Below are 56665 nucleotides of genomic sequence, written 5' to 3' on the forward strand. Positions count from 1 at the left end.
ACCTCACACCCTTAGGAGGGTTCCGACCCTCTTCACCCGACGGCGAATCCCCAACCGATTTACGTCGGCTGTTGAGTCACTCATCAAAGTGAGGAGCATCAAGGGCGCGAAAGCTTGCCTTGGCCACCGGGCCAATGCAGCGCCGCGCTCAGTGGCCGCCTTATAGGCCGGCCCAATCCGGCTTGTCAACGGCCATTGTCAACAAATCGTCGCATCAGGTGCAGATTCTTCTGATGCGCAGAATTGCTCGATTTTTCGGGACTTTACGCCGTACTTGAGCCACAATCCTGCGACGTTCTGACGATTAGTTATGCAAAATGAATCGCCGGATGCCAGTGGGGGCTGCCGGTGGTTTCTCTACCAAGGGACTGACGATTTCGATGAATCCGTCGCCAGTTCCACGCGGCCGAGCAACATCGAGAGATTTACACATCGTTGGCATTCGAGATTGTGGTTGGCCATCGGCCTTCGATAATTCACGAATGTTGCTGTATGTGACGCGCCGTACTGCCGGATCGCCCCGCTAGGGCGAATGCGGGCGCAAGGGAGTGCGGAAGTCTCGTCGTATGCTGATGGAACTTGGGGGGACACGGGTTTGAGCCAACGGGCGTCACGCGGGAGCGGCTTTGGACGCGAGACCGGGATGATCGATCTCGGTCACGAGCCGCCGCTGTCGGTTGACGGCTCGGAGGCTGCGGTGATCGACCGCCGCCGTGTTTCCGTACAGTGGTTCAGCGGCACGATCCTCACGGGCCTGTGCGGCGCGGCCTTGATCGGCGGCGCCGTTTTTGCGTCCCTCGACGGCGAGATGACCTTTGCCAAGCTCCCGGAGCGGGTCGAGGGCGCGCTGCGCGGTGCCATCAGCGCCAATGACCGTGCCGCCACCCTGCACAAGAGCGACCGCCTGCCGCCGCCGTCGGAATCAAGCGCCTCGCGCAACGTGGTGCGGGTATCGACGGTGACCCGCGTCGGCAACCGCGACGTGATGCGGGTGCGGCCGTATGTTCGCATCTCCGGCAACCTGTCGATGACGACAAGCGATCTTTCGGCCAAGATCCCGCCGTTCAACGCCCAGCGCATGCTGACCGATGTCGGCACCAATCAGACCGCGGCGGCGGACGATCCGAACAACCCCGAGGCTGTGGAGCCCGACGCCGAGGTCTCATTCGTCACCAAGGATCTGGGGCAGGTGCTACCGAAGGCGAAGATCGCCGCGGGGGTGGCGCTCGACGAGATCCTGATGCGGGTGCGTGACGCGGCCAACTGGCGCGGCAATAACGGCGGCGTCCGCTATACGCTGGCCAATGCCACCGCCGATGTCGGCGGCGCGCAGCCCGACCTCAAGCTCGCCTATGCCACAGAGGGCAACGTTTCCGATCCCTATGCCGGCTTTGAAACCCGCGTGGTGCCGGAAAACGTCACGCTGCTGCCGAAGACCAAGGAGCAGGTCACCGGCGGCAACCCGACCGGGGAGCGGGTGCATATCGTCAAGAAGGGCGACACCGTCACCTCGGTGCTGCGCGACATGGGCGCGACAGCCGACGAGGCCAAGGCGATCGCGGCCATGCTCGGCGCCCGCGGCCGCGATGGCGGCCTGAAGGAAGGCCAGAAGCTGCGCATCCTGATGGCGCCGGCAAATCCGGCCCCGGGAGCGCGGCTGCAGCCCTATCGCGTGATCGTCGCCAACGACGCCCAGGTCGAAGCGGTCGCAGCACTCTCGGACATCGGCAAATATGTCGCCGTCGACGTGCAGAGCTTGAACACCGTGTCCGACACCGCCGACAACAGCGACGATGACGACGAGGATGATGGCAGCGGCGTACGGCTCTATCAGAGCATCTACGAAACCGCGCTGCGCAACAAGGTGCCGCAGAACGTCATCGAGGACATGGTCCGCATCTATTCCTATGACGTCGACTTCCAGCGCAAGGTGCAGCCCGGCGATAGCTTCGACGTCTTCTACGCCGGCGAGGACGAAGGCGTAACGAGCAGCGAAAAGACCGAGGTGCTGTACGCCGCGCTCACGGTCGGCGGCGAGACCAAGAAATACTATCGGTTCCAGACGCCGGACGATTCGGTGGTCGACTACTACGATGAGACCGGCAAGAGCGCGAAGAAGTTCCTGGTGCGCAAGCCCGTCAACAACGCGATCATGCGCTCCGGCTTCGGCGGCCGCCGCCATCCGATCCTCGGCTACGTCAAGATGCACACCGGCGTCGACTGGGCGGCCCCTTACGGCACCCCGATCTTCGCGTCGGGCAACGGCGTGGTCGAAAAGGTCGGCTGGGAGGGCGGCTACGGCAAGTATGTCCGCGTCAAGCACAACAATGGCTATGAGACCGCCTACGGCCACATGTCCGCCTTCGCCAAGGGCATGGAAGCCGGCAAGCGCGTCCGCCAGGGCCAGGTCATCGGCTTTATCGGGTCGACCGGTATGTCGACCGGCGCCCACGTCCATTACGAGATCCTGGTCAACGGCCGTTTCGTCGACCCGATGCGCGTGAAGCTGCCGCGCGGGCGCTCGCTCGAGGGCTCGATGCTGGCAGGTTTCGAGAAGGAGCGCGACCGGATCGATGCCCAGATGAGCAGCCGCGGCAGCTCCCGCATCGTCTCCGACGCCACCGGCTCGACCGGTTCGCGCCCCGTCAGCAACCGCTGATCTCCCCCGTCAAATCAAGCAAATTTGCCGCGGCGGCCGTGGAACCGGGAGGGCATCAGCTCGGTTTCAGGGATGCACGAAACCTCCAACGGAGGGTGTCATGGAGAATTGGACGAACGCGAAATTGTGCGACGTCGCAAACCTGATCCTCGGCGCGATCCTGTTGCTGTCGCCGTGGCTGTTCGGCTTCACCGCCGGAACCGTCTCCACCAACGCCTACATCACCGGCATCGTCATCGCGGTCCTTGCAATCGCGGCGCTGGCGGCGTTCGCGGTGTGGGAGGAGTGGCTGAACCTGATCGTCGGATTGTGGGCCCTGGTGTCGCCCTGGGTATTGGGCTTCCACGGCACCACCGCGATGACGGTCCATGTGGTGATCGGCGCGGCGGTGGCGATCCTGGCTGCAATCGAGCTCTGGATGATGTCGCAGCACCCGCCACGGCTGACCACGGGCCGCTGATCGAGGGCTGTCTTACTCTGGTCCCTGCCCGCCATGACGGCGGGTGGAGGCCTTGTTTCGCGTAGAGGGTACCGGACATGAGGCACATCACACGCGATGACGTCGTCAAGGCGGTCGGCCAGATCGACGATGTCACCATCGCCAAGATCATCGCGACGGGCGCCACCGTCGACGAGTTGGCGGAGGCGCAGGCTTGGCTCGCCAATGACGAGCCGCTGATGAACGCCGGCAAACCGCTTGCGACCGGCCGCGCCCGCGAGCTCGTGGACATCCTTTCCGAACTCGAGCCGAGCGACGAGGACTATGTCGGCCCGGCAGTGACGCAGGAATAGCCTCCCCCAAACTCGAAGCCCTCTCCGCCGGGCCGCGGAGAGGGCTTCGATCGTTTCATGATTTAGTTCAGCTTGCGCTTCGCTACCGGCGCGTCGAACTGAGCGACCTCTGCGGTCTGCTGCGCCTTGCCGTTGAAGGTCAGCACGTTGCCCTCGGCCGAGATCTTGACCTGGTCGCCGTCCTTGACGTCGCCAGCCAGGATCATCTCGGCCAGCGGATCCTGCAGGTTGCGCTGGATCACCCGCTTCAGCGGGCGGGCGCCGTAGGCCGGATCCCAGCCCTTGGCGGCCAGCCAGTCGCGCGCCGCCGCGTCCAGCGTTAGCGTGATCTTGCGATCCTCCAGGAGCTTCTGCAGCCGCGCGAACTGGATCTCGACGATCCGGCCCATCTCGCTCTTCTGCAGCCGATGGAACAGGATGATCTCGTCGACACGGTTGAGGAATTCGGGGCGGAAATGCGCCCGCACCGTCGCCATCACCTGCTCGCGCACCGCGCCCGTATCCTCGCCTTCCGGCTGGTTCACCAGGAACTCCGAACCGAGGTTCGAGGTCATGATGATCAGCGTGTTGCGGAAATCGACTGTGCGGCCCTGACCATCGGTCAGACGCCCGTCGTCGAGCACCTGCAGCAGCACGTTGAAGACATCAGGATGCGCTTTCTCGATTTCGTCGAACAGCACCACCTGGTAGGGCCGCCGTCGCACCGCCTCGGTCAGCGCGCCGCCCTCGTCATAGCCGACATAGCCCGGAGGCGCACCGATCAGGCGCGAGACCGAGTGCTTCTCCATGTATTCGGACATGTCGAGGCGGACCATCGCGGTCTCGTCGTTGAAGAGGTACTCAGCCAGCGCCTTGGTCAGCTCGGTCTTGCCGACGCCGGTGGGCCCTAGGAACATGAACGAGCCCATCGGCCGGTTCGGGTCCTGCAGGCCGGCGCGCGAGCGGCGGACGGCGGTCGCGACCGCACGCACCGCCTCGGCCTGGCCGACCACGCGCTTGCCGAGCGCATCCTCCATCTTCAGGAGCTTCTCTTTCTCGCCTTCCAGCATCCGGTCGACGGGAACGCCGGTCCAGCGGGAGACCACCTGCGCGATGTGGTTGGCGGTGACCGCCTCCTCCATCGTCGCGCCCTGGTTTTCGCTGGCCTCGATATCGGCGAGCTGCTTCTCCAGCGCCGGGATCTTGCCATAGGCAAGCTCGCCTGCACGCTGGAATTCACCGCGGCGCTGGGCGTTGGCCAATTCGACGCGCAGCGCGTCGAGTTCGGCCTTCAGCTTCTGGGCGTTGGAAAGCTTGTTCTTCTCCGCGCTCCAGCGCGCCGTCAGCGCTGCCGATTTCTCCTCGAGATCGACGAGTTCCTTCTCCAGCGCCTGCAGCCGGCTCTTCGAGCCCAGATCGCTTTCCTTCTTCAGCGCCTCCTGCTCGATCTTGAGGCGGATGATCTCGCGGTCCAGCGTATCAAGCTCTTCCGGCTTGGAATCGACCTGCATCTTCAGCCGCGCCGCCGCCTCGTCCATCAGGTCGATGGCCTTATCGGGCAGGAAGCGGTCGGTGATGTAGCGGTTGGACAGGGTCGCGGCCGCCACCAGCGCAGAATCGGCGATCCGCACGCCGTGGTGCTGCTCGTACTTGTCCTTCAACCCGCGCAGGATCGAGATGGTGTCCTCGACCGTCGGCTCGCTGACAAAGATCGGCTGGAAACGCCGAGCCAGCGCGGCATCCTTCTCGACATGCTTCTGGTACTCATCGAGCGTGGTCGCGCCGATGCAGTGCAGCTCGCCGCGGGCCAGCGCCGGCTTCAACAGGTTGGACGCGTCCATCGCGCCATCGGCCTTGCCGGCGCCGATCAGCGTGTGCATCTCATCGATGAAGAGGATGAAGGTTCCCTCAGCCGAGGTGACCTCCTGCAGCACGGCCTTCAGCCGCTCCTCGAACTCGCCGCGGTACTTTGCACCCGCGATCAGCGCGCCGAGGTCGAGCGACAAGAGCCGCTTGTCCTTCAGGCTCTCCGGTACGTCGCCGTTGACGATGCGCAGCGCCAGGCCCTCGACGATGGCGGTCTTGCCGACGCCGGGCTCGCCGATCAGGACGGGGTTGTTCTTGGTGCGGCGGGACAGCACCTGGATGGTGCGACGGATCTCCTCGTCCCGGCCGATCACCGGATCGAGCTTGCCGTCGCGCGCGGCCTGGGTCAGGTCGCGGGCATATTTCTTCAGCGCGTCATAGGCGTTCTCGGCGGTGGCGCTATCGGCCGTGCGGCCCTTGCGCAGCGACTCGATCGCCGCGTTCAGGTTCTGCGGGGTGACGCCGCCCTTGCTCAGGATCGAGCCGGCCTCGCTGTTCTTCTCGAGCGCAAGCCCGAGCAGCAGACGCTCGACGGTGACGAAGCTGTCGCCGGCCTTCTCCGCCGCCTTTTCGGCCGCATCGAATGCCCGCGCCAATTCGGGTGAAAGGTAGACCTGCCCCGCGCCGCTGCCCGACACTTTCGGCAGCTTGTTAAGCGCATCCTCGGTTGCCTTGAGGATGGCGCGGGAATTGCCGCCGGCGCGATCGATCAGACCGCCGGCAAGGCCTTCGCTGTCGTCCAGCAGCACTTTCAACAGATGCAGCGGCGAGAACTGCTGGTGCCCCTCGCGCACCGCAAGCGACTGCGCCGACTGGATGAAGCCGCGCGCCCGCTCGGTGTATTTTTCGATATTCATAACTTTGCTTTCCCTCGGCCTGCCTCCCCAGCCCCGCAGGCACTGTGAAGGCATCTTCATTGGGTTTCCGCCCGGCTGTGTTGACGTCGGTCAACCTGCCGGCGGTCGTCGCCCTCATTTCAGGCTTGACGCAAATGTGGGCATTTGGCTTCCGAAACGGAAGAGCTTTCCGCAATGATTTCGTAAGGTTGTATGGCCCGATCGATGAAAATCTCCTAAAAGGCCTGATGTCCTCCGCTTCATCCCCAGAGATCGCCGGCATCTACCGTTATCCCGTCAAAGGCCTGACGCCCGAGGCGCTGCCGCGGGCCGAGCTCAAGGCTGGCCAGACGCTGCTGTCCGATCGCCGCTACGCCATCGAGAACGGACCGAGCGGCTTCGATCCCGCCGAGCCCAAATGGCTGCCGAAGCCGCATTTCCTGATGCTGCAGCGGGACGATTGGCTGGTGCCGCTCCGTGCCGAATTCGACGACGGCAGCCACGTCCTGACCCTGCGCCGGAACGGCGAGATGGTGGCTCAGGGCGACCTCGAAACGGCCGCCGGGCGCGCCGCGATCGAGCAGTATTTCGCACTCCACCATGCCGGCCAGATCAAGGGACCGCCAAAGGTCCTGACCAGCCCCAGTCACAGCTTCTCCGACGTCGCCCGCAAGGTGGTCTCGATCATCAACCTCAATAGCCTGCGCGCGATCGAGGAGATGGTCGGGCAATCCGTGCATCCGCTGCGCTTCCGCGCCAACCTCTATGTCGAGGGCTGGCCGGCCTGGCACGAATTCGAGCTGCTCGACCAGACGATCGCGATCGGCAGCGCACGGGCCAAGGTGGTCAAGCGCATCACCCGCTGCGCCGCGGTCAATGTCGATCCCGACACCGGCGTGCGCGACCTCACCATCCCGCACACCCTGATGCAGCGCCTCGGCCACAACGAATGCGGCGTCTATGCCGAGGTGGTCGCGGATGGCGCGGTGGCGGTCGGGGACGCGATCGCAGCGGAGCAGCCGGAGCTGTTGTAGCAAAAGCGAACCCCCTCGCGACGGAGCAAGCCGCGCGAATGAGGGGTTTCGCTCCGCTCTACCCACCCTACGATTCCGATTCAGTTTCAAACAGCCTCTCCGCTGTCATCGTCCGGCTTGACCGGACGATCCAGTATTCCAGAGACGGCGGTGCTTGAGCCGAGAGGCCGCCGGATACTGGATGCCCGCCTTTGCGGGCATGACCGTGGAGCGTGAGGAGACGATGTGCGTTCGCGTTCTCGCGGCGCGTTGCGTCCGAGTTTTGCGTCTCGTTCCACCCTCCTCGAGATCAGAGGGCGCAGGGAAAGCCGGGTGCCGGTTGCACCCGTGGGTCCCGTGCAACAAAAAGCACGGGGGTAGGACCACAGGTTCAACCGAAGCATTCCGGCTTTCCCTGCGCGATGGTGTTACGGTTTCCTTCGCGCTCTCCCCGGTGACCGGGCTTTCTTGCCACCGTCGCCCTTAGGGATGTTTCCATCCCGCAAGGACTTAGCGCCAGCGTCGGGGCGCCAGGACCACACGACTTCGCCGTCCGCGTTACCTGCGCTCGTCAGTCGCACGCATCGCGTCCACCGCATCTCACCGCAACGTTCGTGACGATCGCGAGCCGCCCCTCATTCGGATGAGACGCGCGGAGTTAAATCACTGATTTGCCCGACGGCGGAAGCGGAATGTTTTTCGCGCGAGGGCTGGACGGCGCAAATCAGGTTGGAATTGCTCACGAATTTTCCTCCACTGTCATTCCGGGGCGCGCCTCTTGGCGCGAGCCCGGAATCCATTGCGCCACATGCGCGAGCGGACAGATGGATTCCGGGCTCGATGCTTCGCATCGCCCCGGAATGACGGATGGAGAGAGAACGAAGAACGATCAGCTTAGGTGACGCAGCGGCCGGGCTGCAGGCGCTTTGCTACTTCGGTCAGCACGCTCACCACGGGCTCGCAGGCGACCGTCATCCTGCGCTCGCCAGATTTGATCAGCGCGGGCGGCTTGGGGTGGCTGCGCGCCTCGTCCCTGACGACGGGAACGCGGATCACGACCGAGGTCTCGGCCAGGCTGTCGAGCTTCAGCGAAATGGTTTCGGTTTTGCCGGTGGCTGCCGGAACTGTCGCCCGGTCGGCCTTCGCCGTACGGTTGACGTCATGTTCCGCCTTGGTGGAGGTGATGAGGCTCTGGCCCCCGATTAGATCATGCCCGGAGGCAAATTGCACGGCGCCGAAGGTCAAAGAAACGGCGAGCGCACCTAAAATTCCCTTCAATATCTGTGACATGGCGATTCATCCCTCGCCCCATGGCGATCACGAACACAACTCGAACGAAACGCCCCCGTTCGTATGTCTGCGGATCACTTAACCGTGTTCAAAATTATTTTCGGAATCTCGGAACGTTTTTTCGCGGTCCGCGTCGTTCTGGCAGCCGGTTATTCCCCCTGCCCCATTGACCGGCGATGTAGGGCGCGACCGTGGTGATGCCGGTCGCGCTCTACTTTTTTGTCGGAGTTTTCGAGCGGTCCGACCGGCTTCCCTACCTTCGGCGGTCAGTGCCCCATGGCCCGCTCCTGGAAGCTCCGGGGCCTATTCGATTGCCAACGCGAAGTGGTGACCGTCTCACCCAAGCTGTTGCGGCCGGTGGTGATGGTGTACGTGCCATGCTTCGAAGTCGAAGTGGTCGTGGTGTATCCCAAGCTGTCCCTGCGAGTGCGGGTAACGATTTCTGTATCAGCGTGGGCGGCTCCGGCGCTAAAGACGACAAGCGCCAGCAAGACCATAATACGCATTTGATGACTCCCTAATAGAAAGCCGACCAAAGCTGCCTTTGGCCGGACCTTCCACGTGCACACCCTCTGAGAAAGAGCCGGCGACTTACTTCAGGCCGTCGTCCACCGCTACCAACTTGGTATTGAGATCGGTGCCGATGACTCGAAGGGTGCCGATGATCACGACGGCAATAAGAGCGGCAATCAGACCGTACTCGATGGCGGTCGCGCCAGACTCGTCCTTAATGAAACGGGAAACAAGGTTACGCACGGCTGGTCTCCTGGGATGGTTGTGTGGCTGAACGCATGCAACCATATGCGCGCCGGCCTAAAGGTCGGTGAATCGAAAGCCGCGAACTCTCTTAAGCAGGGTTAACCTGAAGAGATTGCATTCGAAACAAATACTCGTCACGCGCAACCGGCAAGGCGAACAGCCTCGCCCAGCACAAAGGTCACATGAAAGGCGGATGTCTCGGTGCAAAAAATCCGGCGCGCCGTGCGGCACGCCGGATCAGCCGACCTAACCAGAGTCAGTTCACGCCGAGGCGGCGCGCGGCGCACGGTTGCGCGAATTGCGCTGGAAGAACAGCGCCTGGCTCGCAACGGCCGAGACCATTGCGGGCTGGAACGGCTTTGAGATCAGGAACGCCGGCTCCGGGCGTTCGCCGGTCAGGAAGCGTTCGGGATAGGCGGTGATGAACACCACCGGCACCTCGAACACGCGCAATAGCTCATTCACCGCGTCCAGGCCCGACGAACCGTCGGCGAGCTGGATGTCGGCGAGGATCAGGCCGGGCTTCTTGTTCTTGGCGAGCGCCACCGCATCCGAATGGGTGCGGGCGACGCCGATGACATTGTGGCCGAGATTTCGCACGAGGCTTTCCAGATCCATCGCGATGAAGGTCTCGTCCTCGATGATCAGGACGTCGGTCGCGATCTCGGCGGCCATCTCACGGCCGGCGGCATCCGTGAGCTTGCGCGTCTCGCCGATATCGATGTTGAGGATGTAGGCCACCTCCTCTTCCGAGAAGCCCTCCAGCGACAGCAGGAGGAAGGCCTGCCGCGGCAGCGGCGTGATGTTGGAAAGCCGGCGCTCCGGCGGCAGCGCCAACGTCGCTACGTCGGCGTTGTCGTTGATCGAGACCGAATTCCAGATCTGGGTGAACAGCCGGAACAGGCCGGCACGCGGACCGTGCGTTTCATCTAGAAGCGCGGGGTCCTGAAGCAGGGCCTCCAGCATGGCCGCGACATAGGCGTCGCCCGACGCCTGGTTTCCGGTCAGCGCGCGGGCGTAGCGCCGCAACAATGGCAAGTGTTCGGCAACGAGCTGCGATCGGGACATTCCCACTCCATCCTTGTGTTCGAGGCAATTGCCTGAAACGCCTTATATCTCTCGGGCCGGCACATCCGGTGGGGCGACCCGCCTTCCCCTTGAGCGTTACGCCCGGACTACGCTTGAGCGCCGATAAAGTTCCACAAAAAGTTCCGGACATTCGGAACTTTCGGGCGAACTTCGAATTAGCGTACGACCGGCAGCAAACGCGGCCAAGACCGAATTTCGAGGAAACTGCTTGGAACACAGGGACTTAACCTCTCGGGGAAACGTGGATCAGATCATGAAGGAAACCAAGAAGCAGGGCGGTCTCAACGCTGAGATCCAATCGAGAATCGGCCACCAGCTTCGCGCCATGTACGATGATGTGGTGCGACAGGGCGTGCCGGACCGCTTTGCGGAGCTTATCCGCAAGCTCGATGATCCCGCGGAGGCCGCCAAGCATTTGGCAGAGACTGACGAGCAGCAAGCAGCAAAAAATGACGGGAGGGACTGATGCCTCTCACCGACCAACTTCGCGACGATATTTTGGCGTCGGTGCCAAGCCTACGCGCGTTCGCGATTTCGCTCTCCGGCAATGGTGACCGCGCCGACGATCTGGTGCAGGAGACCTTGTTGCGCGCAATCGCCAACATCGACTCGTTCCAACCCGGCTCGAACCTGCCGGCCTGGCTGTTCACCATCCTGCGCAACCTGTTCCGCTCCGACTATCGCAAGCGGCGGCGCGAGGTGGAGGACGCCGAGGGCAACTATGCCAAGACTCTGAAGACCCAGCCTGCGCAGAATGCGCATCTGGAGTTCGAGGAGTTTCGCGCCGCACTCGACAAGCTGCCGCAAGACCAGCGTGAAGCTTTGATCCTGGTCGGCGCGTCCGGCTTCTCATACGAGGACGCGGCTGCGATCTGCGGCTGCGCCGTCGGCACTATCAAGAGCCGCGTCAACCGCGCGCGATCGAAATTGAGCGCATTGCTCTATGTCGAAGGCGCGGAAGATTTCGGCCCTGATGACACCGTGCGCGCCGTGATCGGCGGCAACGGCGGCTGATGCTCGTCAACTCTTGATCGTCATGCGCGGGCTCAACCCGCGCATCCATCTCGGAAAAGAGATTTTTCTGAGGGACGATGGATTGCCGGGTCAAGCCCGGCAATGACGGCGAGAGCAATGTGTAAGGTGGGCAAAGCGAGCGTGCCCACCTTCTCTTGCACCGCCTGGGCACGCTGCGCTCCTACACGACTTACCTACGGATCTATTCCGACGGCGCGCTCCTACTTATCCCCTCACCCTGAGGAGGTCGCGTAGCGACCGTCTCGAAGGGCGAGGCCACCGGCGGGGCCTCATGGTTCGAGACGGTCGCTACGCGACCTCCTCACCATGAGGGGAAGCAGGGTCGCCACCGGCCTGCAATCAGCGCGCCGGCCTCACCGGTGCGGAAAACTTCTCCGTGCGGTCGCGCTCGTTCATGTCGATGACGGTTTCCATCGGCGCGGTGAGCTCGTAGACGTAGCTGATGTCGGTGAAGTAGCGTTTCGCCGTCCCGCCGAGCGCTTCGGGGGCGACGCGGTCGAGCAGGATCAGGCCGAAATCGGAATCGGGGCGGCGGGTGGCTTCGCTGGTGTTGAACTCCTCCCAGCGGAAATGAAAGATCGCCTCCGCATCCTTGCCGTTGACTTCCCAGTTAGCGACGATGTGCGGGTGCTTGCCGACCAGGGACAGGCCCTCGTCGGAATGCGAAGCGAGCTCGAAGAACAACAGCGACAGCGACTGCGCAGCGCGCGCGCTGACCGCGATATCGGGACCGGAGATCGCGATGCGCTCGGCATGCGGGATCGCGCGGGCCTCGAACAATCCCTTCAGCTTCACGCCCTGCCACTGGCTCTCGCTGAGCAGCGTGACCACGTTCGACATGGCGTGGATGCGGCCGATCAGGAGATCGCGCGCGGCATCGATGTCCGAGCCATGGCGCAATGTGCGCGTGACGATCGACTGGATCACGGCCAGGATGTTCTTGACCCGGTGGTTGAGCTCGTCGATCACAGCGGTCAGCCGCCGCTCGAACCCGATCCTCACCTCGATCTCGCGGCTGAGCCGAAGATTGTTGTAGGCGACATAGCCGAACAGGCCGCAGACGATGCCGGTCAGCGCGAGGCCGATCGCCGCCACGATCGCTGCGGTCTGGTTCGCCCGCGCGGCGGCGGAGGTCTTGGCGTAATAAGCGAGTGACCAATCGCGGCCGCCGAACGTCACCGTCCGGACCATCGATGGCGCCGGCCCATCCGGCCGCACCGCGCGCGAGGTGATGACGCCCTGGTCGTTGGCGACCAGCTCGTCGTTGGAATCGCGCGGGTCCTTCAGCACCACCGAGAACAGCGACATATCGTCATTCGCCAGCATCAACGGCCCGAGCTCATACGAAAATGTGACGAATCCCGCGGGCTCCGAAGCGCCCTGTTGAAACACCGGCGCGGCGAGCGCGACCCCGATCGGCCCATTCTGGCGCAACAGCGGAATCGGATCCGACGCCACCGGCTTGCCGTCCGCCATCGCCTGCGCCAGCATCGGCCCGATCACGGAATGGTGGTCAAAGCTGCGGCCCGGCAGGATGATGGTCTCCGGCGTCCGCGGCTCCAGGTCCATCATCACGTTGACGGGCTTATCGAGCGCCTTGATGTCGAGGGGCTGGTCGTCGAAGTCGCGGATGGTCGGATTGGGGAAGCCGGCCTTCTTCAGCTCCTGCTCCGCCGCCGCGAGCTCGTCGGGCCTGAGCCGCGCAATCCAGGCGGCAATCACGAAATCGGTCTTGAAGGCATAGATCGAGGAGCGCAGCGGCTGCAGCATGTCTGCCTTCACCACCGACGGCGCGCGAAACAGGCCCGAGGAGACGCGGGCGAGCAATTCGCGCTCGGTGAGCCGGTCCTGCACCAGGCTGGCGTGGACGTCGATCGCCCGCGCCAGCGCGATGCCGTCGAGCGTCAGCTCCTGCTCGTGCACGCGATAGGCCGCGAGACCGGAGAGCAGCACCCCGATCAGCGCAATGAAGGCGATAATGAAGCCCAGCCGGACCACGCTGTTACTCGGAGACTGTGGGTTGGCGGAGATGAACAGCGGACATCTGGCGTCTGCGGGGGCGACAACGATTCGATACGGGGTGAACGCCAACCGCGGCGGAATATGGAGTGGCGAGCATCGGTACGCAACGGAAGGCGGCAATTAACGTGGACGACGGCCGGCGCCGGCTCCGGCTGGCGAAAGCAGCGTCAGAGTTGGCTAATGGGAGTGGCTGGATTTTGTTCCCATTGCGGCAAGGAATATTTCGTCGCACCCGCCGTTTGCAGCTTGCGTGAAGCAGTGAGCGTAAACCGGACCGCTCGTGGACGTCGACGCAGATGTCCCGGGTTGCGCGTCGCTTCACCCGGGGCTACGAGCTCGCCGCGTTAAAATATTAACAAATCGGATATCATATTAACACACGATTCAACCCGCCTTTGCCTTGCCTTTGGCAGAGGCTTTCGGGCGCAGGCCGCCCTTGGCCTCAATGAAGGCGATGATGCGCTCAAGCCCGTCGCTCTTCTTCAGGTTGGTCATGACGAAGGGACGCTCACCGCGCATCCGCTTTGCATCGGTCTCCATCTTCTCAAGCGACGCGCCGACATAAGGAGCGAGGTCGATCTTGTTGATCACCAGCAGGTCGGAACGGGTGATGCCGGGGCCGCCCTTGGATGGGATCTTGTCGCCGGCGGCGACATCGATGACATAGATCGTGAGGTCGGCAAGCTCCGGCGAAAAGGTTGCGGCCAGGTTGTCGCCACCGGACTCGATCAGCACCAGATCGAGGCCAGGAAATTTCGCGCGCATGTCGGCGACCGCCGCCAGATTCATCGAGGCGTCCTCGCGGATCGCGGTGTGCGGACAGCCGCCGGTCTCGACACCGGCGATGCGGTCCGGCGTGAGTGAGCCCGAGCGCACCAGGAACTCGGCGTCCCATTTGGTGTAGATGTCGTTGGTGATCGCGGCGATGTCGTAACGCTCGCGCATCGATTTGCAGAGCAGGTCCATCAGCGCGGTCTTGCCGGATCCGACCGGACCACCGACGCCGACGCGAAGCGGGCCGTGAGAAGATGTCATGAGAGCCAATCCTCCTAAGCGTCGTCCCGGCGAAGGCCGGGACCCATACCGCGTGATCTCTCGATAAGGCGAGTTGACCGCCGCCCTTCACAAGAAGGAACGAGGCGCTGCCCTCTCCTCGTCATTGCGAGCGTAGCGAAGCAATCCATGCCTCAGCAAGCGGTGCGATGGATTGCTTCGCTCCGCTCGCAATGACGGCGGAACGCGGGAACGACAAATACATCATGACCGGAACAGCCTCGTATATTGCGTCTCGTGGCGCAGGCTGGCGAGATCGGCGCGGAAGGTGGCACTGCCGAGATCGTCGAGCGAAGCCCCGCCCGCACGTGTTGCGGTCGCACTGACCACCGGTTCGAGAGTGGCAAGCACGCGCTGACTGTCGGTCTGGCCGAGCGGGATCAGGCGGGCGCCGGCGGAGATCCAGTTCGAGACCACCGCATGGAAGAACGCGTGCAGCACCGGCGCAAGCGGAATGTCGTGCGCGGCGCTGACCAGGCCGACCGCGACGGGATAGACGATCGCGCCGTCGCAGGCGGCGATGAACTCGTCGAGGCCGGGCGAGGACCAGGCGGCGCGCGCCGTGTCGATGAAGGCGCGGCCCTGCGTCGTGGTCTCGAGCTGGCGCTCGCGCGAGGGCACGAAGGCGGCGGCCAGCTCGGCGATCTCGCGGAGCCTTCCAAGGTCGTGCGCCATGGTCGCCCGATGGGTCTGGGCGAGGAACACACCATCGCAGAAGCCGGAGCCGTCGCTCAGCATCGCGGCGAGCCAGCCGCGCAGTGAGGCGGTATCCTTGATGTCGCCGGCCTCGACCGCCCATTCGAGGCCGCTGGAATAGGAGAAGGCCCCGACCGGGAATGACGGCGACAGCCAGGTCATCAAACGGTAGAGCGAGGCGGCCTCGCTCTCCGTCATCCCACCCCACGCCTCGCTGCGCGGCAGCTCATTTGTGGTCATGAGCATGGGAGTGGTCGTGATGGTGGTGATGGTCGTGGTCGCAATGCTCGTCGTGGTGATCGTGATCACCGTGGTGATGGTGATCACCGTGGTGATGGTGATCACCGTGGTGATGGTGATCACCGTGGTGATGGTGATCGTGAGCACCGTGATGGTGGTGATGATCATCGTGGCCATGATCATGCGCATGGTCATGGCCGGTGTGGTGATGCGCGGCCGCGTCGCCTTCATGCGCATGGCCGGCATAGGCGCCGCCTTCGGGATCGAACGGCGCCTCGATCTCGATCACGCGTGCACCCAGCCCCTTCACCATCGCCTCGATGACGTGATCGCGCCGGATGCGCAGGCCCTTCTTCATGATCTGCGTCGGCAGATGGCGGTTGCCGAGATGCCAGGCGACGCGGATCAGATGGTGCGGGTCGGCGCCGCGGATCTCCAGAAGCGGCTCGGGCGCGGCGACCACCTCGACCAGCCGGCCGTCCTCCAGGACCAACGCGTCGCCGCCGCGCAGCGCGATCGCGTTCTCGAGATCGAGCAGGAACTCCAATCCGCGCGTGCCCGTCATCGCCATCCGACGGCGGTGGCGGTCGTCGAAATCGAGCACCACGGTGTCGGCCGCCGGCTCATTCCAGCGGTGTTGCGGCTTGACGGACGTCGCGCGGATCATATTGGCCTACTCTCTTAGCGGACTTCGACCTTCTCAGGCGTGATCACTTCGATCTTCGGCGGGGCCGAGAAGCACTTCACGGCGACGCGGCCAAAGGTCTTCATGTGATCGGCGGTGCGGTGCGGCACCAGCGCCTCGGCATTCTCCCACTGCTCGACGAACACCATCTTGGTCGGATCGGTGACGCTCTCGTGCAGATCATAGGCGATATTGCCGGGCTCCTTCCGCGTCTCCTTGATGCAGGCGGTGGCGGCCGCAATGAATTCGGCGCGCGTTTCAGGCTTAATGGTCAGTGTGGCGACGACGTAGATCACGGAATTTCCTCCCGGCTTTGGTTTCTGGGCGTATTTGCCGGAGAGGTTTTAGAACATGAAATAGCGCTGCGCCAGCGGCAGCACCTCGGCGGGCGCGCAGGTCAGAAGCTCGCCGTCGGCGCGCACCTCATAGGTCTCCGGATCGACCTCGATCCTGGGCGTGGCGTCATTGTGGATCATGCTCTTCTTGGAGATCTTGCCGCGCGTGTTCTGGACCGCATAGAGCTTCTTGCCGATACCAAGCTTGCGCGCCAGCCCGCCGGCGACCGCCGCCTTGGACGTGAAGACCACCGAGGATGCGGTGAGCGATTTTCCGTACGCCGCAAACATCGGCTGGTAATGCACCGGCTGCGGGGTCGGGATCGAGGCGTTGGGGTCGCCCATCGGCGCCGCCACGATCGAGCCGCCCTTGATGATCAGGTCCGGCTTGGCGCCGAAGAACGCCGGCGACCACAGCACGAGGTCGGCGAGCTTGCCCTTCTCGACCGAACCGATCAGCTTGGAGACGCCATGCGCGATCGCGGGGTTGATGGTGTATTTGGCGATGTAGCGCTTGACGCGGAAATTGTCGTTGTTGCCCTTCTCCTGCGGCAGCGATCCGCGCTGCTTCTTCATCTTGTCCGCGGTCTGCCAGGTGCGGATGATGACCTCGCCGAGCCGGCCCATGGCCTGCGAATCCGAGGACATCATCGAGAGCGCGCCGAGATCGTGCAGGATATCTTCCGCTGCGATCGTCTCCTTGCGGATGCGGCTTTCGGCAAAGGCGAGATCTTCGGCGATCGAGGGATCGAGGTGGTGGCACACCATCAGCATGTCCAGATGCTCGTCGATGGTGTTGCGCGTAAACGGGCGCGTCGGGTTGGTCGAGGACGGCAGCACGTTCTTCAGCCCGGCGATCTTGATGATGTCAGGCGCGTGGCCGCCGCCGGCGCCCTCGGTGTGGAAGGCATGGATAGTGCGGCCCTTGAACGCCTTCACCGTATCCTCGACGAAGCCGGATTCGTTGAGCGTGTCGGTGTGGATCATCACCTGGATATCGTGATCGTCAGCGACCGCAAGACAGTTGTCGATCGCCGCCGGCGTCGTGCCCCAGTCCTCATGCAGCTTCAGCGCGCAGGCGCCGCCCTTGATCATCTCGACCAGCGCCGCCGGCCGCGATGCGTTGCCCTTGCCGGAAATGCCGAGATTGACCGGGAAGGCGTCGAACGACTGGATCATCCGGCCCATGTGCCATGGGCCCGGCGTGCAGGTCGTCGCAAAGGTGCCGTGCGAAGGGCCGGTGCCGCCGCCCAGCATCGAGGTGACGCCGCTCATCAATGCATGCTCGATCTGCTGCGGGCAGATGAAATGGATGTGGCTGTCGAATCCCCCTGCGGTGAGGATCTTGCCCTCGCCCGCGATCACGTCGGTGCCGGGACCGATGATGATGTCCACATTGGGCTGGATGTCGGGATTGCCGGCCTTGCCGATCGCCGAAATCATGCCTTCCTTGATCGCGACGTCGGCCTTCACGATGCCCCAATGGTCGACGATCAGCGCGTTGGTGATGACGGTATCCGCCGCCCCTTGCGCGCTCGTGACCTGCGACTGCCCCATGCCGTCGCGGATCACCTTGCCGCCGCCGAACTTCACCTCCTCGCCATAGGTGGTGAAATCCTTCTCCACCTCGATGATGAGATCGGTGTCTGCGAGTCGCACACGATCGCCGGTGGTGGGCCCGAACATGTCGGCATAGACGGAACGTTTGATCTTCACGGACACTGTAAGCCCCCTACTTCACTTGCCTTCAAAACGCGCTTTTCGCGGTTTTGGCGGCTTCATCAAATTTGGCATCGAGCATCGGGTTGACGCCCCGACATCCGGCGACGACTTTTTCGGCCCATATGACATAGGCGGCGAGATCTTCGCGCTCGTCTTCGCTCAGGTTTGGCCCGATTCGGGCGCGCGTGTTGCTGATCTTGTCCGCGATCTTGATCATCTTGGCGCCGGGCGATTTGTGCGGGGCGTCCTCAATCTGCTTTTGCCGGCGCTGGGTCTTCGACAACGTCATGTCGTCGGTCACCTCGACCACGAGCGCGGCGACGCGCTCGCTAAATTTTGCCGCCAGTTCCTCGCCCGTGGCGTCGGTGTCCTCGCCCGTGTCGTGCAGCCAGCCGGCCGCCACCAGTTCGGCGTCGGCGCCATCGGTCGCTGTTGCGAGCAGGTTCGCGACCTCGGCGAGGTGGTTGATATACGGTTCATTGCCACGCCCCTTGCGGGCCATGCCCGTGTGGCGATGCGCGGCGAACTCGGCGGCTTCGGAGATGAGGCGGATTGGCTGCGGCATGGGGAAAAACTCCTTTTTGCCTCAACCGCGCCACCGCGCACTCCGTTCCTGCCTTGCGAAAGAGGGGACGGCCGGGCGACAGCGAACTTGGCGCCAAGGATCACAGCTTGCCCTTCACCTCGCCGCGGAAGCCGTGGATGACGCGTTTGCCTGCGAGGGCGACGAGCTGGACGTCGCGGGTCTGGCCCGGTTCAAAGCGGACCGCGGTGCCGGCGGCGATGTCGAGGCGCATGCCGCGGGCTTTCTTGCGGTCGAATTTGAGGACCGGGTTGGTCTCGAAGAAATGGTAGTGCGAGCCGACCTGGATCGGGCGGTCACCGGTGTTGGCGACGGTGAGCGTCACGGTCTTGCGGCCGGCATTGAGCTCGATCTCGCCGTCCTGGATGAAGAGTTCGCCGGGGATCATGTGTGCTACCTCGTATCGCTCTGCTGCGTCATGGCCGGGCTTGACCGGCAATCCACGTCTCACCGCTCAGCCCGAAGGGCGTGGATGCCCGGGTCGAGCCCGGGCATGACAACATTGATGGACTTGCGCTCCTCACCGGATCGGCTCGTGCACGGTGACGAGCTTCGTCCCGTCCGGGAACGTCGCCTCCACCTGGATGTCGTGGATCATCTCGGCAATTCCCTCCATCACCTGCGCCCGGGTCAGGACCTGCGCGCCGGCCTGCATCAGGTCGGCGACGGTGCGGCCATCGCGCGCGCCCTCGACGATGAAGTCGGTGATCAGGGCGATAGCCTCGGGATGGTTCAGCTTGACGCCGCGTTCGAGCCTGCGGCGCGCCACCATGGCGGCCACCGAGACCAGGAGCTTGTCCTTTTCGCGGGGAGACAAATTCATGCGGGCACTCTGATGGTTTTCGAATGATTAGTTGAGCCACAGCCTCGGCAGCGGGACGGCGGAGGCGCGGCCGAGCACCGTCATCATGTCGGCGCGCAGCCTCATCGCATCTTGGGCACAGAACCGCGCCATTGCAAACCCATTCCAGCAGGAGACGCCGACTTCACCACGGAAGGAATCCTGCGCCTCGCGTATACGCTCCACGACCGCCTCATCTCCGGGCACGATCAGCGCAGTGCCGATCGCGACGCCGCCATTGGCGACAGCTGATAGGGCTAGCTTTTCACCGATATTGCCGTCGAGCCGGATGGTCTCGGCAAACACCAATCTACCACCGCGGCGCATCCGCCAGCGGTCGACGAATTCGCCATGGCGCATGGTCTCGCCCATGGCCGAGCGGCCGAACACCACGATTTCGCACAGCAGCAGCGACGCGCCCTCCGAGAGGTCGATATCGATCCGCCGCGAAATCCGGGCGCGGTCGAACAGGATGGTCTCCTGCGGCAGCCAGGACAGATGCGAACCGGTCGCGGCTTTCAGCGCGATATTGAGCTGGGCGGCGGGTCCGGCCGCACGATAGACTTTCTCGGCGGCGGCTGTCGTCAGCGTCAGCCGCGCGCCCTCACCAGCAGCGATATCGATGTCAAAGCGATCACCGCCGGCAACCCCGCCAGCGGTATTGACGAACACCGCCGACAGCCCCTCGCCCTCCGGCGACGGAAAACGCACCCGCAGCGAGCCGGATTCGTGCAAGTCGCCGCGGCGGGTAACACCATCCTGCAGGTGCACACCGAACCGCACCGCGCCGCGAGCACGGTTGGCCGCAAAGGTCGCTGCATCAGCGCGTGCATTCTCGGTGTGCATCCGTCCCCCCGTTGGCCGGTTGCGTCCCTTATAGCGCCATTTGGCGGGAGATTTCAGCGGGATCGAGATTGGAGCGGTCGCAGGCATATTTCACCGCGCCACGATCCATCACCGCAAAGGAGTCGCCGAGCTCGCAGGCGAAATCGAGATATTGCTCGACCAGCACGATCGCGATGTTGCCGAGATTGCGCAAATAGGAGATGGCGCGGCCGATGTCCTTGATGATCGAGGGTTGGATGCCCTCGGTCGGCTCGTCCAAAAGCAACAGTTTCGGCCGCATCACCAGCGCGCGGCCGATCGCCAGTTGCTGTTGCTGGCCGCCGGAGAGGTCGCCGCCGCGGCGGCCGAGCATCGATTGCAGCACCGGAAACAGCGAGAACACGTCGTCCGGGATGAAACGGTTCTCGCGCTTGAGCGGACCGAAGCCGGTCTTGAGATTTTCCTCCACCGTCAGCAGCGGAAAGATCTCGCGGCCCTGCGGCACGAAACCGATGCCGCGCCGCGCGCGCTCATACGGCCTCAAACCGGTGATGTCGCTGCCGTCGAACTCGATAGAGCCCGACGCGATCGGATATTGGCCGACCATCGCGCGAAGCAGCGAGGTCTTGCCGACGCCGTTGCGCCCGAGCACGCAGGTGACCTTGCCGGGTTCGGCCGACAGCGAGACGCCGCGCAGCGCCTGCGCTGCGCCATAGAAAAGGTTGATGTTCTCGACCTTCAACATCGCTTACCTACCCAGATACACTTCGACAACCCGCTCGTTCGACGACACCTGGTCGATGCTCCCCTCCGCCAGCACCGTGCCTTCATGCAGGCAGGTCACCTTGACGCCGAGCTCGCGCACGAAGGTCATGTCGTGCTCGACCACCATGATGGTATGGTCCTTGTTGATCTCCTTGAGCAGCTCCGCGGTCTGGTGGGTCTCGACATCGGTCATTCCGGCAACGGGCTCGTCGACCAATAGCAGCTTCGGATCCTGCGCCAGCAGCATGCCGATCTCCAGCCACTGTTTCTGGCCGTGCGACAGACTGCCGGCGAGACGGTTGCGCGCGTCGGTCAAACGGATGGTCTCCAGCACTTTCTGGATGCGCTCGGTCTCGGCCCTGCTCTCGCGCCAGAACAGCGTGCCGCGCACGCTGTGGTCGACATTGAGCGCGAGCAGGAGATTGTCCTGCACGGTCTGGCTTTCGAACACCGTCGGCTTCTGGAATTTGCGACCGATACCGAGCTCGGCGATGCGGGTCTCGTCCAGCCGGGTCAGGTCGGTGACCCCGTCGAACAGCACGGTGCCTTCATCCGGCTTGGTCTTGCCGGTGATGATGTCCATCATCGTGGTCTTGCCGGCGCCGTTCGGGCCGATGATGGCGCGCATCTCGCCGGGCTCGAGCGCGAGCGAGAGGTTGTTGATGGCGTGGAAGCCGTCGAAGGAAACGTGCACGCCATCGAGATAGAGCATCGCGGACGTGGCACGGGTATCCATCACGTTCATTGCGCCTGCTCCGCCGAATTGGGTTCGCTGATGCCATCCTCGCGCGCGGCGCTTTCCACGGCCGCGACGCGCTGCGCCCTCCATGGCTCCCACCAGGAATTGAAGGTGCCAACGATGCCCTTCGGCAGCAGCAGCGTCACCAGGATGAACAGCGCGCCCAGCATGAACAGCCAGTACGGCGCGAGTGGCCCTGAGGTGAAGAACGTCTTGGCATAGTTGACGACGACGGCGCCAAGCGCAGCGCCGACCAGCGTGCCGCGGCCGCCGACCGCGACCCAGATCACCGCCTCAATTGAATTGCCCGGCGCGAATTCGCTCGGATTGATGATGCCGACCTGCGGCACATAAAGCGCGCCCGCAACGCCGGCCATGCAGGCCGACAGCGTGAACACGAACAGCTTGTAGGATTCGACGCGGTAGCCGAGGAAGCGGGTGCGGCTTTCGGCGTCACGCACTGCGATCAAGACCTTGCCGAGCTTCGAGGTCACGATCGCCCGGCAGATCAGGAAACCGATGATCAGCGCCAGGCAGCTCAGCGCGAACAAAGCGGCGCGGGTGCCGTCGGCCTGGACGTTGAAGCCCAGGATGTCCTTGAAGTCGGTCAGGCCGTTGTTGCCGCCGAAGCCGAAATCGTTGCGGAAGAAGGCAAGCAGCAGCGCATAGGTCATCGCCTGGGTGATGATCGAGAGATAGACCCCGGTGACGCGGGAGCGGAAGGCGAGCCAGCCGAAGCAGAAGGCGAGCAGGCCCGGCACCAGCAGCACCATCAGCGCCGCGAAGGGGAACATGTCGAAGCCGTACCAGTACCAGGGCAGCTTGTCCCAGTTCAGGAACACCATGAAATCAGGCAGGATCGGGTTGCCATAAACACCGCGGCTGCCGATCTGGCGCATCAGATACATGCCCATGGCGTAGCCGCCGAGCGCGAAGAAGGCGCCGTGGCCGAGCGAGAGGATGCCGCAATAGCCCCAGATCAAATCGATGGAGAGCGCGAGGATGGCGTAGCAGGCATATTTGCCCCACAGCGCGACCAGATAGGTCGGCACCTGCAGGAACGAGCCCTGCGGCAGCAACAGGTTCGACAACGGGACCAGGATGCCGACGGCCGCGACGATCAGGATGAAGGCGGTCGCGGCGCGGTCAAGCGAGCGGGTGAGGACATGCGCGCTCATGCTTCCACCGCCCGCCCTTTCAGCGCGAACAGGCCGCGCGGCCGCTTCTGGATGAACAGGATGATCAGGACCAGGATGGCGATCTTGCCGAGCACGGCGCCGGCGACCGGCTCCAGGAACTTGTTGGCGATCCCCAGCGTGAAGGCGCCGACCAGCGTGCCCCAGAGATTGCCGACGCCGCCGAACACGACGACCATGAAACTGTCGATGATGTAGCTCTGGCCGAGATTGGGGCTGACATTGTCGATCTGCGACAGCGCGACGCCGGCGATGCCGGCAATCCCCGAGCCGAGGCCGAAGGTCAGCGCGTCGACGCGGGAGGTGGCAATGCCCATCGAGGCCGCCATGCGGCGGTTCTGGGTCACCGCGCGCATCTCGAGCCCGAGCGCCGTGTAGCGCAGCATCGCGAGCAGGATCACGAACACCGCGAGCGTGAAGCAGAGGATCCAGAGCCGGTTATAGGTGATGGTGATCTGGCCAAGCTCGAACGCGCCGCTCATCCAGGAGGGGTTGCCAACCTCGCGGTTGGTCGGACCGAATACGGTGCGCACCGCCTGCTGCAGCACCAGCGACAGGCCCCATGTCGCCAGCAGCGTTTCCAGCGGACGGCCGTAGAGGAAGCGGATGATGCTGCGCTCGATCGCAACGCCGATCCCGCCCGCGACCAGGAAAGCCAGCGGCACGGCGATCAGGAGCGAATAGTCGAACAGGCCGGGATAGCGGGTGCGAATCACCTCCTGCACCACGAAGGTGGTGTAGGCGCCTATCATCACCATCTCGCCATGCGCCATGTTGATGACGCCCATCACACCGAAGGTGATGGCAAGCCCGATCGCCGCCAGCAGCAGCACCGAGCCGAGCGAGAGACCATACCAGGCGTTCTGCACCGCCGACCACATCGCCAGATTGCTCTGGATCGAGGAGATCGCGCCGGTGATGGCCTGCGCCACCAGCGGCGGCTGGTCGGAGCCCACGCTGGTGAGTAGCGCCAGCGTTTCCTGGTCGCCGCGGGCCTTGATGACCGCGACAGCGTCGAGCTTGTCGTTATCGGAGGCGTCAGACTTGAACAGGATGATCGCTGCACGGGCCTCGGTGAACGCCTGCTTGGCCGCCTTGTCGGTCTCCTTCGCAAGCGCGCCCTCCACCACGGGAAGCGCGTTCTCGTCATGGCTCTTGAAAACGGATTGCGCGGCAGCGACGCGCTTCGCCGGGTCGGGCGAGAGCAGCGTCAGGCTGCCAAGCGCGGCCTCGACCGTGCGGCGCAGGCGGTTGTTGAGACGGACGGACGCCGCATTGTCCGGCAGCTTGTCGACCACAGCGCCGGTGGCGGCATCGATGATCTTGCCGTCTGCCTGGGTGATGAAGACTTTCTTGCTCTCAGGATCGGCCGACAGCCGCTCTTCCTGGAGCGCCGAGATGATCGGGAAGGCGAGCGGATTGCCCGAGCTTGCGACCGCCTCGATCGCTTCCGCGGTATCGGAAAATTCGTCATTGGCGAACTTGGCGACCGCATCCTCGAACGGGCCCGCGAAGGCGGGCAGCGCGAAGCAGGCAATCAGCAGGACTGAAAGAACGAGCGCGCGAAAACGCTCAAGGAAATAGCCAAACACGTGACGACCCCGGCAGGAGTGGTGAGGAGAAGGCGACGAACACCGCCGCCTTCTCCAGTCTCTTGGAAGGTTGTTGAATGAACGGATCAGATCAGGAGCCCTGACCGCCGCACTTGTTGGTCTTGGTGTTCCAGTTGCCGCACTTCTTGCCGACCCAGTCGCCGATCAGGTCCCTGGAGCCCTCGAGCTCCTTCGACCAGGCATCGCCCGCGACGAGGCCGGGAGTCTTCCACACCACGTCGAACTGGCCGTTGCCCTTGATCTCGCCGATGAACACCGGCTTGGTGATGTGGTGGTTCGGCAGCATCTTGGAGACACCGCCGGTCAGGTTCGGCGCTTCGATGCCGGGCAGCGCGTCGATCACCTTGTCCGGATCGGTCGACTTCACCTTCTCGACCGCCTTCACCCACATGTTGAAGCCGATGTAGTGCGCTTCCATCGGGTCGTTGGTCACGCGCTTCGGATTCTTGGTGTAGGCCTGCCAGTCCTTGATGAACTTCTCGTTGGCGGGGGTCTTGATCGACTCGAAGTAGTTCCAGGCGGCGAGATGGCCGACCAGCGGCTTGGTGTCGATGCCGGCGAGTTCTTCCTCACCGACCGAGAACGCGACCACCGGGATGTCGGTCGCCTTGATGCCCTGGTTGCCGAGCTCCTTGTAGAAGGGAACGTTGGCGTCGCCGTTGATGGTGGAGACCACCGCCGTCTTCTTGCCGGCCGAGCCGAACTTCTTGATGTCGGCCACGATTGTCTGCCAGTCGCTATGACCGAACGGCGTGTAATTGATCATGATATCTTCCTGCTTGACGCCCTTCGACTTCAAGTAGGCTTCCAGGATCTTGTTGGTGGTGCGCGGATAGACGTAGTCGGTGCCCGCCAGCACCCAGCGCTTCACCTTCTCGTCCTTCATCAGGTAGTCGACCGCGGGGATCGCCTGCTGGTTCGGAGCAGCGCCGGTGTAGAACACGTTGCGCTCGGACTCTTCGCCCTCATACTGCACGGGGTAGAACAGGATGTTGTTCAGCTCCTTGAACACCGGAAGGACGGATTTGCGCGACACCGAGGTCCAGCAGCCGAACACGACCGCGACCTTGTCCTTGGTGATGAGTTCGCGCGCCTTTTCCGCGAACAGCGGCCAGTTCGATGCGGGATCGACGACGACAGCCTCGAGCTTCTTGCCGAGCACGCCGCCTTTCTTGTTCTGCTCGTCGATCAGGAAGAGAATCGTATCCTTCAGCGTGGTCTCGCTGATGGCCATGGTGCCGGAGAGTGAATGCAGGACGCCGATCTTGATGGTGTCGTCGGCCGCTTTGGCCGGAGAAAATGGCGACGACGCCAGGCCCAAAACCAGACCCGCGGCGGCCGCGAGCCAGCCGCGGCGGCTCAGCGTTGCTATATCGTGAGTAAGCTGTGTGATCATGAAATGTCATCTCCCTGACGCAGGCGTGAACGCATGCGAACGGCCCCACGGCCGCCTGCGACAAAAGGAATCGCAAGAACCATGCCACGGTGGAGGCACCGCTTAAGCCACTGCTGGCGCACCGCAATTTGGCGTTTCAGGAAGAATGCAGAGAACGGCTGCCCAATTATTAGGCAACAAAAATGTATGCCAAAGCGGCAATCAGTTCATTTTCTGAGCAATTAAACCGAGCTGGCTAAATTTCCGGCAGCCAATTGTGACGCTGTCGCGACATCGGACTCGCCCCTGCAATAGCAACTTCGCTCCCGAGGCCGACCCAATCCGAGGAGAGTTTACCTTGAAAGTGCCGCGTTCATGTTCCATATGACTGTATGTCCCGCGCGAATCGCCGGGTCGGCGCAAGCTTGCGTGTTCTAGGCCGCCTTGGTTCCAACCAGCCTCGGCGGCTTTTGGCTTGCCTTTGATCAGCCAACAGCACCGATGCCCCAAACACGCGGGTATCACTGATGCCCTCACGCGCCCGGCCAACATGGCCGGCGCGCCTGACGTTTTGATGGAAAGACCTCCCTTTTGACCTCCTTTCAGGATTTCGGCCTTGCCGATCCCATCGCCCGCGCGCTTCGGGAAGAGAACTACGTCACCCCCACTCCGATCCAGGCCCAGACCATTCCGCTCGCGCTCGAAGGCCGCGATGTGATCGGCATTGCGCAAACCGGCACTGGCAAGACCGCTTCCTTCGCGCTGCCGATCCTCAACCGGCTGCTGGAGAACCGCAGCAAGGTGCAGCCGAAGTCATGCCGCGTGCTGGTGCTCTCGCCGACCCGCGAATTGTCGGGGCAGATCCTCGACAGCTTCAATGCCTATGGCCGCCACATCCGCCTCTCTTCCGCGCTCGCGATCGGCGGCGTGCCGATGGGCCGGCAGGTCCGCTCGGTGATGCAGGGCGTCGAGGTCATGGTCGCCACCCCCGGCCGCCTGCTCGACCTCGTGCAGAGCAACGGCTTGAAGCTCAACCAGGTCGAGTTCCTGGTGCTCGATGAAGCCGACCGCATGCTCGACATGGGCTTCATCAACGACATCAGGAAGATCGTCGCCAAGCTGCCGCAGAAGCGACAGACGCTGTTCTTCTCGGCGACGATGCCGAAGGATATCGCCGAGCTCGCCGAAGCGATGCTGCGTGATCCGGCCCGCGTGGCGGTAACACCGGTGTCCTCGACCGCCGAGCGCGTCACGCAGCGCATCATCCAGGTCGATTTCACCGCCAAGCCCGCCATACTGGCGCAACTGCTGAAGCAGGAACCGGTCAACCGCGCGCTGGTGTTCACCCGCACCAAGCACGGTGCCGACAAGGTGGTGAAGGGGCTGGAGAAGGCCGGCATCGCGGCTAACGCTATACACGGCAACAAGTCGCAGAATCACCGCGAGCGCACGCTGGCGGCATTTCGTTCCGGCGAAATCCGCACCTTGGTCGCGACCGACATCGCCGCGCGCGGCATCGACGTCGACGGCATCAGCCATGTCGTCAATTACGACCTGCCCAACGTGCCGGAGACCTATGTGCACCGCATCGGCCGCACCGCACGCGCCGGCGCCGACGGCGTTGCAATCTCGCTGATCGCGGGCGCAGAGGAGATGGGATACTTGCGCGACATCGAACGGCTGATCCGGGTGGCGCTGCCGCGCGAAGATCGCCGTACACCGGGCAGTCGCGAGCAGGCGCCTGCTCCCGCCGCCCCACATCGGGCGGCTGGACGATCGGCTCAGCGCCCCCATCAGACCAGAGGAAATGAATCACCTCAGGCAGCAAAAGGCCCTCGCCGCCGCCGCCGTCGAGGTGGTAAGAATGGCGCGCCACAGGCGAACCGGGGCGAGTCGCCACGTCCGCCGCAGATCGGCAAGAGCGAGGGTAAGCAGGGCGGCATTCAAGGCGTCGCCTTCTTGCACCGCGAAAGCCGGGCGAAACCGCAGCCCAACCGCAACAACCAAACGCAGCACTAGCCGTCTATCGATTCTGGAGAACCACATGGCTAAGGAAGAGCTGATCCAGTTCGAGGGGCTGGTGACCGAAATCCTCCCCGACGCACGCTATCGCGTGCAACTCGATACCGGACACGAGATTGTCGCCTACACGGCCGGCAAGATGAAGAAGAACCGCATCAAGACGCTGGCCGGCGACCGGGTTACGATTGAAATGTCGCCCTACGACCTCGAGAAGGGGCGGCTGATTTTCCGTCACAAGGATGAACGCCCGAGTTCGCCCGGCGGCCCGCCACGCGGCCAGCCGCCACGGGGCGGCCAGTTCCGCCGCCGCTGACGTGCCCGAAGCCGTCCGGAATCGCGCACGACGCCCTGACGTCTTGCGCGATCCCTGCGGTTTCCACGTTCGAACGAAATCCGCGCACGTCAGGATTGTTTTAGGCCCGTTTTTCGCATAATATCGGGTTAATCGATTTTCGGCCGGACGACATTAGCCATCCACCGGTATCCCGGTTCGGCGCTGACGACCCTTCCAAAATTCGATCCACCAGCCTGCCACAAGCGGGCTTTGACTTGTCTATCTGAGAAGGGACTATCCCGTGAGCATGGGAACCGTGAAGTGGTTTAACGCAACCAAGGGCTACGGCTTCATTCAGCCCGATGACGGCGGCAACGACGTGTTCGTGCACATCAGCGCTGTCGAGCGCGCTGGCTTGGGCACGCTGCGCGAAGGCCAGAAGATCTCCTACGAGATCGTGTCCGATCGTCGGTCCGGCAAATCCGCCGCCGACAATCTGCGTTCGGCGGGCTGACCGACGACGGGCCTGCGTCCGCAGCGCCCATACGCATCAAGAACACTGAACAAAGAGAAGCCGCGCCGACCGCGCGGCTTTTCGCTTTAAGAAACCGGCGTGCAGCTACTGCTTGGCTTGGTGGGCGGCGGATAGTCGACGCAGGGCGACTGTCTCGGCCGGGTGTAGGCTTGGTCTTGCCATGGAATCTCGGTCTTGAGCACGTAACCAGTTAGCGACTTGTATTTGTAACTGACCTCGCTCCAGATCAGCCAGGTATTCGGTATCAATAACCCCGGTGGAACCGGTACCGTATCATTCGGCTTGTGCGGCGAATTCTGAAGCGCGGCTGTCGGCGAGCCGCTCATTGTGACGGTGGCCGACTGGCTCCACTGGATCTTCGCGATGCCGTTCTTGTCGATGAATACTTCCGAGACGGTCGCGGTCAGCGGTGTCAAGGAATAAGGCAACAGGATTGCTCCGCTCAGGGCGAAGACATTCTGCATGTCCGTGGTGGTGACGCTGTTCAGCGATTGCGACGTCAGGTCGGATGCCGCGCGCGCCACCAGCGCCAGCTTGCGCTGGATGGCGACGAAGGAGCTGACCTCGATCGTTCCGAAGACCAGCACCAGCATGATGGGCACGATCAGCGCGAACTCGGTCGCTGCCACGCCGCGGCAATCGTTGACGAGATTGCGGACCGTGCGGCGCACGTGCCAGATCGATGAGAGAAACCTCATTTTCATCGTTTCGCTCATGAGCATGTCGTCCCGCCATTTAGGAAGGGCTCGTTCCTGAAGACCGCGATTGCCGACAACAGGCGTTTGCTGCCATTCAGATTGGAGGGGTCGTAGCCGAGCACGTCTCCAAAGTTGAGCATCTTGGTGACGATGACGGGCCACTGATAGAACAACCTGGCCACGACGAAATTGCCGTCTTGGCCAGGACAGTATTTCATATCATCGATGAAGGCGCCGCCCGAACCGATCTGGTTAGGGATTTTGATCACGTTGACCTGCGGGTAACTACGAACGTCGACATAGATGCCCTTGCAGTCGAACATGAAACTGAGCTTGTGGGCGCAGACCGCATTCTTGAAGTCCTGCGGAGTGAGCGAGCCGCTTTGCGCCTGTCCGGTCAGGACCAAGCGCGCGGAATCCTGGGTGATCGTCTCGAGCACCTGGCCGGCGAAGAATATCAGCGCCGTCTCGATGATCGCAAACAACAACACGAAGAACACCGGAGCGACGAGGGCGAATTCGACGGCGGTTACGCCGCGACGATCGCGGCGAAACCGGCGCAACAATTTCCGGAAAGAGCCTGGAGGCTGTGACATCGGAGGAGTCTCGTAGCGGGGTGATGCCGCAACGATTATCTGAAACAGATTGTCGAAATGTTTCGTCGGATCGCGACAGCACGACCCGTTCCGTTAGGTCGGCGTTAAGCATGGGCGGACAGCGCAAGGCCGCCGCCGACGGCCTCTGCAGGTTTCGTTAGTTGGGGGACGCCGGTTTGGGGGCGGTCCCGCCCTGCCCGCTTGCCTGGGTGCTGAGCGAGCCGGCCTGATCGATCGTGGACTTGAAGTAGTTCTCGCCGTCGCCGAGCGTCACGCGGCGCTGGCAGATCGGCATGCAGCTATAGGATTCCCGCTCGATGCCGCGATAGACGGTGACGAGCTGGTCGCTCGGGCCCTGGACCTGGATCTGGCGGTCGACCAGGATCTCGCCATTGCGGTCCATCGCGATGAAATTGGTGGCGCCGTAACCCTTGCCCGTGACGACCACGACGCCGCCGGTCTGCAGCGTCACATCGGCGATCATGGGGTTGCCGACCACGATGGTGGCGATGCCGGTCGGGAGCTTGACGAGCTTGGCCTGGTCGACATTGACCTCGATCCGATCAGGATCGGCCGCGGCAAAGCTTGCGGAAGGCCATGCCGCGGCGGCGGCTGCGAGAAGGCTGAAGGCAAGACCCGCCAACGTGCGGACAAGCTCTGACTTGAACGACATACTCTACCCCGGGGCATTGACAAGCCGGCAACCGCGATACGCAGCGGAAGCGACACCCGACAGAGCTAAACTGACAACAATTCATGAACGAAGTGCAAAAAGCGCTTCCGCAATTTCATCCGCATTCATTTCCAGGAGGGACAAACGAACTGCCCGATGATCTAGCTTGTCGAACCGAGGTCTCCCCAGTGAGGATCAATCATGGGGCGGCTCGGACGCGATCGCTGCATTCTGGGCGTGGCGCGCCATAGAGGAGCACGATCGAGTCTCTCATCGAACCCAAGATATGTGCATTTTATCGATTGTCTTAAGCCCGCGTTGACTCTGCGTCGGAACTGTCAAATTTGGTACGATCTTTCTGCAATCGAATTAACTGCTGCGCAATTGTCGCACCCCTAGGTTCGCGTGCATGGTCACGGTGCTGAGAACGCCGGAGAGACCAAAACGCTAAGTTCGACCAGCCACGTGCACACCAGGAGTAATCTATGAAGAACCTCGTTTCGCGTTTCATTAAGGACGAATCGGGCGCGACCGCCATCGAATACGGTCTGATCGCCGCCCTCATTGCCGTCGTGATCATTGGCACCCTTCGAGTCATCGGCACCGATCTCAACGCCAAGTTGGTCCAAGTGGACAACGGGCTGAAGTAATCGGCTCTTTTCGGCACAGAGGCCCCGGCGATCCGGGGCCTTTGTCTTATTTCGTCGAGTTGAACCGCGAAAATATGCGTAGATCAACCGTTCCACGACTTGCGGCGACAAAGGCCTCCTTTCGCGCCGGTCATCTGAACGACGCATCCGCACAGATCGTCTGCGTCGCCCTGGCACTGGCAGTTATCACGCTCGCCTGGCGCATTGCGGCAGTTTGGTGACGTGCCGGCCTTCGCCGATTATTCATCTCTCGCGGCTAGATTCGAGGCGCCCCTCATCCTGACCGCTCGGGCTCGCGTAATCACATGATCCTCGACATTCTTCGCCTGCTGCTGTTTCCCGCACTGATGGCGTTCGCGGCTGCAAGCGACCTTGTCAGCATGACGATTTCAAACCGTGTGTCGCTGGCGCTCGTAGCAGGCTTCGTCGTGCTCGCGCTTGCGAGCGGCATGGGGCTCTACGAGGTGCTTTCGCATGCCGGTGCCGGCGCCGCCGTGCTCGCGGCTGGATTTGCCTGCTTTGCGTTCGGCTGGATTGGCGGCGGGGACGCCAAGGTTGCAGCCGGCGCTGCGCTCTGGTTCGGCTTCGATCATCTCCTGCCCTATCTGCTCTATGCGTCCGTATTCGGCGGCGCGCTGACGCTGCTGCTGCTCCAGTTCCGACGATGGCCGCTGCCCTACCCGCTGCTGGGCCAGGCCTGGCTGCTGCGGCTGCACGCCAAGGAGACCGGCATTCCCTACGGCATCGCGCTCGCGCTTGGCGCGCTCGTGATCTATCCCGAGACCGGGTGGATGAAGGCGGTCGACTTCGCGCATTTCGTAATGCGTTGAAAGGGCGGAAGTAACTGCCCGTTAAGGCGATTTAGATACGCCTCATTAACCATGCTTTGACGAATAGCTGGTCAACTGCCGATCACGGCGGCGGAACCGTCGCGTCGTCCTGTGGAAAGTGAAGCGTAATGAACACCGCACGCATTGTGGTCTTGGCTATCGCCGGCGTTGCCGGCCTCGCGGCCCTGTATCTGGCGAGCGGAAGCAATAACCAGCCCGCTCCCAAATCCCAGCCCGCGGCGCAACTGCCGACCATCGACATCCTCGTCGCGAAGTCCGACATCGGTCTCGGCCAGTCGGTCAAGGCCGACGATTTGCAGTGGCAGACCTGGCCGGCCTCGAGCGCGAGCGGCTCGTACATGCGGCGCGACGGCAAGGCCGACGCCATGAAGGACGTCATCGGCTCGATTGCCCGCGCCCCCTTCATCGCCGGCGAGCCGATCCGCGAGCAGAAGCTGGTGAAGGCCGATGGCAGTGGCTTCATGGCCGCGATCCTGCCGTCCGGCATGCGCGCGATTTCGACCGAAATCTCGCCGGAGACCGCTGCCGGCGGCTTCATCCTGCCGAACGACCGGGTCGACGTCATTCTCTCCCGGCGCGAGAAGAACCCGGACGGCCAGGGCGCCGACATCGTCAATTCGGAGATCATCCTGAGCAATGTCCGCGTGCTCGCGATCGACCAGGCGCCGAAGGAGAAGGACGGTACCAGCGCGCTGATCGGCAAGACCGTGACGCTCGAGCTCAAGCCCGAACAGGCGGAAACGCTGGCGCGTGCGCGCCAGAGCGGCACGCTGACGCTGGCGCTGCGCAGCATCGCCGACGTCAATATCGTCGAGGCCAACGCCGACAATCAAACACGCCGGCGCGGCCAAAGCATCAACGTCATCCGGTACGGCATCGCCAGCCCGCAAACGGTACAGAAGTGAGCGAAAGGGCGCAGGGAATGAAGGGCTGGGGGAATCGATCGATGATGCGGGCTTTCGTCGTTCGCGCCCTGTCGTTTTCGGCCGCCGTCGCCTTCACACTGAACCCGGTCCTGACGCCGGTGGTGGCGAGCGATTACCGCGTCGCGGCGCCGCCCGCGGCCGACGGCCAAGCCAGTGCGCGCTTCCTGTCGCTCGGGGTCGGCAAATCGGTCGTGATCGACCTGCCGCGCGACATCAAGGACGTGCTGGTAGCCGATCCCAAGATCGCCAATGCCGTGATCCGCTCCTCGCAGCGCGCCTACATCATCGGCGCCGCGGTCGGCCAGACCAACATCGTGTTCTTCGATTCTGCCGGCGCGCAGATCGCCGCCTATGACATCGCCGTTAAACGCGACCTCAATGGGGTACGCGCGGCGCTCCGCCAGGCGCTGCCGAATGCCGACATCCAGATCGACGGCGTCGGCGACGGCGTGGTGCTGACCGGTACGGCATCGAGCCCGATCGAGGCGCAGCAGGCCGGCGATCTCGCCGCGCGGCTTGCCGGCGGCCCTGAAAAGGTAGTCAATTCGATCGTGGTCCGCGGCCGCGACCAGGTGATGCTCAAGGTCACCGTCGCCGAGGTCGCGCGCAACATCATCAAGCAGCTCGGCATCGACCTCACCGCCAACCTGAACTACGGCACCGCGGTGGTGAGTTTCAGGAACGACAACCCCTTCACCGCCTTTGGTCGCCCGCTGCTGCCCAACAACACGGCGACAACCGCGTTCGGCGCCAGCCCCTCGGTATCGGCAACGCTGCGCGCGATGGAAAGCGCGGGCGTGGTGCGAACGCTGGCCGAGCCGAACCTGACGGCCATTTCCGGCGAGTCGGCCACCTTCATCGCCGGCGGCGAATTCCCGATCCCCGCAGGCTACTCCTGCGACCCCGTCACCCATGTCTGTATCACGCAGATCCAGTTCAAGAAATTCGGCATCTCCTTGAACTTCACTCCGGTCGTGCTGACCGAAGGCCGCATCAGCCTGCGGGTGATGACTGAAGTGTCCGAACTGTCGAACGACAATTCGATCACGCTCTCGCAATCCGTCACCGCCAATCAGGTGAACACGCTGACCATTCCTTCGATCAAGACCCGCCGCGCGGAAACGACCCTGGAAATCCCTTCCGGCGGCGCGATGGCGATGGCCGGCCTGATCCAGGAGCAAACCAAGCAGGCCATCAACGGCTTTCCGGGTCTTGCCCAACTGCCGATCCTCGGCACGCTGTTCCGCAGCCGCGACTTCGTCAACAACCAGACCGAGTTGATGGTGCTGGTGACCCCCTATGTCGTGCGCGCGGTGGCGCAGAAGGACCTGTCGCGACCGGATGACGGCTTTGCCAACGCCTCGGACCCGCAGGCCGACTTCCTCGGCAGCATCAACCGCATCTATGGCGTGCCGGGCCGTACCGAGCCGGGGCGAAATTACCGCGGCACCTACGGCTTCATTACCGACTGAGGCGGGACGATGACACCCAAGCTGACATCCAAACGTTCCGCCGATCGCAGCCGCGCCCTCGCCCGTCTCGGGGCACTGATCGGCATTGCCGTGGCGCTCGGTGCCTGCCGGCACACGGATGATTCGCCGCTCGCGAGCTATCCCGACGATTATCGTCTGCGCCATCCGATCGCAGTCCAGGAAGCCGACCGCTCCATCGTGGTGTTCGCCGGCAGCGGCCGCGGTGGCCTCACCGCCGAACAGCGCGCCGACGTGATGGGGCTGGCGCAGACCTGGCTGCGCGAAGGCACGGGCGCGATCAGCATCGACGCACCGGTCGGCACGCCGAATGCGCGCGCCGCCGCTGATTCCCTGCGTGAGATCCAGGCGACCTTCGCCGCCGCCGGCGTGCCGCCGCGCGCGGTCGCCGTGCGCCAGTATCACCCCGAGGATCCGCGCCATTTCGCGGCCATCAGGATCAACTATGCGCGGATCTCGGCGGTGGCCGGCCCCTGCGGCACCTGGCCGGAGGACCTCGGACCGTCGATCAACAACAAGAGCTATTTCGACAACAAGCCCTATTACAATTTCGGCTGTGCCTACCAGCGCAACCTCGCCGCCATGGTCGACAATCCGAGTGACCTCGTGCAACCGCGCGCGGAGACGCCGCCATACACCGAGCGGCGTGACATCGCCTTCGCGAAATACCGGAAGGGCACCTCGACGACGACCACCTATCCCGAGGCCGACAAGGCCAAGCTGAGCGATGTGGGCAAATGATCAGCTACGCGCGCCAGAATTCCGACGCCCAACCTGATGTCCCGCCGCCGACGGAGGAGCATATCGCGCCGGCGCCGCGGGTGTCGGTGCAGGCATTCTGCGACACGGTGGAGACCGCCGCCGCGGTGCAGTCGGCCGGCGAGGACCGCAGGCTCGCCAAGGCGCATCTGAAGATCCAGATGGGCGGCATGGCCGCCGCCATCGAGGCCTATCGCTCGGCGCCGACGCCAAACGTCATCATCCTGGAAACCGCGGCCAATGGCGACATCCTCGGCGGTCTCGACCAACTTGCCGCGGTCTGCGACGCCGGCACGCGCGTGATCGTGATCGGACGCCTCAACGATGTCGCGCTCTATCGCGAGTTGGTGCGCCGCGGCGTCAGCGACTACATGATCGCGCCTGTTGTCGCCATCGACGTGGTGCGCTCGGTCTGCAACCTGTTCTCGGCGCCGGAGGCCAAGGCGGTCGGGCGCATCCTTGCCGTGGTCGGCGCCAAGGGCGGCGTCGGCGCGTCCACGGTGGCGCATAACGTCGCCTGGGCGATCGCGCGCGACCTGGCGCTGGATTCCGTCGTCGCCGATCTCGATCTCGCCTTCGGCACCGCCGGCCTCGACTACAACCAGGATCCGCCGCAGGGAATCGCCGAGGCCGTGTTCTCGCCCGACCGCGTCGACACCGCCTTCATCGATCGGTTGCTGTCGAAATGCACCGATCACTTGAGCCTGCTGGCGGCGCCGGCCACACTCGATCGCGTCTACGATTTCGGCGCCGAGGCGTTCGATGCGATCTTCGACACGCTTCGCACCACCATGCCCTGCACCGTGCTCGACGTCCCCCACCAATGGTCGGGCTGGACCAAGCGGGCACTGATCGCCGCCGACGACATCCTGGTGGTCGCAGTCCCCGACCTTGCCAACCTTCGCAACACCAAGAACCTGGTCGACCTCTTGAAGGCCTCGCGGCCGAACGACCGCGCGCCGCTCTACTGCCTCAACCAGGTCGGCGTGCCGAAGCGCCCCGAGATCAACGCCGCCGAATTCGCCAAGGCGATCGAAGCCGAGCCGATCGCAACGATTCCGTTCGATCCGCAGATCTTCGGCTCGGCCGCCAATAACGGCCAGATGATCGCGGAGATCTCCGCCAATCATCGCACCATCGAGATGTTCCTTCAGATCGCGCAGCGGCTGACGGGCCGCGGCGAGACCAAGAAAACCAAAGGGTCGTTCCTGTCGCCCCTGCTGGGGAAGCTGCGGGCGAAATAGCCGCTCTGGAGTAGAGTCGTGTTTGGTAAGCGTAGCGCAAATGACAGTGACGTGCGGGCACTGAGGCCCGCTGCTCACGCGCCGGAACCGTCGGCCGCAGCCACGCCGGCGCGCGAGATGGCGCCTCCGACCATGCCTTCGCCCCCGATCGCCCCGCCCAAGCCGCCGCCGGCGCCGACCGTCGACACGCGCCGGTCCGACACGTACTACCAGGTCAAGGCCACCATCTTCGGCGCGCTGATCGAGGCAATCGATCTCGCCCAGCTCGCCAAGCTCGACGGCGACTCCGCGCGCGAGGAAATCCGCGACATCGTCAACGAGATCATCGCGATCAAGAACATCGTGATGTCGATCGCCGAGCAGGAGGACCTGCTCGACGACATCTGCAACGACGTGCTCGGCTACGGCCCGCTCGAGCCGCTGTTGTCGCGCGACGACATCGCCGACATCATGGTCAACGGCGCCGGCACGGTTTACATCGAGGTCGGCGGCAAGATCCAGCGCACCGGCATCCGCTTCCGCGACAACCAGCAGCTTCTCAACATCTGCCAGCGCATCGTCAGCCAGGTCGGCCGCCGCGTCGACGAGTCTTCGCCGATCTGCGACGCGCGTCTCGCCGACGGCTCGCGCGTCAACGCCATCGTGCCGCCGCTCGCGATCGACGGGCCCGCGCTCACCATTCGTAAATTCAAGAAGGACAAGCTGACGCTGGAGCAGCTCGTCAAGTTCGGCGCAATCACGCCGGAAGGCGCAAGCATCCTGCAGATCATCGGCCGCGTTCGTTGCAACGTCTTGATTTCCGGCGGTACCGGTTCGGGCAAGACCACCCTGCTGAACTGCCTGACCAACTATATCGAGCACGACGAGCGCATCATCACCTGCGAGGACGCCGCCGAGCTGCAACTGCAGCAGCCGCACGTGGTCCGGCTGGAGACCAGGCCGCCCAACATCGAAGGCGAAGGCCAGGTCACGATGCGCGAACTGGTCCGCAACTGCCTGCGTATGCGCCCCGAGCGCATCATCGTCGGCGAGGTCCGCGGACCGGAGGCGTTCGACCTGTTGCAGGCGATGAACACCGGCCACGACGGCTCGATGGGCACGCTGCACGCCAACAACCCGCGCGAGGCGCTGTCGCGCTGCGAATCCATGATCACGATGGGTGGCTTCGCGCTGCCCTCGCGCACGATCCGAGAGATGATCTGCGCTTCGATCGACGTCATCATCCAGGCGGCGCGCCTGCGCGACGGCTCCCGCCGCATCACCCACATCACCGAGGTGATGGGCATGGAAGGCGACACCATCATCACGCAGGACGTCTTCCTGTATGACATCGTCGGCGAAGACGCCAACGGCAAGATCATCGGCCGGCATCGTTCGACCGGCATCGGCCGGCCGAAATTCTGGGAGCGCGCCCGCTACTACAACGAGGAGAATCGCCTGGCCGCTGCGCTCGACGCCGCCGAAGCGCCGCCGCCGGCATAAGGAAGCCGATGATGAACCTGCAATCGCTTGCCCTCGCCTTCCTCGCGGCAACCGCGGTCGGTGGCCTCGGCTGGGTCTTCCTCTATCCTTTGCTGTCGGGGGAGAAGCAGGCGGAAGCGCGCCGCGCCTCGATCGGCCGTTCCGAACCCGCAACCGTTCGGCAGGCCGAACGAACCCAGCGTTCGCGCCGCGAGCAGGTCGAAGGAACCTTGCGCGAGCTCGACGCGCGACGGCAGAAGGAGGCGAAGCTTCCGCTGAGCAAGCGCCTGACCCAGGCCGGCCTCGACTGGACGCCTCAGAAGTACTGGATCATTTCCGCCGTCCTTGCAGCGATCGGCTTTGCGCTCTCCTACGTGATCGGCGGCGGACTGCTCGGCGCAGTAGGCATTGCCTTCGCCGCCGGCTTCGGACTGCCGCGCTGGCTGATCGGCTACCTGAAAAAGCGCCGTGAGGCAGCGTTCCTCAAGGCGCTCCCCGACGCAGTCGACGTGATCGTGCGCGGCATCAAAGCCGGACTGCCGTTGTTTGAATCGCTCAAGGTGGTCGCCAGCGACTCGCCTGAACCGCTCAAGAGCGAGTTCAAGGCAATCATCGAGACACAGACCATCGGCATGCCGCTCGGCGATGCCTGCGCCCGCCTCTACGAGAGCATGCCGCTGCCAGAAGCGAACTTCTTCGGTATCGTGGTCTCGATCCAGCAAAAATCCGGCGGCAATCTCTCGGAAGCGCTTGGCAACCTCTCCCGCGTGCTGCGCGACCGCAAGAAGATGAAAGAGAAGATCAAGGCGATGTCGATGGAAGCCAAGGCTTCCGCAAGCATCATCGGCGCACTGCCCCCGACCGTCATGATGCTCGTCTATATCACGGCACCCGATTACATCTCCCTGCTGTGGACCCATTCGACCGGCCAACTGATGCTGGTCGCCTGCGTGCTCTGGATGAGCATCGGCGTCTTCGTGATGAAGAAGATGATTAATTTCGATTTCTGATGGGTGAAGCATGATTGATCTTCTGGCCAGCAAGCTCCACGACGTCAGGTTCATGACCATGCTGCTTGCGGCGATCGCCGTGAGCGCAACCTGCTACTCGCTGATCATGCCGTTGTTCGCCGGCGAGAATCTGCAGAAGCGGATGAAGGCGGTGGCGAGCGAACGCGAGCGCATCCGCCAGCGCGAGCGCGAGCGGATGGCCAAATCGGAGAAAGCGTCGCTGCGACAGGCGCCGAGGCAGTTCGTCTCCAAGGTCGTGGAAGACCTCAACCTGAGCAAATGGGTGGCGCAGGAGAGCGCTCGCGACAAGCTCATCATGGCCGGCTATCGCGGCAACGCACCCTACATCACCTTTCTGTTCTTCCGTGCCCTGACGCCGATCGCCATGCTGGTCGGCGCCGCACTGTATGTTTTCGTGATTGCGAAACTGGAGGGCTCGATGCTGATGAATATCGGCATCTGCCTCGGCGCGGCGTATCTCGGATTGCAGGCGCCCATGCTGTTCCTGAAGAACGCCATCACCAAGCGTCAGCTTTCGATCAGGCGCGCTTTCCCCGATGCACTCGACCTGCTCTTGATCTGCGTCGAGTCCGGCATGTCGGTCGAGGTCGCTTTCAGGAGAGTCGCAACCGAGATCGTCGGGCAATCGGTCGCGCTGTCCGAAGAGTTCACGCTCACCACGGCGGAGCTCTCCTACCTGCAGGACCGCAAGACGGCCTATGAAAACCTTGCTGCCCGCACCGGGCTCGAGAGCGTGAAGTCGGTCTGCCTGGCGCTGCAGCAGTCCGAGCGCTACGGCACGCCGCTCGGCCAGAGCCTGCGCGTGATGGCACAGGAAAATCGCGACATGCGCATGTCGGAGGCCGAGAAGAAAGCTGCCGCGCTGCCGCCGAAACTGACGGTGCCGATGATCCTGTTCTTCCTGCCCTGCCTCTTCATCGTCATTCTCGGACCGAGCTACATCAGGATCACCGAGCTGCACTGAACCGGTTGCGCGCGTCCCCGCGAGGGCGTTTTCGAGCGAAGTGGATACCGGTGCGCGTGATGAAAACGCGTCAAATCAAGAATCTAGAGCTTCGGTTCTGATTCAATCAGAACCGAAAATGCTCGAGAGATCTGGAGCTGGAACGCCTGAGACGGATCAGTCGTCGCGCGCGACGATCGGCACCGGTTTCGCCGCTGCGGTTCGCGGATTGTCCCGGCCCTTCAGCATGTCGCGGAGGTAGGCGACATTGGCGGCGGCTTCGTCCGCCGGCAGGTCGGCCTTGACGATATTCTCGGCTTCCGCGAACCGGCCCTGCAAGCCGACCACCAGGGCAAAGTTCTGCCGCACCCGGCTGTCGGCCCGGCTGCTGGCATAGGCACGGCGCAGATTCTCTTCCGCCTTGGGCAGGTCGCGGCTCAGCATGTAGGACAGGCCGAGATTGGACAGCACGGACGGTTCGTCCGGCGCGAGGCGCAGCGCGCTCGCATAATAGCGGCGCGCCTCGTCATGCCGGCCAAGCCTGTCGAGCGTGGTTCCCTGCACCGACAGGATGCGCCAATCGGGGTTGTCGGGTGAGTGCGCGCGGCTCAGCACGTCGAACGCCGCCTGCGCATTGCCGTTGTCGGCAAGCGCCCGGCCGTAGGCTGCGAGCAGTGGCCGGTTGCCGGGATTGGCGATGGTGGCCTGTTCCAGCATCGCGACCGCCTGCGCCCGCTGTCCGGTCGTGCGCAGCGCCTGACCGTAACCGATCGCGGCTTCGACATCCTTCGGATTGGCGCGATAGCGCTCGCCATAGAATTCGACGGCGCGGCGCGGGTCATCCGGCGCGGCTGCGGCAGTCCTCGTCCGCGTGGTGAGGGAGCCCGCGACGTCGGAGAGCGTCTGGCAGCCGCCAAGACTTGCCGCCAGCAGCGCCGAAAGGGCAGCCGACGCGAGCGCGCGGGCAAGACTGGACTGTCGACGCATGGCGCTTTAACTCACAATTTCGCGCGAAGAGAACGAGCCGAATGCACCAGCAATAGACTGTTAACCCTAACGTCTGGTTAATTAGGCAGCGCCACTGCCATTGATGAGAGTCGCATGCCATCCATCTTCGAAACTGCATCCGTGTCGAACGCCATTCCCATCACCTTCGTCACCAAATCGAACTGGGAGCAGATCCGCGAGACGCTTCCCGCGCATGCGCGGCAGTTCGCGCAGGCCAATGGCTTTGCGGCCAGGCCCGGCAAATATCTCGCCCTTCCGGCGCCCGACGGTTCGCTCGCACAGGTGCTGTTCGGACTTGAGGATGAGGCAAGCCGGTCGCGCGATCCGTTCCGGCCGGGCAGCCTGCCCGGATTGCTGCCATCAGGCGTTTACCGCTTCGCCAATGCGCCGCACGATACGCGGCTCGCCGCACTCGCCTTTGCGCTCGGCAGCTACCGTTTCGGCCGCTATCGCAAGGCGGAAGCGCCCGACGTGCAGCTGGTGCCGCCGGATGGCGTCGACGCGGCAGACCTGGCGCGCATGGTGGAGGCCGCATGCCTGGCGCGCGACCTCATCAACACGCCCTCGAACGACATGGGGCCGCAAGAGCTGGCGCAGGCGGCGGAGCAGGTCGCGGCGCGGTTCGGCGCCACTTTCAACTGCATCATCGGCGACGAGCTGGTGCGACAGAATTTTCCGCTGGTCCACGCCGTCGGCATGGCGTCGAACCGCGCGCCGCGCCTGATCGATTTCACCTGGGGCAACCCCGATCACCCTAAGGTGACGCTGGTCGGCAAGGGCGTCTGCTTCGACACCGGCGGGCTCGATCTGAAACCATCGAGCGGCATGCTCATCATGAAGAAGGACATGGGCGGCGCCGCCAATGTGCTGGCGCTGGCACAGATGGTGATGGATGCGAAGCTCAAGATACGGCTGCGCGTGCTGATCCCCGCGGTCGAGAATGCGGTCGCGGGCAACGCTTTCCGCCCGCTCGACATCTTCACCTCGCGCAAGGGGCTGACCGTCGAGATCGGCAACACCGACGCCGAGGGACGGCTGGTGCTTGCCGACGCGCTGGCGCTCGCCGATGAGGAGAAGCCGGATCTCCTGATCGATTTGGGTACGCTGACCGGCGCCGCGCGCGTAGCGTTGGGGCCGGACCTGCCGCCATTCTATACGCAGGACGATACGCTGGCCGCGGAGGTGGCGGCGCATGCGAGAGCGGAGCATGATCCATTATGGCGCATGCCGCTATGGCCTGCCTACGATGCCTGGCTGGATTCGAAGACCGCCGACATCACCAACGCGCCGTCGGGCACCTTCGCCGGTTCGATCACGTGCGCGCTGTTCCTGCAGCGCTTCGTCGAGCACGCCGAACGCTGGCTGCATGTCGATATCTACGGCTGGACTCCCAGCGCGAAACCGGCGCGGCCCGAGGGCGGCGAATGCCAGGCGGCGCGCGCGATCTACAAACTGTTGAGCCAGCGCTATGGATGATCCGCGCCTGACACCTTCCCGCGGCGACATCGCAGCCAAATATCTCGAAGGCAAGGTGCGCGCTGAGCGCTTCGTTGCGGGCGAGGAGTTCGAGATCGCGCACGCACTCGCACCGCTCCGCGACGGCCCCCGCTCCGACGCTACGCTGCTGACGCAGGCTCTGAAGGGCGAGCGCGTCACCATCTATGACCGCAACAGCGAGGGATTCGCCTGGGGCCAGCTTGGCAGCGACGGCTATGTCGGCTGGCTGCCCGACGCCGCGCTGGCAAAACCTTCCGCCGCGCCGACCCACAAGGTGACGGCGCTGCGGACTTTTGCGTTCCCCGGTCCCTCGATCAAGCTACCGCCGGTCGAGACGCTGTCGCTCGGCGCCAGACTGAACGTCGCGCGCGAGGACGGCACGTTCGCGGTGACGCGCGAGGGCTGGTATCTGCCGCGCCGCCATGTCGGCAGCATCGAGGGGATCGAGGATGATTTCGTCACCGTGGCCGAACGTTTCGTCGGCACGCCCTATCTCTGGGGCGGCAAGAGCAGCCTCGGTATCGATTGCTCCGGCCTGGTGCAGGTCGCGCTGACCGCCGCCGGCACCGGCTGTCCGCGCGACAGCGACATGCAGCAGCAAGGCCTCGGGCGCGAGCTGAGCGCGGCGGAAGCAAAGAAACTGCAACGCGGCGACCTGATCTTCTGGAAGGGCCATGTCGCCATCGTGCGCGATGCGACCACGATCGTGCATGCCAATGCGCATCACATGGCAACCGTGATCGAGCACACCACGGAAGCCATCGCCCGCATCAAGGCCGCCGGCAACGACGTGGTCGCGATCAAGCGGCTTTAACTCGTAGCCCGGGTGGAGCGCAGCGCAACCCGGGACAGCTGCTTCAAGGTCCCACCGGCGGACCCCGGGTTATGGACTAACGATGGCGCTCCTTCACCTCTCCCATTGGGAGAGGTCGGCGCGCAGCGGCTCCGCTCTCTCGAGGGACCTGCCCCCCTCACCCGATTTGCTTGCGCAAATCGACCTCTCCCCCGTGGGGAGAGGTGAACCGAGCCCGCGGCTCCCTCAACGCGACTCGAGACAGGCCAGCATGGAGTTACGTCGCCACGGCACCATTGCCTGCCGTCTCCAGGCGGAAGGCGGCGGCGAAGAGGGCGCGGGTGTAGTTGCTCTTCGGGTTCTTGAACAGTTCGGAGGCCGGGCCCTCCTCCTCGACCTTGCCGGATTTCATCACGATCAGATGGCTGGCGAGCGACGCCACCACGCGCAGATCGTGCGAGATGAACATGTAGGTGAGGTCGCGCTTGCGCTGCAATTCGCGCAAGAGGTCGACCATCTGCGCCTGGAACAGCATGTCGAGCGCGCTGGTCGGCTCGTCGAGCACCACGAAATTCGGCTCCAGCACCACCGCGCGCGCGATCGAGATGCGCTGGCGCTGGCCGCCGGAAAATTCATGCGGATAGCGGAAGCGCCATTCCGGCTTGAGGCCGACATCCGTCAGTGCCTTGATCACCCGCGCCTCGCGCTCCTCGGCCGACAACTGGCGCTGATGAACGGTCAACCCTTCGGCCACGATGTCGCCGACCGACATGCGCGGGCTCAGCGCGCCGAACGGATCCTGGAACACGATCTGCATGTCGCGGCGGAACGGCCGCATCTGCTTGAAGCGCAGGCCCTGGATATTGCTGCCCAAGAATACGATCGGCCCGTCGGAGGAGATCAATCGCAGCAGCGCGAGCCCGAGCGTGGTCTTGCCGGAGCCGGATTCGCCGACCACGCCGAGCGTCTCGCCCTTGCGCACGGCGATGCTGACGCCGTCGACCGCCTTGATATGACCGACAGTCGAGCGCAGCAATCCGCGCTTGATCGGGAACCAGACCTTTAGATTATCCGCCGACATCACCACCGGCTGGTCCGGGCGCGGCGGCGCCGGATCGGGCTTCGGCTCCGCGGCGAGGAGATCGCGGGTGTAAGGATGCTTGGGCGCGGTGAAGACCTGCTCGACCGGACCATGCTCGACGATCTTGCCGCCATTCATGACGCAGACGGTATCGGCGATCCGGCGGACGATGCCGAGATCATGGGTGATGAACAGCATGCTCATGCCGAGCCGGGTGCGGATTTCGGCCAGCAGCGCCAGGATCTGCGCCTGCACGGTGACGTCGAGCGCCGTCGTCGGCTCGTCCGCGATCAGAAGGTCGGGCTCGTTGGCGAGCGCCATCGCGATCATCACGCGCTGGCGCTGGCCGCCGGAGAGCTGATGCGGATAGCTCTGCAGCCGCGTCTCCGGCTCGGGAATGCCGACCTGCGTCAGGAGCTCAAGGGTGCGCGCCCGCGCCGCCGCGCCGCGCACACCGCTGTGCAGCGACAGGATCTCGCCGATCTGCGACTCGATGGTGTGCAGCGGATTGAGCGAGGTCATCGGCTCCTGGAAGATGATCGAGATGTCGTTGCCCCGCACCTCGCGCATCTCGCGCTCCGAGGCGGTAAGAAGGTCGCGCCCCTTGAACCGGACGCTGCCGGAAGGATGGGACGCGGCCGGATAGGGTAACAGCCTCAGGACCGACAATGCGCTGACGGATTTGCCCGAGCCGGATTCGCCGACCAGCGCGACGCATTCGCCGCGCTTGATCGAGAACGAAACATGGTCGACCGCGATCGACGGGCCGAAGGCGACCGAGAGGTCGCGGACATCGAGCAGCGGCTGGTTGATGGCGTCCATGATACGGCCCTCTACCTGAACGTCTTGCGCGGGTCGAAGGCGTCACGCGCGGCCTCGCCGATGAAGATCAGCAGCGAGAGCATGATCGCGACCGAGAAGAAGCCGGTGAAGCCGAGCCACGGCGCCTGCACATTGGCCTTGCCCTGCGCCAGCAATTCACCGAGCGAAGGCGAGCCCGGCGGCAAGCCAAACCCTAAGAAGTCCAGCGCGGTCAGCGTCATCACCGAGGACGAGACGATGAACGGCAGGAAGGTCATGGTCGCCACCATCGCGTTCGGCAACAGGTGGCGGAACATGATCACCGCATTGGAGACGCCGAGCGCGCGCGCCGCCTGGATGTACTCGAAATTGCGCCCGCGCAAAAATTCCGCGCGCACCAGGCCGACCAGCGACACCCAGGAGAACAAGAGGAGGATGCCGAGCAGGATGAAGAAGCCCGGTGGCAGCACCGCCGAGATGATCAGCAGCAGATAGAGCGAGGGGATCGCGGTCCAGACCTCGATCAGGCGCTGGAACGTCAGATCGATCCAGCCGCCGAAATAGCCCTGCACGCCGCCGGCGGCGACGCCGATGATCGAGGACAGGATGGTCAGCGTCAGGCCGAACAGCACCGAAATCCGGAAACCATAGATCAGGCGTGCCACCACGTCGCGGCCCTGGTCGTCGGTGCCAAGCCAGTTGTATTCGAGGTCGCGGCAGCCGCTGAGCTGCTTCCTCTCGACCACCTCCTTGCACTGCGCTTCGGTCAGGAGCCAGGTCGGCTTCGACGGCGCCGGCGTCGGCAGATCGAGATTGTGGGTATCGTAGGAATAGCGGATTGGCGGCCAGATGATGGTGCCGCCCTTGGCCGCAATCTGCTTCTGCAAGTAGGGATCGCGGTAATCCGCCGTGGTCTCGAAATCGCCGCCGAACGTCGTCTCCGCGTAATTGAAGAGCACCGGCCAATAGAGCCGACCATCATATTTGACCATCAGCGGGCGATCATTGGCGATGAAGTTGGCGAACAGCGAGATCACGAACAGCGCGAGGAAGATCCAGAACGACCAGTAGCCCCGGCGGTTGGCCTTGAAGTTCTGCCAGCGGCGCTTGTTGAGCGGCGACGGCTCGAAGGGATGGCGGCTCGGCGGCACCGCTTCGCCGAGTGGCGATTGCGTGGTGGTCTCGACCGGCTGGGGCGCAAGCATCGTCATCAGACTTCCCTCGCCTCGAAATCGATCCTTGGATCGATCCACATGTAAGCGAGATCGGAGATCAGGTTCACGACCAGACCGACCAGCGAAAAGATGAACAGCGTGCCGAACACGACAGGATAGTCGCGGTTCAGCACGCTCTCGAAGCCGAGCAGGCCGAGCCCGTCGAGCGAGAAGATGGTCTCGATCAAAAGCGAGCCGGAGAAGAAGGCGTGGATGAACGCGCTCGGAAAGCCCGCGATCACGATCAGCATCGCATTACGGAAGATGTGGCCGTACAGCACCTGCCGCTCACTGCAGCCCTTGGCGCGCGCGGTCATGACATATTGCTTGCGGATCTCATCCAGGAACGAGTTCTTGGTCAGCAGCGTCATGGTGGCAAACGCCCCCAGCGCCATCGAGATCAAGGGCAGCGTGATGTGCCAGAAATAGTCGATGATTTTCCAGTACCAGGGGAACTGCGACCAGCCGTCCGAGGTCAGCCCGCGCAGCGGGAACAGGTTGAAGAACGAGCCGCCGGCGAACAGGATGATCAGCAGGATCGCGAACAGGAAGCCGGGAATCGCAAAACCGATGATGACCACCGCCGAGGTCCAGGTGTCGAACCGCGAGCCGTCATGCACGGCTTTGCGGATCCCGAGCGGGATCGAGATCAGGTAGGTCAGCAGCGTCATCCAGATGCCGAGCGACATCGACACCGGCAGCTTCTCCTTGATCAGCTGGATCACGCTGACGTCGCGGAAATAGCTCTTGCCGAAATCGAAGCGGGCGAAGTTCCACACCATCAGCAGGAAGCGCTCGGGCGCCGGCTTGTCGAAGCCGAACTGCTTTTCGAGATTCTTGATGAAGGCCGGATCGAGGCCCTGCGCACCGCGGTACTTCGAACTCACCGCATCCGCCGAGGCGCCGCCCGGCGCACGCGCGGCAAAATCACCGCCGGAAGACCCCGAGACTCGCGAGGAGCCGCCGGTATCGGCGCCGGAGAGCTGGGCCAGCACACGCTCGACCGGTCCGCCCGGCGCGAACTGCACGACCACGAAAGACACGAAGAGGATGCCGAGCAGCGTCGGCACCATCAGGAGAATGCGGCGGGCGATATAGGCGCTCATGTCTTACTTCGGCTGTTCGGCGTTACCGGCCTTGGCCGGGTCGGCCCACCAGTTATCCGGCGCTCCCACGCCTTGTGCATAGCGCGCCGGCTTCGGCGGATGGGCGAACAGATCCCAATAGGCCACCTTGTGCGTGTTGGCGTACCACTGCGGCACCCAATAGCGCCCGGCACGGAACACGCGGTCGAAGGCGCGGCAGGCGGTGGTTAGTTCCGCCCTGGTCTCGGCGGCGATGATCTTCTCGACCAGCGCATCGATCACCGGACTGGAAATGCCTGCGAGGTTATAGGAGCCTTTGGTGCTGGCGGCCTGCGACGAAAAGAACGCCCGCATGACATCGCCCGGGGTCGCCGACATCGAGAAGCGCTGGATGGTCATATCGAAATCGAAATCCTCCAGCCGCGCGCGATACTGCACGGCATCGATCAGCCGGAAGGTGGCGTCGATGCCGAGCACGCCAAGGTTCTTGATGTAGGGCCCGTGATGTGGCTGGATCGAGGCTTCGTCATTGAGGAATTCGATGGTGAAGGGCTCACCGTTCGGTAGCAACCTCTTGCCATCCTTCACGACGCAGCCGGCCTCGTTGAGCAATTGGGCCGCCTTGCGCAGCAGCGCCCGGTCCTGCCCGGAGCCGTCGGACACCGGCGGCACGAAGGGCATGCCGAACACCTCGTCCGGCACCTGCCCGCGGAACGGCTCCAGCAACGCCAGCTCTTCCGGCGACGGCGGGCCGGACACCATCATGTCCGAATTCTGGAATGGCGAATGGGTGCGCGCATAGGCGCCATACATGATGGTCTTGTTGGTCCACTCGAAATCGAAGGCATAGATCAGCGCCTCGCGGACGCGCGGATCTTTGAACTTGTCGCGGCGCATGTTGATGAACCAGCCCTGCGCGCCCGACGGCGTCTCGTCCGGCAACAGCTCGCGCTTGACCCGGCCGTCCTTGATCGCAGGAAAATCATAGCGCGTTGCCCAGATGCGCGCGGTGAGCTCCTCGCGGTAGAGATAGTTCTTGCCCGTGAAGCCTTCGAAGGCGACGTCGCGGTCGCGATAGAACTCGTAGCGGACGGTATCGAAATTGAAGCTGCCGCGGCAGACCGGAAGATCGGCAGCCCACCAGTCCTTGACGCGGTCATATTCGATGAAGCGGTTGACCTCGAAGCGGCCAACCTTGTACGGCCCCGAGCCGAGGGGCGTATCGAGCGTCGATTCCTCGAACGGCCGGTTGGCATAGTAGGCCTTCGAGAAGATCGGCAGGCTCGCAACATAGAGCGGCACATCGCGCGCGCGCTTCGGCGCGAAGCTGACGACGACGGTGGCATCGTCGGGCGCCTCGGCCTTGATGAAGTCGCGGAGCTGAACCAGGATCAGCGGGTGCCCCTTTTCCTTCAACGTGTTCAGCGAGAACGCGACGTCCTGCGCCGTCAGCTTCGAGCCGTCGTGAAACCGCGCCTCGGGCCGCATCGTGAAGGTGTAGGTGAGTTTGTCTGGCGAGATCCGCACCGACTTCGCGGCCAGCCCATATATCGCATCGGGCTCGTCACCGGCGCGCGCCATCAGCGCCGTGAACGTCATGTCCATGCCCTGCGCGCCCTCCCCCTTGAGGATGTAGGCGTTGAGCGAATTGAACGTGAAGTAGGACTGGTTGTAGGCGCGGACCGAAGGGATCAGCGAGAACGTGCCGCCCTTCGGCGCATTCACGTTGACATAGTCGAAATGGTGGAAGTCGGCGGGGTATTTCAAGTCGCCGAACGCCGACATGCCGTGCATGTCGACGCCGTTATCGGCGGATGCCGGACGAAGCCGCGTCGCGCATAGCGCACCGATACCGAAGCCGAGCGCGTGCCGACGGGTGAATAGCGCCATGCGCGAAAAATCCCTCAAGACCGTTTGCCGATCCGGTTCGCCCTCTCCGCGTCGTACCACCACAGCGAGGGCAGGCCGGAGCGCGCGTATTTCGGCAGTTCCGCATGGCCGAAGCGATCCCAGAGCGCATAGCGCGCGTAGGGATAGCCGAACTGCGGCACCACGTAGAAATTCCAGAGCAGCACCCGGTCCAGCGCCTTGGTCGCGGCGACGAGGCTGGCCCGGTCCTTGGCGAAGATGACCTTCTCGATCAACGCATCCACTGCCGGGTTCTTGATGCCGATGGTATTCTTGGATCCCTGCTGATCCGCGGCCTGCGACCCCCAGAATTCGCGCTGCTCATTGCCGGGCGAGAGCGACTGGCCCCAGAGGTCGGTGATGATGTCGAAATCGAAACTGCGGATGCGGTTCTCGTACTGCACGTCGTCGACGACGCGGATCGAGGTCGTGACGCCGATGCGTTCCAGCGACGGCTTGAAGAACAGCGCGATCCGCTCCGAGGAAGGATCCTGCACCAGGATCTCCACGCTCACCGGCTTGCCCGACGGATCGACCAGCTTGCGCTCGCGCACCTCGAAGCCGGCTTCCTTCAACAGCCTGGTCGCCTCGCGCAAATTGGCGCGCACCGCTTCGGGATTGCCACCGACAGGGTTCGTGTACGGCGTCGTGAAGACTTCCGGCGGCACCTTGTCACGCACGGTCTCGAGGAGTTCGAGCTCCTGCCCCTGCGGCAAGCCGGACGAAGCCAATTCCGTACCCTCGAAATAGCTGTTGATGCGCTTGTACTGACCATAGAAGAGCTGCTTGTTCATCTCCTCGAAATCGAACGCAAAGTTGAATGCGCGCCGGAGGCGGGCGTCCTTGAATTGATCGCGGCGCAGGTTGAGCACGAAGCCCTGCATGCGACCGGAATCGTTGATCGGAAATTCCTGCTTGACGACGCGCTTCTCGGTTACGGCCGGGAAGTCGTACGCGGTCGCCCACTGCTTCGCCGAGTTCTCGGTGATCCAGTCCGCCTGGTCGGCCTTGAAAGCTTCGAGCGCGACGACGTTGTCGCGGAAGAATTCGAAACGCAGCTCGTCGAAATTGTTCTGGCCGACCTGGACCGGCAACTTGGCGCCCCAATAGTCCTTCACGCGCTCGAGCCGGACGGAACGGCCGGCGACGAAATCGGCGATCCGGTAAGCGCCCGAACCGAGCGGCTTCTCCAACGTGGTCGCGGAAATATCGCGCTTGCGGCCCTGGCTGTCCGTGCCTTCCCAGTAATGCTTCGGCAGCACCAGCAGTTCGCCGACAATGTGCGGCAGTTCGCGATTGCCGGGAGTGTCGAAGGTGAATTTGATGTCGCGCTCGCCGCTCTTTTCGGCCTTTACCACGTGCCGGTAGTAGGACGAATAGAACGGGCTTTGCTTCTTCAACGTCTCGAGCGAGAAGATGACGTCTTCCGGCGTCACCGGTTTGCCGTCGTGCCAGCGTGCCTCCTTGCGCAGCCGGTAGATCACCCAGCTGTAGTCGTCGGGATGGGCCGCGCTTTCGGCGAGCAGGCCGTATTCGGTCGCGATCTCGTCCTGCGAGCGCGACATCAGCGTCTCATAGATCATGATCGCGGCCGGTGCGATCGAACCTTTCACGCCCATCACCGCGACGTTGAAGTTGTCGAATGTGCCGAGCGAGATAATCCGCGCGACGCCGCCTTTCGGTGCATCCGGATTGACGTAGTCGAAACGCTGGAAGCCGGCCGGATATTTGATATCGCCGAACAGCGACAGCGCGTGGCGCCACGCTGGCTCGGTGCCTCCCGGGTCCGCCTGCGCGCTCGACATCACCGGGATGCCGGCTGCCACGCCCATGATGGGGGTCAGCGCGGCCACCGCGCCGGTCTGCAGAAGGTGTCGTCGGGTAATGGCCAAAGGGAGCTTCCTGTCGTGAACCTGGGTTACGCACTAAGTGCGTAATATAGGGCAAGGTTTCGGCGGATTATGTTGCTTTTTCCTCATCTTGGAAGCCTGGGGGCCATCACGTCTGCGGCGAAACGTCCCGCTGACAAAGATGCGACCCATACGGAAACGGCCAGGCAATGCCTGGCCGTTCCGATTGAATCCATGAGGGAAATGCTATTTCTGCGCGGTCGGCAGCGGCTGGGGGTGATCCGACAGCGAGTTCAGGTAGGCGATCACGTCTGCGCGCTCGCTGTCCTTCGGAATACCGGCGAAACCCATCGCGGTGCCCGGGATGAAACCCTTCGGGTTGGTGAGGAACTTGTTGAGGTCGTCGAAGGTCCAGGTGCCCCCCTTGGCCTTCATCGCGGCCGAGAAGTTGAACCCGCGTCCCTCGCCCCTCGGCTCGCCGACGATGCCAAAGAGATTCGGACCGACCCGGTTCGGACCGCCCTTCTCGAAGGTATGGCAGGCCGCGCACTTCTTGGCGGCCGCGGCGCCCTTTTCCACAGAAGCGGTCTGCAGCAGTTTCTCGATCGGCTCGGACGGTGCGGCGGCTTCCGCGGGTCCGCCCTTGCTCTCCTCTTTCACCGCGATCTCGAAACCGGGCTTCTCCAGCGGCTTGGGCGTGAACACCGCCTGCGCGGCAAAGCTCGTCACCAGGATAATGAGGCAGGTGCCGAGAATCGCACCCAGAATCTTGTTGAGTTCGAAGGAGTCCATTTCGGATCAGGCTCCAGGGCGAAAATGTCGACTTCAGGCGGGCCGAACGGCCGCGGGGGTAAGCCTCGGAATCAGCCCTCGTCGCGCCTCCCCCGAGCAGAGTGGAGATATCGGTTTGCCTGCGCTCTGGCAACCCGTATAAACGCGCCGACTTTCGTCCCGTCCCCACCCTGTTTCCTGCCTCCGGCAGGGTTTTGAATAGATGTCCGACCCGCGGAATTTGGTGCTGATTCCCGCCCGCATGGCGGCCACGAGGCTGCCGGGCAAGCCGCTCCTCGACATTGCCGGCCAGCCGATGATCGTGCACGTACTGCGGCGCGCAATCGAAGCCGATATCGGCCGCGTCGCGGTCGCAACCGACACGCCGGAGATTGCCGCGGCGGTCAGGAGCGCCGGTGGGGAGGTGGTGATGACCCGCGCCGATCACCCCTCAGGCTCCGACCGCATCTTTGAGGCCGCGACCACGCTCGATCCTGCCGGCAACGCCGAGATCGTGGTCAACCTGCAGGGCGATTTTCCGACCATCACGCCCGACACGATCCGCGCCGTGCTGCCGCCGCTCGACGACGGCGCAGTCGATATCGCCACCCTCGCCTCCGAGATCCACACTGAGGAGGAGAGCCTCAACCCGAACGTGGTGAAGGCGGTCGGCTCGCCGATCACGGCAGGGCGGCTGCGCGCGCTCTATTTCACCCGCGCCACCGCGCCGTACGGCGACGGCCCGCGCTACCATCATATCGGCCTCTACGCCTATCGCCGCGCCGCGCTGGAGCGCTTCGTGCGGCTGCCGCCCTCGCCCCTGGAACAGCAGGAGAAACTCGAGCAGCTCCGCGCGCTGGAGGCCGGGATGCGGATCGACGTCACCATTGTCGACACCGTGCCGCGCGGCGTCGACACCCCGGCCGACCTCGAAACCGCCCGGCGCATACTGGCGAAAACCTGAACCGCTGCTAAAACCCCGCCATGACCAAGAAGCTGAAAATCGCCTTTCAGGGCGAGCCCGGAGCCAATTCCCACATCGCGATCGTCGAGGCCTATCCCGACGCAGAACCGATGCCGTGCGCGACCTTTGAGGACGCGCTGTCGGCGATTTCCTCGGGCGAGGCCGATCTCGGCATGATCCCGATCGAGAACTCGGTCGCCGGCCGCGTCGCCGACATCCACCATCTGTTGCCGGCCTCGGGCCTCTTCATCGTCGGCGAATGGTTCCTGCCGGTCCGGCATCAGTTGATGGCGGTGAAGGGGACGAAGCTCGGCGACATCAGAAGCGTGGAGAGCCATGTGCACGCGCTTGGCCAGTGCCGGCGCATCATCCGCAAGCTCGGCGTCAGGCCGATCGTCGCCGGCGATACCGCAGGCAGCGCGCGCGACATCTCCGAACGCGGCGACAAGAGCGTCGCCGCCATCGCCTCGCGCCTTGCCGCCGACATCTACGGCCTTGATATCCTCGCCGAGGACATCGAGGACGAAGCCCACAACACCACCCGCTTCGTGGTGCTGGCACGCGAAGCTAAATGGGCCGAGCAGGATTCAGGCCCCCTGGTCACCACATTTGTTTTCCGGGTGCGCAATTTACCCGCCGCGCTCTACAAGGCGCTCGGCGGCTTTGCCACCAACGGCGTCAACATGACCAAGCTCGAAAGCTACATGGTCGACGGCAATTTCTTCGCGACGCAATTTTATGCCGACGTCGACGGCCATCCGTATGATCGCGGACTGGCCTTTGCGCTGGAAGAGCTGAAATTCTTCTCCCGCGAATTCCGCATCGTGGGCGTCTATCCCGCCCACCCTTTCCGCGCGACGTTCAGCGAAAAAGCGGATTAAGGGGCCTGTCATTCCGGGGCGATGCGCCAGCATCGAGCCCGGAATCCATTTCTCCGCTTGTGTGAGCCTCCCGATGGATTCCGGGTTCACGCTTCGCGTGCCCCGGAATGACGCCGTGTAAGGTCAGGCGGCCTCCTTCTTCCCACGCCCGAACGCGTCCGCCAGCAGGCTGTATGACTTCTTCCGCGCCTCGTGATCGAACACCGCGGTGATGATCATCAGCTCATCCGCCTCGGTGGCCGCGATCAGCGGCTGCAATTTTGCCATCACCGTCGCCGGGCTGCCGACGAAGAAACGCGCGCGGTTCCGCGTGATGGAAGCGCGCTCGGCGTTCGTATAGGGATAGGCCAGCGCCTCCTCGACGCTCGGCAGCGGCAGATACTGGCCGCGGTCCCGGCGCAGGCGGTTGAGGTCCATCGACAGCGCCAGCTTTTCCGCCTCTTCATCGGTCTCGGCCGCCACCGCCGCCACTGCGAGGATCGCATATGGCGTCTGGCGCCAGGGCGACGGCTTGAAATGCGCGCGGTAGTTTGTCATCGCATCGACCGCGTCATGGGTCGCGAAATGATGCGCGAAGCCGAAGCCCATGCCGACCTGCGCGGCGAGCTCGGACGAATAGCCGCTGGAGCCGAGCAGCCAGATCGGCGGCAGCGGCGAATCGTCGGGCATCGCCACCACATTGTTGAAGGGATGGCCGGGCGGGAAATCCCGCGTCTCCCACAGCGTCAGTTCATGCAGCCGCTCCAGGAAATCATCGCCCTCGCGGCGGTCGAGCCGGCTCCGCAGCGCATAGGCGGTGGCGCCGTCGGTGCCGGGCGCCCGCCCGAGGCCCAGATCGATGCGACCGGGGAACAGCGCCTCCAGCATCTTGAAGCGCTCGGCAACCACCAGCGGCGCATGGTTGGGCAGCATTACGCCGCCGGAGCCGACGCGGATGTTCTTGGTCACGGCAGCGATCTGCCCAATCATCAGATCCGGCGCGGGGCTCGCGACGGAGGCAAGGTTGTGGTGCTCGGCGAGCCAGTACCTGATATAGCCGAGCCCATCGACGTGGCGCGCCAGATCGATGCTGTTGCGCAGCGCTGCGGCAGGCTTTGTGGCTGTGGTGACGATCGAAAGGTCTAGGACGGAAAGCGGGATCATCGCACCAAGCTAGGGCGACACATTGAAACCACAAAGCCCCTCCGCGTGCAGATCAGCTCCGCGACACTCTGAACCCGAAGCCGCTTCGAGAGTGGGACAAAATATCGTTAATCCGCAATAACTCACCTTTGCCCACACCGGAGGAGGGAACTGACTTTCCCATAAACTTACAGAATATGGCTATAATTTCCGAATTTTCGCGATAAGCCGCGAAACTCATAGTCTTGCCCATTACGAATTTAGGTTGCCATCGAGAGCCAGCAGATTCATCAAAAGTGGGCAAAATCCCATTGTCGATGGGCTGTTTGGACGACCCGCTTTGCCCTATCTTACCTGCTCGACCGCCCAGCCTGTCGCCGATTGTTCCGTGGAGCTTGTGAGAGCCATGACCGAGGTTGCTGCCCCGCCGTTCAGGACTCCCGCCATTTCCTTCGAGTTCTTCCCGCCGAAGACCGAGGAGATGGAGCGTAACCTGTGGGACACGATCAACCGCCTGGCGCCGCTGTCGCCCACCTTCGTCTCGGTGACCTATGGCGCCGGCGGATCGACCCGCGAGCGCACCCATTCGACCATCGCCCGCATCCTGAACGAAACCAGGCTGTTGCCGGCAGCGCATCTGACGTGCGTAAGCGCCTCGCGCGGCGAGATCGACGAGATTGTCGACCGCTATCACGAGGTCGGCGTCCGCCACATCGTGGCGCTGCGCGGCGACCCGCCCGGCGGCATCGGCACGCCCTATTACACCCATCCGGACGGCTACCAGAGCTCGCCGGAGCTGGTCGCCGGCATCAAGAAGCGTCATCCCGATATCGAGGTGTCGGTCTCGGCCTATCCGGAGAAACATCCGGAGAGCGCGAACTTCGACGCCGATATCGACACGCTGAAGGCCAAGGTCGATGCCGGCGCCACGCGCGCCATCACCCAGGTGTTCTTCGACAACGATCTCTATTTCCGCTACCTCGACCGGGTGCGGGCCCGCGGCATCGAGATCCCGATCGTGCCGGGCATCATGCCGATGCACAATTTCAAGCAGGCCCGCAATTTCGTCACCCGCGCCGGCACCACGGTGCCGGACTGGTTCGCCGCGAAATTCGACGGCCTCGATGATGATGCCGAGACCCGCAAACTGGTGGCGGCTACGGTTGCCGCCGGCCAGGTGCAGAAGCTCGCAAAACACGGCGTCGACACCTTCCATTTCTACACCATGAACCGCGCCGATCTCGTGTTCGCGATCAGCCATCTGCTCGGCATCCGTCCGAACGGCGCCAAGAAAGCCGCTTGAAAAAAGCTGCTTGAAGAAAGCTGCCTGATCAAATGACCGTACCCGTCTCTCCCAAGCGTACCGCCCTCATCGCCGCCGCGCGCGAGCGCATCCTCGTGCTTGACGGCGCCATGGGCACCATGATCCAGGGCCTGCAATTCGACGAGGCCGCCTTCCGTGGCGAGCGCTTCAAGGATTTCCACCGCGACATCAGGGGCAACAACGACGTCCTGATCCTGACGCAAGC

At 63.7% G+C, this 56665-nt stretch carries 54 protein-coding genes (1 of these 54 cut by a window edge); 24 read left to right on the forward strand and 30 right to left on the reverse strand.

The features are described from left to right. Window positions 1–643: 643 nt before the first annotated feature. The 3 genes from AC5ZG5_RS32175 (at window position 644) to AC5ZG5_RS32185 (ending at window position 3451) form a co-directional block, all read left to right on the forward strand. Window positions 644–2659, forward strand: coding sequence for a peptidoglycan DD-metalloendopeptidase family protein (locus AC5ZG5_RS32175; protein ID WP_456643527.1), 2016 nt, complete (start codon window positions 644–646; stop codon window positions 2657–2659). 100 nt (window positions 2660–2759) lie between these two features. Continuing rightward, window positions 2760–3119: an SPW repeat protein gene (locus tag AC5ZG5_RS32180; protein WP_028169119.1), complete on the forward strand. Its 360-nt coding sequence runs from the start codon at window positions 2760–2762 to the stop codon at window positions 3117–3119. Window positions 3120–3196: 77 nt separating this feature from the next. Continuing rightward, entirely contained in the window at window positions 3197–3451 is a 255-nt protein-coding gene (locus AC5ZG5_RS32185; protein ID WP_456643528.1) for a hypothetical protein, read from the forward strand. Window positions 3452–3513: 62 nt separating this feature from the next. Here AC5ZG5_RS32185 and clpB read toward each other — a convergent pair whose 3' ends face one another. Continuing rightward, the gene (gene clpB / locus AC5ZG5_RS32190) at window positions 3514–6153 is read right to left on the reverse strand and encodes an ATP-dependent chaperone ClpB (RefSeq protein ID WP_456643529.1); all 2640 of its coding nucleotides are present in this window, start codon (window positions 6151–6153) and stop codon (window positions 3514–3516) included. Between the two features lie 227 nt (window positions 6154–6380). Here clpB and AC5ZG5_RS32195 point away from each other — a divergent pair, with 227 nt between their 5' ends. Next, entirely contained in the window at window positions 6381–7166 is a 786-nt protein-coding gene (locus AC5ZG5_RS32195; protein WP_456643530.1) for an MOSC domain-containing protein, read from the forward strand. A gap of 873 nt (window positions 7167–8039) precedes the next feature. On the opposite strand, the gene AC5ZG5_RS32200 is transcribed toward AC5ZG5_RS32195, so the two are convergent. The 3 genes from AC5ZG5_RS32200 to AC5ZG5_RS32210 all read right to left on the reverse strand — a co-directional run bounded on the left by AC5ZG5_RS32200 (window position 8040) and on the right by AC5ZG5_RS32210 (window position 10262). Then, window positions 8040–8435: a hypothetical protein gene (locus AC5ZG5_RS32200; protein ID WP_130228558.1), complete on the reverse strand. Its 396-nt coding sequence runs from the start codon at window positions 8433–8435 to the stop codon at window positions 8040–8042. Between the two features lie 591 nt (window positions 8436–9026). Beyond that, window positions 9027–9191 carry a Flp family type IVb pilin gene (locus AC5ZG5_RS32205; RefSeq protein ID WP_130228560.1) on the reverse strand — a complete coding sequence of 55 codons (165 nt, stop codon included), beginning with the start codon at window positions 9189–9191 and terminating at the stop codon, window positions 9027–9029. A 264-nt stretch (window positions 9192–9455) separates the two neighbouring features. Next, entirely contained in the window at window positions 9456–10262 is an 807-nt protein-coding gene (locus AC5ZG5_RS32210) for a response regulator (RefSeq protein WP_130228561.1), read from the reverse strand. A 274-nt stretch (window positions 10263–10536) separates the two neighbouring features. On the opposite strand from AC5ZG5_RS32210, the gene AC5ZG5_RS32215 reads away from it, so the two are divergent. Together AC5ZG5_RS32215 and AC5ZG5_RS32220 are read left to right on the forward strand one after the other, a co-directional pair. Then, a complete protein-coding gene (locus AC5ZG5_RS32215) occupies window positions 10537–10749 on the forward strand; it encodes a NepR family anti-sigma factor (protein WP_028165127.1) in 213 nt (70 codons plus the stop codon). Continuing rightward, the gene (locus AC5ZG5_RS32220; protein WP_027579243.1) at window positions 10749–11297 is read left to right on the forward strand and encodes a sigma-70 family RNA polymerase sigma factor; all 549 of its coding nucleotides are present in this window, start codon (window positions 10749–10751) and stop codon (window positions 11295–11297) included. The genes AC5ZG5_RS32215 and AC5ZG5_RS32220 overlap by 1 nt, the downstream gene beginning before the upstream one ends. Before the next feature lie 360 nt (window positions 11298–11657). Here the strand turns inward: AC5ZG5_RS32220 and AC5ZG5_RS32225 are convergent, their stop codons facing one another. The 15 genes from AC5ZG5_RS32225 to urtA form a co-directional block, all read right to left on the reverse strand. Continuing rightward, window positions 11658–13316 (reverse strand): CHASE domain-containing protein, encoded by a 1659-nt coding sequence (locus AC5ZG5_RS32225; protein ID WP_208824078.1) that lies wholly within the window; start codon window positions 13314–13316, stop codon window positions 11658–11660. Window positions 13317–13724: 408 nt separating this feature from the next. Further along, window positions 13725–14375 (reverse strand): urease accessory protein UreG, encoded by a 651-nt coding sequence (gene ureG, locus AC5ZG5_RS32230; RefSeq protein WP_130228563.1) that lies wholly within the window; start codon window positions 14373–14375, stop codon window positions 13725–13727. Window positions 14376–14597: 222 nt separating this feature from the next. Continuing rightward, a complete protein-coding gene (locus tag AC5ZG5_RS32235; protein ID WP_456643618.1) occupies window positions 14598–15329 on the reverse strand; it encodes an urease accessory protein UreF in 732 nt (243 codons plus the stop codon). Next, window positions 15316–15996 carry an urease accessory protein UreE gene (locus AC5ZG5_RS32240; RefSeq protein ID WP_456643531.1) on the reverse strand — a complete coding sequence of 227 codons (681 nt, stop codon included), beginning with the start codon at window positions 15994–15996 and terminating at the stop codon, window positions 15316–15318. Before AC5ZG5_RS32240 ends, AC5ZG5_RS32235 begins: the two co-directional genes overlap by 14 nt. A gap of 14 nt (window positions 15997–16010) precedes the next feature. Next, complete coding sequence (locus AC5ZG5_RS32245) at window positions 16011–16310, reverse strand: putative quinol monooxygenase (protein WP_028165122.1); 300 nt, start codon at window positions 16308–16310, stop codon at window positions 16011–16013. Between the two features lie 48 nt (window positions 16311–16358). Beyond that, complete coding sequence (ureC, locus tag AC5ZG5_RS32250) at window positions 16359–18071, reverse strand: urease subunit alpha (RefSeq protein ID WP_208824085.1); 1713 nt, start codon at window positions 18069–18071, stop codon at window positions 16359–16361. A gap of 25 nt (window positions 18072–18096) precedes the next feature. Beyond that, a complete protein-coding gene (locus AC5ZG5_RS32255) occupies window positions 18097–18636 on the reverse strand; it encodes an HD domain-containing protein (protein WP_456643532.1) in 540 nt (179 codons plus the stop codon). A gap of 100 nt (window positions 18637–18736) precedes the next feature. Beyond that, complete coding sequence (locus AC5ZG5_RS32260) at window positions 18737–19042, reverse strand: urease subunit beta (RefSeq protein WP_456643533.1); 306 nt, start codon at window positions 19040–19042, stop codon at window positions 18737–18739. 132 nt (window positions 19043–19174) lie between these two features. Beyond that, entirely contained in the window at window positions 19175–19477 is a 303-nt protein-coding gene (locus AC5ZG5_RS32265) for an urease subunit gamma (protein ID WP_456643534.1), read from the reverse strand. Between the two features lie 27 nt (window positions 19478–19504). Then, on the reverse strand, window positions 19505–20341 hold the full coding sequence (locus tag AC5ZG5_RS32270) for an urease accessory protein UreD (protein ID WP_456643535.1): 837 nt from the start codon (window positions 20339–20341) through the stop codon (window positions 19505–19507). Between the two features lie 28 nt (window positions 20342–20369). Beyond that, window positions 20370–21065, reverse strand: coding sequence for an urea ABC transporter ATP-binding subunit UrtE (gene urtE, locus AC5ZG5_RS32275; protein WP_028165116.1), 696 nt, complete (start codon window positions 21063–21065; stop codon window positions 20370–20372). A 3-nt stretch (window positions 21066–21068) separates the two neighbouring features. Continuing rightward, on the reverse strand, window positions 21069–21830 hold the full coding sequence (gene urtD / locus AC5ZG5_RS32280) for an urea ABC transporter ATP-binding protein UrtD (protein WP_028165115.1): 762 nt from the start codon (window positions 21828–21830) through the stop codon (window positions 21069–21071). Beyond that, on the reverse strand, window positions 21827–23002 hold the full coding sequence (gene urtC, locus AC5ZG5_RS32285; protein WP_456643536.1) for an urea ABC transporter permease subunit UrtC: 1176 nt from the start codon (window positions 23000–23002) through the stop codon (window positions 21827–21829). The genes urtD and urtC overlap by 4 nt, the downstream gene beginning before the upstream one ends. Next, window positions 22999–24612: an urea ABC transporter permease subunit UrtB gene (gene urtB / locus AC5ZG5_RS32290; protein WP_456643537.1), complete on the reverse strand. Its 1614-nt coding sequence runs from the start codon at window positions 24610–24612 to the stop codon at window positions 22999–23001. The genes urtC and urtB overlap by 4 nt, the downstream gene beginning before the upstream one ends. Before the next feature lie 91 nt (window positions 24613–24703). After that, the gene (gene urtA, locus AC5ZG5_RS32295) at window positions 24704–26029 is read right to left on the reverse strand and encodes an urea ABC transporter substrate-binding protein (RefSeq protein WP_456643538.1); all 1326 of its coding nucleotides are present in this window, start codon (window positions 26027–26029) and stop codon (window positions 24704–24706) included. Window positions 26030–26599: 570 nt separating this feature from the next. Here urtA and AC5ZG5_RS32300 point away from each other — a divergent pair. The 3 genes from AC5ZG5_RS32300 (at window position 26600) to AC5ZG5_RS32310 (ending at window position 28818) form a co-directional block, all read left to right on the forward strand. Further along, complete coding sequence (locus AC5ZG5_RS32300; protein WP_456643539.1) at window positions 26600–28027, forward strand: DEAD/DEAH box helicase; 1428 nt, start codon at window positions 26600–26602, stop codon at window positions 28025–28027. Between the two features lie 25 nt (window positions 28028–28052). Further along, window positions 28053–28343, forward strand: coding sequence for a translation initiation factor IF-1 (gene infA / locus AC5ZG5_RS32305; protein WP_027579226.1), 291 nt, complete (start codon window positions 28053–28055; stop codon window positions 28341–28343). Window positions 28344–28605: 262 nt separating this feature from the next. After that, entirely contained in the window at window positions 28606–28818 is a 213-nt protein-coding gene (locus tag AC5ZG5_RS32310; protein ID WP_028165110.1) for a cold-shock protein, read from the forward strand. Window positions 28819–28904: 86 nt separating this feature from the next. On the opposite strand, the gene AC5ZG5_RS32315 is transcribed toward AC5ZG5_RS32310, so the two are convergent. The 3 genes from AC5ZG5_RS32315 to AC5ZG5_RS32325 form a co-directional block, all read right to left on the reverse strand. Next, on the reverse strand, window positions 28905–29537 hold the full coding sequence (locus tag AC5ZG5_RS32315) for a TadE/TadG family type IV pilus assembly protein (RefSeq protein ID WP_496165488.1): 633 nt from the start codon (window positions 29535–29537) through the stop codon (window positions 28905–28907). A 14-nt stretch (window positions 29538–29551) separates the two neighbouring features. Beyond that, window positions 29552–30133, reverse strand: a complete 582-nt coding sequence (locus AC5ZG5_RS32320) for a TadE/TadG family type IV pilus assembly protein (RefSeq protein ID WP_456643541.1) — start codon at window positions 30131–30133, stop codon at window positions 29552–29554. 157 nt (window positions 30134–30290) lie between these two features. Beyond that, complete coding sequence (locus AC5ZG5_RS32325) at window positions 30291–30806, reverse strand: pilus assembly protein N-terminal domain-containing protein (protein ID WP_456643542.1); 516 nt, start codon at window positions 30804–30806, stop codon at window positions 30291–30293. Between the two features lie 485 nt (window positions 30807–31291). Here AC5ZG5_RS32325 and AC5ZG5_RS32330 point away from each other — a divergent pair, with 485 nt between their 5' ends. The 9 genes from AC5ZG5_RS32330 to AC5ZG5_RS32370 all read left to right on the forward strand — a co-directional run bounded on the left by AC5ZG5_RS32330 (window position 31292) and on the right by AC5ZG5_RS32370 (window position 40182). Beyond that, a complete protein-coding gene (locus AC5ZG5_RS32330) occupies window positions 31292–31456 on the forward strand; it encodes a Flp family type IVb pilin (protein ID WP_063623388.1) in 165 nt (54 codons plus the stop codon). Between the two features lie 305 nt (window positions 31457–31761). Then, the gene (locus tag AC5ZG5_RS32335; protein WP_028165106.1) at window positions 31762–32286 is read left to right on the forward strand and encodes an A24 family peptidase; all 525 of its coding nucleotides are present in this window, start codon (window positions 31762–31764) and stop codon (window positions 32284–32286) included. A 128-nt stretch (window positions 32287–32414) separates the two neighbouring features. Beyond that, window positions 32415–33212, forward strand: a complete 798-nt coding sequence (gene cpaB / locus AC5ZG5_RS32340; protein ID WP_028165105.1) for a Flp pilus assembly protein CpaB — start codon at window positions 32415–32417, stop codon at window positions 33210–33212. 41 nt (window positions 33213–33253) lie between these two features. Further along, window positions 33254–34705, forward strand: coding sequence for a type II and III secretion system protein family protein (locus AC5ZG5_RS32345; RefSeq protein ID WP_456643543.1), 1452 nt, complete (start codon window positions 33254–33256; stop codon window positions 34703–34705). Between the two features lie 9 nt (window positions 34706–34714). Beyond that, a complete protein-coding gene (locus tag AC5ZG5_RS32350; protein WP_456643544.1) occupies window positions 34715–35464 on the forward strand; it encodes a CpaD family pilus assembly protein in 750 nt (249 codons plus the stop codon). Beyond that, window positions 35461–36726, forward strand: coding sequence for a CpaE/TadZ family protein (locus AC5ZG5_RS32355; RefSeq protein WP_208824117.1), 1266 nt, complete (start codon window positions 35461–35463; stop codon window positions 36724–36726). The genes AC5ZG5_RS32350 and AC5ZG5_RS32355 overlap by 4 nt, the downstream gene beginning before the upstream one ends. 18 nt (window positions 36727–36744) lie before the next feature. After that, window positions 36745–38208 carry a TadA family conjugal transfer-associated ATPase gene (locus AC5ZG5_RS32360; protein WP_456643545.1) on the forward strand — a complete coding sequence of 488 codons (1464 nt, stop codon included), beginning with the start codon at window positions 36745–36747 and terminating at the stop codon, window positions 38206–38208. Window positions 38209–38219: 11 nt separating this feature from the next. Beyond that, window positions 38220–39197, forward strand: coding sequence for a type II secretion system F family protein (locus AC5ZG5_RS32365; protein ID WP_456643546.1), 978 nt, complete (start codon window positions 38220–38222; stop codon window positions 39195–39197). 10 nt (window positions 39198–39207) lie between these two features. Then, window positions 39208–40182, forward strand: coding sequence for a type II secretion system F family protein (locus AC5ZG5_RS32370; RefSeq protein ID WP_130228515.1), 975 nt, complete (start codon window positions 39208–39210; stop codon window positions 40180–40182). Between the two features lie 156 nt (window positions 40183–40338). On the opposite strand, the gene AC5ZG5_RS32375 is transcribed toward AC5ZG5_RS32370, so the two are convergent. Then, the gene (locus tag AC5ZG5_RS32375; RefSeq protein WP_456643547.1) at window positions 40339–41148 is read right to left on the reverse strand and encodes a tetratricopeptide repeat protein; all 810 of its coding nucleotides are present in this window, start codon (window positions 41146–41148) and stop codon (window positions 40339–40341) included. Between the two features lie 114 nt (window positions 41149–41262). On the opposite strand from AC5ZG5_RS32375, the gene AC5ZG5_RS32380 reads away from it, so the two are divergent. After that, complete coding sequence (locus AC5ZG5_RS32380) at window positions 41263–42645, forward strand: leucyl aminopeptidase family protein (RefSeq protein ID WP_456643548.1); 1383 nt, start codon at window positions 41263–41265, stop codon at window positions 42643–42645. After that, on the forward strand, window positions 42638–43480 hold the full coding sequence (locus AC5ZG5_RS32385) for a C40 family peptidase (RefSeq protein ID WP_456643549.1): 843 nt from the start codon (window positions 42638–42640) through the stop codon (window positions 43478–43480). The genes AC5ZG5_RS32380 and AC5ZG5_RS32385 overlap by 8 nt, the downstream gene beginning before the upstream one ends. A gap of 256 nt (window positions 43481–43736) precedes the next feature. Here the strand turns inward: AC5ZG5_RS32385 and AC5ZG5_RS32390 are convergent, their stop codons facing one another. The 6 genes from AC5ZG5_RS32390 to AC5ZG5_RS32415 form a co-directional block, all read right to left on the reverse strand. Then, window positions 43737–45362: an ABC transporter ATP-binding protein gene (locus AC5ZG5_RS32390; protein ID WP_456643550.1), complete on the reverse strand. Its 1626-nt coding sequence runs from the start codon at window positions 45360–45362 to the stop codon at window positions 43737–43739. An 11-nt stretch (window positions 45363–45373) separates the two neighbouring features. After that, complete coding sequence (locus tag AC5ZG5_RS32395; protein WP_028165094.1) at window positions 45374–46552, reverse strand: ABC transporter permease; 1179 nt, start codon at window positions 46550–46552, stop codon at window positions 45374–45376. Beyond that, window positions 46552–47661, reverse strand: a complete 1110-nt coding sequence (locus AC5ZG5_RS32400; protein ID WP_130228508.1) for a microcin C ABC transporter permease YejB — start codon at window positions 47659–47661, stop codon at window positions 46552–46554. The genes AC5ZG5_RS32395 and AC5ZG5_RS32400 overlap by 1 nt, the downstream gene beginning before the upstream one ends. A gap of 3 nt (window positions 47662–47664) precedes the next feature. Beyond that, a complete protein-coding gene (locus AC5ZG5_RS32405; RefSeq protein ID WP_456643551.1) occupies window positions 47665–49530 on the reverse strand; it encodes an extracellular solute-binding protein in 1866 nt (621 codons plus the stop codon). A 14-nt stretch (window positions 49531–49544) separates the two neighbouring features. Then, window positions 49545–51440 carry an extracellular solute-binding protein gene (locus AC5ZG5_RS32410; protein WP_456643552.1) on the reverse strand — a complete coding sequence of 632 codons (1896 nt, stop codon included), beginning with the start codon at window positions 51438–51440 and terminating at the stop codon, window positions 49545–49547. 204 nt (window positions 51441–51644) lie between these two features. Further along, window positions 51645–52190, reverse strand: a complete 546-nt coding sequence (locus tag AC5ZG5_RS32415; protein ID WP_130228505.1) for a c-type cytochrome — start codon at window positions 52188–52190, stop codon at window positions 51645–51647. A 202-nt stretch (window positions 52191–52392) separates the two neighbouring features. Here AC5ZG5_RS32415 and AC5ZG5_RS32420 point away from each other — a divergent pair, with 202 nt between their 5' ends. Next, the gene (locus tag AC5ZG5_RS32420) at window positions 52393–53133 is read left to right on the forward strand and encodes a 3-deoxy-manno-octulosonate cytidylyltransferase (protein WP_456643553.1); all 741 of its coding nucleotides are present in this window, start codon (window positions 52393–52395) and stop codon (window positions 53131–53133) included. Between the two features lie 20 nt (window positions 53134–53153). Continuing rightward, on the forward strand, window positions 53154–54014 hold the full coding sequence (locus AC5ZG5_RS32425) for a prephenate dehydratase (protein WP_028165088.1): 861 nt from the start codon (window positions 53154–53156) through the stop codon (window positions 54012–54014). A gap of 123 nt (window positions 54015–54137) precedes the next feature. Here AC5ZG5_RS32425 and AC5ZG5_RS32430 read toward each other — a convergent pair whose 3' ends face one another. Then, entirely contained in the window at window positions 54138–55157 is a 1020-nt protein-coding gene (locus AC5ZG5_RS32430; RefSeq protein WP_456643554.1) for an LLM class flavin-dependent oxidoreductase, read from the reverse strand. 385 nt (window positions 55158–55542) lie between these two features. Here AC5ZG5_RS32430 and metF point away from each other — a divergent pair, with 385 nt between their 5' ends. After that, window positions 55543–56439, forward strand: a complete 897-nt coding sequence (metF, locus tag AC5ZG5_RS32435) for a methylenetetrahydrofolate reductase [NAD(P)H] (protein WP_456643555.1) — start codon at window positions 55543–55545, stop codon at window positions 56437–56439. A 32-nt stretch (window positions 56440–56471) separates the two neighbouring features. Further along, on the forward strand, window positions 56472–56665 hold the 5' end (the start) of the coding sequence (gene metH, locus AC5ZG5_RS32440; protein WP_456643556.1) for a methionine synthase. 3661 nt of this gene lie beyond the right edge of the window; 194 of the gene's 3855 nt are visible here — the first part of the coding sequence; it begins with the start codon at window positions 56472–56474; its stop codon lies off the right edge, out of view.

The sequence above is a fragment of the Bradyrhizobium sp. Ses1 genome, assembly GCF_059512365.1.

What these genes read in the sequence shown, in the direction of transcription:
- AC5ZG5_RS32175 (WP_456643527.1), top strand. Translation starts at nt 644, where the DNA reads ATGATCGATCTCGGTCACGAGCCGCCGCTGTCGGTTGACGGCTCGGAG.
- AC5ZG5_RS32180 (WP_028169119.1), top strand. Translation starts at nt 2,760, where the DNA reads ATGGAGAATTGGACGAACGCGAAATTGTGCGACGTCGCAAACCTGATC.
- AC5ZG5_RS32185 (WP_456643528.1), top strand. Translation starts at nt 3,197, where the DNA reads ATGAGGCACATCACACGCGATGACGTCGTCAAGGCGGTCGGCCAGATC.
- clpB (WP_456643529.1), bottom strand. Translation starts at nt 6,153, where the DNA reads ATGAATATCGAAAAATACACCGAGCGGGCGCGCGGCTTCATCCAGTCG.
- AC5ZG5_RS32195 (WP_456643530.1), top strand. Translation starts at nt 6,381, where the DNA reads ATGTCCTCCGCTTCATCCCCAGAGATCGCCGGCATCTACCGTTATCCC.
- AC5ZG5_RS32200 (WP_130228558.1), bottom strand. Translation starts at nt 8,435, where the DNA reads ATGTCACAGATATTGAAGGGAATTTTAGGTGCGCTCGCCGTTTCTTTG.
- AC5ZG5_RS32210 (WP_130228561.1), bottom strand. Translation starts at nt 10,262, where the DNA reads ATGTCCCGATCGCAGCTCGTTGCCGAACACTTGCCATTGTTGCGGCGC.
- AC5ZG5_RS32215 (WP_028165127.1), top strand. Translation starts at nt 10,537, where the DNA reads ATGAAGGAAACCAAGAAGCAGGGCGGTCTCAACGCTGAGATCCAATCG.
- AC5ZG5_RS32220 (WP_027579243.1), top strand. Translation starts at nt 10,749, where the DNA reads ATGCCTCTCACCGACCAACTTCGCGACGATATTTTGGCGTCGGTGCCA.
- ureG (WP_130228563.1), bottom strand. Translation starts at nt 14,375, where the DNA reads ATGACATCTTCTCACGGCCCGCTTCGCGTCGGCGTCGGTGGTCCGGTC.
- AC5ZG5_RS32235 (WP_456643618.1), bottom strand. Translation starts at nt 15,329, where the DNA reads ATGACCACAAATGAGCTGCCGCGCAGCGAGGCGTGGGGTGGGATGACG.
- AC5ZG5_RS32240 (WP_456643531.1), bottom strand. Translation starts at nt 15,996, where the DNA reads ATGATCCGCGCGACGTCCGTCAAGCCGCAACACCGCTGGAATGAGCCG.
- AC5ZG5_RS32255 (WP_456643532.1), bottom strand. Translation starts at nt 18,636, where the DNA reads ATGCCGCAGCCAATCCGCCTCATCTCCGAAGCCGCCGAGTTCGCCGCG.
- AC5ZG5_RS32260 (WP_456643533.1), bottom strand. Translation starts at nt 19,042, where the DNA reads ATGATCCCCGGCGAACTCTTCATCCAGGACGGCGAGATCGAGCTCAAT.
- AC5ZG5_RS32265 (WP_456643534.1), bottom strand. Translation starts at nt 19,477, where the DNA reads ATGAATTTGTCTCCCCGCGAAAAGGACAAGCTCCTGGTCTCGGTGGCC.
- AC5ZG5_RS32270 (WP_456643535.1), bottom strand. Translation starts at nt 20,341, where the DNA reads ATGCACACCGAGAATGCACGCGCTGATGCAGCGACCTTTGCGGCCAAC.
- urtE (WP_028165116.1), bottom strand. Translation starts at nt 21,065, where the DNA reads ATGTTGAAGGTCGAGAACATCAACCTTTTCTATGGCGCAGCGCAGGCG.
- urtD (WP_028165115.1), bottom strand. Translation starts at nt 21,830, where the DNA reads ATGAACGTGATGGATACCCGTGCCACGTCCGCGATGCTCTATCTCGAT.
- urtC (WP_456643536.1), bottom strand. Translation starts at nt 23,002, where the DNA reads ATGAGCGCGCATGTCCTCACCCGCTCGCTTGACCGCGCCGCGACCGCC.
- urtA (WP_456643538.1), bottom strand. Translation starts at nt 26,029, where the DNA reads ATGATCACACAGCTTACTCACGATATAGCAACGCTGAGCCGCCGCGGC.
- infA (WP_027579226.1), top strand. Translation starts at nt 28,053, where the DNA reads ATGGCTAAGGAAGAGCTGATCCAGTTCGAGGGGCTGGTGACCGAAATC.
- AC5ZG5_RS32315 (WP_496165488.1), bottom strand. Translation starts at nt 29,537, where the DNA reads ATGAGGTTTCTCTCATCGATCTGGCACGTGCGCCGCACGGTCCGCAAT.
- AC5ZG5_RS32320 (WP_456643541.1), bottom strand. Translation starts at nt 30,133, where the DNA reads ATGTCACAGCCTCCAGGCTCTTTCCGGAAATTGTTGCGCCGGTTTCGC.
- AC5ZG5_RS32325 (WP_456643542.1), bottom strand. Translation starts at nt 30,806, where the DNA reads ATGTCGTTCAAGTCAGAGCTTGTCCGCACGTTGGCGGGTCTTGCCTTC.
- AC5ZG5_RS32330 (WP_063623388.1), top strand. Translation starts at nt 31,292, where the DNA reads ATGAAGAACCTCGTTTCGCGTTTCATTAAGGACGAATCGGGCGCGACC.
- AC5ZG5_RS32335 (WP_028165106.1), top strand. Translation starts at nt 31,762, where the DNA reads ATGATCCTCGACATTCTTCGCCTGCTGCTGTTTCCCGCACTGATGGCG.
- cpaB (WP_028165105.1), top strand. Translation starts at nt 32,415, where the DNA reads ATGAACACCGCACGCATTGTGGTCTTGGCTATCGCCGGCGTTGCCGGC.
- AC5ZG5_RS32345 (WP_456643543.1), top strand. Translation starts at nt 33,254, where the DNA reads ATGATGCGGGCTTTCGTCGTTCGCGCCCTGTCGTTTTCGGCCGCCGTC.
- AC5ZG5_RS32350 (WP_456643544.1), top strand. Translation starts at nt 34,715, where the DNA reads ATGACACCCAAGCTGACATCCAAACGTTCCGCCGATCGCAGCCGCGCC.
- AC5ZG5_RS32355 (WP_208824117.1), top strand. Translation starts at nt 35,461, where the DNA reads ATGATCAGCTACGCGCGCCAGAATTCCGACGCCCAACCTGATGTCCCG.
- AC5ZG5_RS32365 (WP_456643546.1), top strand. Translation starts at nt 38,220, where the DNA reads ATGAACCTGCAATCGCTTGCCCTCGCCTTCCTCGCGGCAACCGCGGTC.
- AC5ZG5_RS32370 (WP_130228515.1), top strand. Translation starts at nt 39,208, where the DNA reads ATGATTGATCTTCTGGCCAGCAAGCTCCACGACGTCAGGTTCATGACC.
- AC5ZG5_RS32375 (WP_456643547.1), bottom strand. Translation starts at nt 41,148, where the DNA reads ATGCGTCGACAGTCCAGTCTTGCCCGCGCGCTCGCGTCGGCTGCCCTT.
- AC5ZG5_RS32380 (WP_456643548.1), top strand. Translation starts at nt 41,263, where the DNA reads ATGCCATCCATCTTCGAAACTGCATCCGTGTCGAACGCCATTCCCATC.
- AC5ZG5_RS32385 (WP_456643549.1), top strand. Translation starts at nt 42,638, where the DNA reads ATGGATGATCCGCGCCTGACACCTTCCCGCGGCGACATCGCAGCCAAA.
- AC5ZG5_RS32390 (WP_456643550.1), bottom strand. Translation starts at nt 45,362, where the DNA reads ATGGACGCCATCAACCAGCCGCTGCTCGATGTCCGCGACCTCTCGGTC.
- AC5ZG5_RS32395 (WP_028165094.1), bottom strand. Translation starts at nt 46,552, where the DNA reads ATGACGATGCTTGCGCCCCAGCCGGTCGAGACCACCACGCAATCGCCA.
- AC5ZG5_RS32400 (WP_130228508.1), bottom strand. Translation starts at nt 47,661, where the DNA reads ATGAGCGCCTATATCGCCCGCCGCATTCTCCTGATGGTGCCGACGCTG.
- AC5ZG5_RS32405 (WP_456643551.1), bottom strand. Translation starts at nt 49,530, where the DNA reads ATGGCGCTATTCACCCGTCGGCACGCGCTCGGCTTCGGTATCGGTGCG.
- AC5ZG5_RS32415 (WP_130228505.1), bottom strand. Translation starts at nt 52,190, where the DNA reads ATGGACTCCTTCGAACTCAACAAGATTCTGGGTGCGATTCTCGGCACC.
- AC5ZG5_RS32420 (WP_456643553.1), top strand. Translation starts at nt 52,393, where the DNA reads ATGTCCGACCCGCGGAATTTGGTGCTGATTCCCGCCCGCATGGCGGCC.
- AC5ZG5_RS32425 (WP_028165088.1), top strand. Translation starts at nt 53,154, where the DNA reads ATGACCAAGAAGCTGAAAATCGCCTTTCAGGGCGAGCCCGGAGCCAAT.
- AC5ZG5_RS32430 (WP_456643554.1), bottom strand. Translation starts at nt 55,157, where the DNA reads ATGATCCCGCTTTCCGTCCTAGACCTTTCGATCGTCACCACAGCCACA.
- metF (WP_456643555.1), top strand. Translation starts at nt 55,543, where the DNA reads ATGACCGAGGTTGCTGCCCCGCCGTTCAGGACTCCCGCCATTTCCTTC.